Source organism: Morganella psychrotolerans (genome assembly GCF_965118875.1).
Taxonomy (GTDB): Bacteria; Pseudomonadota; Gammaproteobacteria; order Enterobacterales; family Enterobacteriaceae; genus Morganella; species Morganella psychrotolerans_C.
Genome location: NZ_CBCPJD010000002.1, coordinates 346,029 through 393,248 on the forward strand (window position 1 = coordinate 346,029; position 47,220 = coordinate 393,248).

Sequence of the window (47,220 nt, forward strand, 5' to 3'; positions counted from 1 at the left end):
GGATCTGATGTTTGAGAGGATGAAATAATGGCAATACAACGCAGTCGTCGTTTACGGAAAAAAATGCACATCGGTGAGTTCCGCGAACTGGGTTTCTCTTTTAAGTGGGATTTCCCGGAAGGAACAGATATTAATGTTGTCGACAGCACTGTTGATGCACTGATCGCTGAAGTGATTGAACCGAATGGCCTGGCTCTGGACGCAAGCGGCTATATGAGCTGGGAAGGTCTGGTTTGTCTGGAAAAAATCGGCGAATGTACCGATGAACACCGCAAAATGGTCGGTGACTGGCTGAAAAACAAAGGTATGCAGAACATTCAGATATCTGAATTGTTCGATATCTGGTGGGATTGAGATTAATTATTTACCACGCTAATTATTATAAGGGCACCTAATTTGGTGCCCTTATCTCTCTTTGGCATCCGGCTTTACGGGGCGCCGTGCTTCTGGAGTAACAACCGTGACCACACACTTTAGCCATGAATTACTGGATGATATTTTACACCGTGTCCGTCCTCTTATCGGCACGGGAAAAGTGGCGGATTATATTCCCGCACTGGCAGAGGTATCGCCTCACCAGTTGGGAATAGCGGTCTGTACTGTGGGCGGTGAGATGTTTACTGCCGGTGATGCACATCAGCGGTTTTCCATACAATCCATTTCTAAAGTGCTCAGTCTGACACTGGCATTAACGCGCTATAACGAATCCGAAATCTGGGCGCGTGTCGGTAAAGAGCCTTCCGGTCTGCCGTTTAATTCTCTGGTTTTGCTTGAGATGGAAAAAGGTATCCCGCGTAATCCGTTTATTAATGCAGGCGCCATTATTATCGCCGATATGCTTCAGTCACGACTGAGTGCGCCGCGCCAGCGGATGCTGGACTTTGTCCGCAAACTGACCGGCAATGATGATATCTCTTACGACCTGCGGGTTGCGCGTTCAGAACTGGAGCATGGCAGCCGCAATGCGGCGATTGCGTTTCTGATGAAATCGTTTGGTAATTTTGAAAATAATGTACTGACCGTGCTGGAAAATTATTTTCACTATTGTGCGTTGTCGATGAATTGTGCTGAACTGGCGACCTGTTTTGCGTATCTGGCGAATGGCGGTCATGCACCGGGTGTGAGTGACGCTATCATTACGCCACTTCAGTCACGCCAGATTAACGCGCTGATGCTGACTTGCGGCATGTATGACGGGTCGGGTGAATTTGCCTTCCGTATCGGGATGCCGGGGAAATCCGGGGTCGGCGGGGGGATAGTGTGTGTGGTGCCGAATGAGTTTTCTGTGGTGGTCTGGTCACCGGAACTTGATGGTTCAGGGAACTCTTTGGCAGGTTGCGCTGCCTTAGAGATGTTATCTGCAAAAATCGGGCGTTCCATTTTCTGAACCCGGCCGGGTTCAGCGTCCGCCGTCTGAGAATCAGGAGTATTTATGTTACGCAAATGGATCGCCATTCTGAGCCTGGGGGCTGCTTCACTGGCTTGTGCTGAAGGTTATCAGTGCAGTGTTACCCCGAAAGATGATTTGGTCATCACGCCGTCTTATGTTCAGGTCACCGGGAAGAGCGGGGAGATGAAAATCACCCCTGACGGACAGATTACCCGTGATGGGAAACCGCTGACACTGAGCAGTACACAAAGCAGTGATGCTAAGCGTTACCAGGCGGGCGTGCGTCAGGATGTGCCGTGGATAAAACAGCAGGCGGTCACCCGGATAGCAAAAGCGGGTCAGGCACTGGATAAAGTATTGATCAAAGAAATGGGCTCTGACAGCCGGTTGCGCAGCCATCTGCCCTTGCTGGAAAATGACCTGAATAAACAAATCAACCGGATTATTGAAACCCGTCCGGATGGATATGCATTTCATCATCTGGCGATAAAAGAAGTTGAGCTGGAAGGACGTGCGGAGATCCAGCAGCGCATGGGCGGTATGTTGCAGGATGCGATTAACGAAATCGCCCGCAAACAGTTACTCGCCGGTCTGAGTGGCGGAAAACAGGGTGCCGGTGCGGCGCTCGCCGGGCTGGATGGATTGCAGAAATCCTTGCAGCAGGCAGTGCATGAACAGGAAGATGAGTTTAAACAGTTCAGCAGACAGGTGTGCGGAAAAGTGACCACACTGGAGCAGCAACGTATTCAACTGATTAATTCCCTTAAATAAAATAAGGTTACCGGTGTGTTGTGCGCCGGTAACCCTTTTTTTAGCCGGTCAGCATCAAATTAATGATAATTGTTATGATAATGATTCTTATTTGATTGACTTGTTTGTTCTTCTCCCTAGAATGAATTGCGACGTTAAACGCATTTAATCAGGCAGGAACATGAAAAAAATCATTCCGTTAGTATTAATCCCTTTTCTGAGTTTTGTTTGTGTATCCGCACAGGCAGAGACTTCGCCGCAGTATACACCTAATCACATTACCGCCGTTGCGGGCAAAACGCCGCTGCTGACCATTGAACATCAGTCAGGAAAAACAGAGGTTGTACGCAAACCTGCCCGTGTGGTGCTGTTTGATTTCGGTGTGTATGACACCATGAAACAGCTTGGTCTGGCGGACAATGTTGCCGGGCTGCCGCTGAGTAATCTGCCTGAGTATCTGAAAGGGCAGGTAAACAGTAGTGTAGTCGATGCGGGCGGAATGAAAACGCCGGATCTTGCTAAAATTGCAGAACTGAAGCCGGACCTGATTGTGATAACCGGGCGTCAGGGTAAATCGTTTGATGAGCTGAGCAAAATCGCACCGACAGTAAACCTGGGAACCGGTGGTGATGATTATCTGAAATCGGCGCAAGCGAATATTGCGCTGATCGGTCAGCTTTATGATATTGATAAAAAAACTGCTGAAGCGCTGGCAACACTGAACAAAACTATTGTTCAGGCTCAGGAAAAAGCGGCAAAATCCGGTAAAAAAGTGCTGGTCATGCTGCATAATGACGGAAAATTATTTCCGAATAAACAACCGGTTGTCTACCAGGTTGTTAAAGCCGCTGGTGTCGATATCCCGGTTGATGCAAATGCTGAAAAAGGTAAGCGCGCACTGGTAACACCGGAAATGGTGGCAGAACTGAATCCGGATGTGATCCTTGTGATTGACCGCAGTGCGGCAATTGGTGCAGGGGCGTGGGATAAAGCGGCATTTGAAACAGATGGCGTGAAAAAAACCAACGCATACAAAGACGGAAAAATTATCGTGTTACAGCCGGATCTCTGGTATCTCTCCGGTGGCGGGCTGGACAGCCTGAACCGTCAGGTGAAGGAAGTGGAAGGCGCACTGTAATTCAGGCATTCACATCAGTGATATAAAAAGCCCGGTGAGTATATAAATATTCACCGGGCTTTCTTTATTATAAAAGCGGTTATACCCAACATCATTCAAGATGCAGGCAGGCGGCAAGGGAAGCCAGACGGGGAGCATACATCAGTATGTGACCCGGCTGGCTGAGTGCGGACAACGAACCTGCAATTTGAATGAATAAGGGTATAAATATTATAAAAAACGCTCAAGCAAGGTATTGAGGAATAACTTCCCGTGTTCGGTGATTTGCCAGTGGGTATCTGTTTCCCGGATCTCACCTGCTGCCAGAGCTGCATCAAGCTGTGGGCGGATCACGGATTCAGGCAGACCGGTGTAATGGGTGAAATCACTGCGCGACATCGTTTCCAGCAGCCGGAAGCGGTTCATAAAGAACTCAAACGGACGATCGTCCTGGTCCACGTCATGCTGTTTATCCATATAGCGCCCGCCCATATAACCGCGGGGGTGTTTGGTTTTCACTGTCCGCAGAATGCGCCCGTCGTCAAATGAAACCTTACCGTGTGCGCCACAGCCGATCCCCAGATAATCCCCGAAACGCCAGTAATTGAGATTGTGCTGACACTGAAAGCCCGGTTTTGCATAAGCGGAGGTTTCATACTGCTCATAGCCTGCCTGTGTCAGTAACTGATGTCCCTGAGAGAAAATATCCCACAGCAGATCATCATCCGGCAGAACCGGCGGGCGGGAGCCGAAGCCGGTATTCGGTTCAATTGTCAGCTGATACCAGGACAGATGCGGCGGGGATAATTCAATTGCCTGCCGCAGGTCATTCAGTGCTTCATCCAGAGTCTGATCCGGCAGGCCGTGCATCAGATCGAGGTTAAAGCTGCGAAGCCCGAGTGTCGCCGCCAGCCGTGCCGCCCGTTTGGCTTCACCGGCATCATGGATACGTCCGAGGCGGATAAGCTTGTCATCGCCGAAGCTCTGAACGCCAATTGAAATCCGGTTGATACCGGCACGCTGATAGCCACTGAAGCGATCTGCTTCCACCGTGCCCGGGTTGGCCTCCATTGTCACTTCTGCATCTGCGGCAACAGGAATTCGTGCACGAACGCCGTCCATCAGGTTTTGCATTGCCTTTGCACTCAGCAGACTGGGTGTGCCGCCGCCGATAAAAATAGTGCGGATCTCCCGCCCCGGTACCAGGGGCAGGTCAGCATCTAAATCCGCCAGCAGGTGTGCCACATAATCATCATGCGGCACCTCACCTTTGAGCGCGTGAGAGTTAAAATCACAGTACGGACACTTCTGAACACACCACGGAATATGGATATACAGACTGAGCGGAGGAAGCTTATCCATTGCGCAGAGCTTCCGACAGCAGTGTCAGTGCATGTCCGCGGTGAGATATTGCCTGTTTCTCTTCCGGGCGCAACTGTGCTGCTGTTTTGTTCAGTTCCGGTAACCAGAAAACCGGGTCATAACCAAAACCGCCGTCGCCCTGTGCCTGTTCTGCAATTATTCCGTGCCAGCGTCCGTGACAAATAATGGGTGTCGGGTCTGATTCATGACGCATATATACCAGTACACAGTTAAATTGCGCCTGACGTTGCGCTGCGGGAACGCCTTCAAGGGCATCCAGCAATTTCACCATATTGGCACCGTCGTTGCCATCCTGTCCGGCATAGCGGGCAGAATAAATTCCCGGCGCACCACAGAGATAATCGACCGAAATGCCTGAATCGTCGGCGATCGCCGCTAATCCGGTTATTTTTGCAGCATGGCGGGCTTTGATAATGGCATTTTCAACAAAGGTCAGCCCGGTTTCTTCAACCGAGCCCACTCCCAGTTCAGTCTGCGCAACGACATCCATACCAACAGCTGCCAGTAATGACGCCATTTCGCGCACTTTTCCGGCATTTCCGGTAGCTAAAACAATTTTCCGGGTCATATCATAACCTGATCAGAGAAGTACCCACTGAACGATATCGCTGTAGAGATAGTTCAGTGCATAAAGAATAAAAATAACAATCATTGCGGAGAAATCAATGCCGCCCATTGGCGGGATAATACGGCGGAATGGTGCCATCAGCGGCTCTGTCAGCTGCATCAGAACATAATCCACCGGGTTGCGCCCCTGGCTGAACCAGCTTAACAGTGCGCGTCCCAGAATGACCCAGAAGACTGTCATACCGGCAAGGTAGATAAGGTTAAAGAGAGCCAGCAGCAGCATCAGTGCGCCGAGCTGTCCCTGCATTCCCATCAGAAGCCACGGAAAGAGGGTTTTCAGCAAAACAGCGATGTAAGCAACAACCACAGAGGCGGTATCAATCGGCCCGACTGACGGGAGAATACGGCGCAGCGGACGGACAACCGGCTGGGTTGCTTTTACAACAAACTGGGCAAACGGATTATAGAAATCCGCTCTGACCCATTGCATCCAGACACGCAACAGCAAAATAGTGGCGTAAACGTGCAGGAACGTGGTAACAATAAAATTCAGCGTTTGCATCGGTGAAGTCCTTGGCAAAAAACAAAATAACGGGTTCGTGATAAAACGGATCGGTAATAATCAGCGTCAGGATACAGGATGATTACGACACGGAATAGTTACGCGCACCGAAAATTGCGGTTCCGATGCGAACCATAGTGGATCCGCAGGTGATTGCGGCGTCCATATCATCCGTCATGCCCATCGATAATGTATCAATCTGCGGATACAGCGTCTGTAATTCATGAAATGCAGTTTCCATCTGACGGAAGACCGCACATTGGCGTGCCGGGTCAGATTCCGGCGCCGGTATTGCCATCAATCCGCGCAGGCAGATGTTTGGCAGGGTGGATACCTGTTCAGCTAGTGCCGGAAGCTCCGTTAAGGTTATCCCGGATTTGCTGTTTTCATCACTGATGTTTATCTGAATCAGTACATTCAGCGGTGCTTTGTCTGCCGGGCGCTGGTCACTCAGGCGCTGTGCTATTTTTAACCGGTCAACCGTGTGGCACCAGTCAAAATGTTCAGCGACCGGGCGACTTTTATTAGACTGCAACGGGCCGATAAAGTGCCATTCAAGATCAGTGTTTCCGGCGAAATATTCAATTTTTTCAACGCCTTCCTGCACGTAATTTTCACCAAAGCATAATTGTCCTGCATTTATCGCTTCTTCGAGCGCGCTCACAGGTTTGGTTTTACTGACGGCAAGTAAGGTGATTGTCTGTGGATCACGCCCGCATTTTTGTGCTGTTGCGCTTATCCGTTCTCTGATTTCTGTCAGATTGTCTTTAATTAGTTTCATGATGATCCGGGAGATAACCTAATGAATATGGATAATTTAATCGGCCTTAGTGTAAAGCATAATGCATCCGATCTGCACCTTTGTGTGAATCAGGTGCCGGTTTTACGGGTTGATGGTCAGCTTTTTTCACAAACACACTGCGCGGTTGTGACAGAAGATGCATTACATTGCTGGGTAAAGACGATCCTCGACGAGGCAAATTACCATAAATTGATGGCAAAGGGGCAGGCGGATCTTGCGTTGTTTATCCGCGATCAACCTTTACGGGCGAATATTTTTCAGGCGGACGGGCATCTCAATGCCGCTGTCCGCCTGATTAGCCCCTCAGTTCCGACACTGGAGGATATCAGTGCGCCGCCGGTATTTGCCGACCTTATCACTAAGACAAACTGCGGGCTGATTTTAGTCACTGGTGCCACCGGCAGCGGAAAGTCCAGCACGCTGGCGGCACTGATCAATCACCTTAATCAGCACTGCCGGCGACATATTATTACTCTGGAGGACCCGGTTGAATTCCGCCATACCGGCAGGCAATCGCTTATCCGCCAGCGGGAGATTGGCCGGGACTGTGCGGATTATCAGCAGGCGCTGAGAGCCGCACTGCGCCAGGACCCGGATGTGATTTTGCTGGGGGAACTGCGGGATGAAGCCACTATCCGCCTGGCGCTGACGGCGGCGGAAACCGGGCATCTGGTGCTGAGCACGTTGCATACCCGGGGTGCTGTCGCTGCCATTGAACGCCTGACTGATGTTTTCAGCGGTACTGAGAAAGCGCGGGTATGCAGCCAGTTGGCGGGCAGTCTGGTGGCTGTGCTGAGCCAGCATCTGATTGCAAAGCAGGGTGGCGGGCGTTGTGCGCTGTTTGATGTGCTGATCAATACCCCGGCGGTAGCCAGTTTGATCCGCGATGATAAATCATACCAGATAGCCACCCACCAGCAGACCGGCGCACAACTGGGAATGATGACAGAAGAGCAATGTCTGCAATGGCGGCAGAGCCGGGGGGAAGTACCCGGCGGAGCGGATACCATACCGTCGTGGAGTGCGGGATAACGCGCGGCAGAGGGTGAGTTTATCCGCCGTAAAGCTGCTCAAACCAGCTTTCGAGGATAATCACCGCAGAGGCTGAATCAACTTTGTCTTTTCCGAGTGCGCGGTAACCACCGCCGGCAAACAGAGTTGCGCGGGCCTCGACTGTACTGAGACGCTCGTCGTGTAATTCGGCGCGGATCCCGAAGCGTCCGTGCAGGCGGTTGGCAAATTTTTTCGCCTGATTAGTCACCAGTTGCTCTGTGCCATCCATATTCAGAGGCAGACCGACGACAACATAATCCGGCAGCCATTCACGGAAAATAGCGCCAATCAGCTCCCAGTCCGGAATACCCTCACGGGCTTTCAGTGCGGTCAGCGGGCGGGCGGTGCCGGTGATCGTCTGACCGACGGCAACGCCGATACTTTTGGTGCCGAAATCAAAGGAAATAACCGTATTATTACTCATTATGCATGTCCGGCCTGTGGTGCAATGGTATAGATGTTCACGCCGATTGCGGCAGCGGCGTCACGCCAGCGATCCGGCAACGGTGTACGGAAAATCAGATTTTGAGTGGCGCCAGCCACCAGCCAGCTGTTTTCCATGATTTCGCGTTCAAGCTGACCGGCTGTCCAGCTGGCATATCCGAGTGTCATCAGATAACGGGCCGGTTGGCGGGATGTCCCCAGCGCTTCAAGTACATCTTTAGAGGTGGTCAGAAACAGGTCATCGGCGAGGCGTGTGCTGGCCGCGTATTCCTGATCACCGGAGTGCAGTACAAAACCGTGCTCTTCAGAAACCGGTCCGCCGACAAGAACCGGCTTTTCAAGTGACTGATTTTCATCACAGGTTTCCGGTGAAATCTTCAGCTTCTGCAAAATTTTACCGACAGAAAGCTGCTCTGTCGGTTTGTTGATCACAAGTCCCATTGCCCCGTTTTCATTGTGTTCACACAGATAAATAACCGAACGCCCGAAATAAGGGTCATCAAGCGAGGGCATCGCTATGAGAAAATGATGTTGTAAGTTCATAACCTTCTTTTCTGTATCAGCCCCGCAGACCGGAAATCAGACACGGGCTGCGGGTATAAGTGGAAGGATGGTGCAACGGTGCGTATCAGTTACCGGCCGAGACGCTTTTCAATCGCATCCATCAGCATACCGGTAACAGACACATCCGGATGTGCGGCTTCAATTTCACGGGCGCAGGTCGGGCTGGTTACGTTAATTTCAGTCAGGCGGTCACCAATAACATCCAGTCCGACAAAAATCAGTCCTTTTTCTTTAAGAACCGGCGCAACACTGCGGGCTATCGCCCAATCGCTCTCACTCAGCGGACGCACTTCACCGTGACCACCGGCAGCTAAGTTACCGCGGGTTTCACCTTTTGCCGGAATACGTGCGAGGCAGTAAGGAACCGGCTCGCCATCCACCATCAGAATGCGTTTGTCACCGTCTTTAATAGCAGGCAGAAAATTTTGTGCCATACAGAATGTGTGACCGTGATTTGTCAGGGTTTCAATAATCACGCCGACATTCGGATCATCCTGTTTCAGACGGAAAATAGATGCGCCGCCCATACCATCAAGCGGTTTGAAAATCACATCGCCGTGTTTTTTATGGAAATCACGCAGGCGCTGTTCACTGCGGGTGACCAGGGTGTCCGGTGTTAAATCAGCAAACCAGGCGGTGAATAGTTTTTCATTACAGTCACGCAGACTCTGCGGTTTGTTGATTATCAGGGAGCCCGCGCTTTCTGCGCGCTCCAGGATATAGGTGGCGTAGATAAATTCAGTATCAAACGGCGGATCTTTGCGCATCAGAATGGTATTGAGTGTTCCCAGAGCGATATCCTGCTCTGTACCGAACTGATACCAGCCCGCCGGGTCTTCTTTGACCGTCAGTGTGCGGGTGCGGGCACGGGCAACGCCCTGATGCAGATAAAGGTCATTCATCTCCATATAATGGATTTCATAACCACGGCGCTGTGCTTCAAGCAGCATCGCGAAACTGGTGTCTTTTTTGATTTTGATGGAATCGATAGGATCCATCACAATACCGAGCTTAATCATTTTATCTCCTTAACCCAGATCGCCGAAACGCACCTGCAATGCAGTGATTGCAGTGAGCGCGGTAGTTTCTGTACGTAACACACGCGGACCTAATAAAATATCGGTGAACTGATGACCCGCTGTCATTGCGATTTCTTCTGCGGACAGCCCGCCTTCGGGACCAATCAGAAGACGCACTTTAGCGGTTTCTGCCGGCAGCGTATTGATACTTTGTGAGGCGCGCGGATGTAAATTAATTTTCAGCGCATCGTCGGTTTCCGCACACCAGTCTTCCAGGGACTGTACCGGGCGGATCACCGGGATAACATTACGTCCGCACTGTTCGCAGGCGGCGATAGCAATTTTCTGCCACTGCTGCTGTTTTTTTTCCAGTCGTTCACCATCGAGTTTAACACCACAACGTTCAGAGATCAGGGGGGTAATAATCTGAACACCCAGCTCAACGGATTTCTGAATGGTAAATTCCATTTTTTCACCGCGGGACATAACCTGTCCCAGATGAATATTCAGCGGTGATTCACGGTTATCTTCCTGTTCATCCAGAATGCGGACAGCGACATTTTTTTTACCCGCATCGGCAATTTCAGCATTAAAAATTTTGTCGGAGCCGTTAAACAGGATCAGTGAATAACCGGTTTTCATCCGGAGAACCCGTGAAACGTGGTTTGCGCCATCGTCAGTCAGATTTGTGACCATACCCGGTGTTAAGGGATCAGGGTGATAAATGCGCGGAATACGCATGAAAATATCCTTTACGTTCTGCCGGCGGCTGCCGGTTTATACACATAGCCCCATGATAATAGAGGGGGGATCCTCACTGCAAGCTTTTGACCGGGATCATAGCACGGATCTCAACCGTCATTATTGCGTTGCGGACCGAAAAAAAATGTAATTCAGATGAAAACAGGGAAAATTCCGGGCATTTTCAGCCGGTGTCGGGCAGGCTGAATGCTATGGAAAAAAGAAAAACGATATGGAAGAAAAAGGACAAATGAACGGGCTGATTATGATTAGCTGGGCATTATTATTGCCTTTGCCATTAAAAACGGGAACGGAATATATTCTGCGTCACTATTATCAGTATCCGCAAAAGCTGCATAGCGGATGGCTGTTTTTTCACTGTCTGCTTGCAGGCGGGCTGATTGTGTATTGGTCAGACAGACAGGTTCTGTGTGCGGTCTGTTATTCACTGCTGTTTATTTGTCTGATTATACTGTTTCATATTGATAATGCTGTGTTTTATCTGCCGGATAAACTGGTTTTTTCTGTGCTGTGGGGCGGGTTGTTGTTTCAGACAGAAGTACAGAAAATCCCCTTTTCAGATGCGTTATACGGCGTTATTGCAGGGTTTATTTTGTTATGGGCTGTGGCGGAGGGATACGCGTGGCGGCAAAAACAGAGCGGGCTGGGCGGCGGGGATATCAAACTGTTTTCTTCCATGGGCGCCTGGGTAGGAGCAGAAAAACTGGCAATACTGATGCTGCTTGCCTGCTCATCGGCGCTGGTGGTGTATCTGCTGTGCTATGTCCGTGCGCGATATGATAACTCCCTGCACAGCGGCCCGCGCATTATCGCGTTCGGGCCGCATTTAATTGCAGGGATGATTATTGTGATGAGCACTATGTCAGACGGCAGGTTTTAGCTGCGTGATCAGTGTATCCCAATGGGATTTTCCACCCAAAACAGCCTGGTTCGGGATGTGCTGAAAAACACCGTTCTCTTCAAGCAGCAGGGTAGGGAATCCACCTGCCGGCTGATGAACAAATAACTGACGGCTTTCATTGATGTGCTGTTCAGTCTGGTCTGACTGTATATCATCGATACCCAGGTCAGCGGCCAGTTTGCGCAGTGTCTCCTTTGTCAGCGGTAAACCATCCTGATAATACGCTTTCTGGCAGGCATCCAGCATCTCAATGCCTTTGCCTGACTGAGACTGCGCACTGAGTATGGCGGCAATCGGCGGTACTGAATCCATCACCCACTCTCTGTCTTTCAGCAGGGCGTGATAGGCATCAGTGAAAGGTTGCCCGGTCAGTTGGGTGATGCGCTGATTGTGGCTCAGGATCATTTCACGCAGGCCGTCATCCACAGGGCGGCGCTGCGAGCCGGTGATCATGCCGCCGCCGTGCAGGGTGATTGTCACGCCTTGTGCATGTGCCGCCTGAATAAACGGGGCAATTCCGTAACACCAACCGCAGAGCGGATCATAAATATAGTGCAGCGTTTTTACAGACTCATTTTTTGCAGACATGTTTTTTACAGACATAGAACATTCCTTATCAGATTACTGCGGCCACTGCATTTCGCCTTTCAGGACTTTGGCACTTAGTTCAAGGCTTGATTCATCAGCCAGTGCCGGGTAAGCCGTTTTCATGGTATCGATCAGTGCCTGTGCATCTTTACTGCCCGGCAGTGCGGCTTCAGTACGGGTCAGATAATCTGCCGTAAACTGAATGGTTGCCGGTGAAAAATGGCTGTTACCGGTATAGTGACCGGGCACCACGGTGTGTGGTTTTTTAGCCTGCATCTCTTTCAGTGATTGCTGCCAGTACTGACGGGACTGCACAGTCTGTGTATCAGCCAGCCAGACATGAATATTTTCAGAGACCAGCACACCACCCATCACCGCAGAAAGTGACGGCACCCAAACATAGCTGCGTTCCGGTGCCGGACCGTCAAGCCCTTCAATCAGAATGCTTTCACCTTCCAGCAGAATACGATTGCCTTTTAACGGCTCCGGTACAATAACGGCCTGCGGGGCATTTTCTTTCAGAACCGGACCCCAGTAGGCGAGTTTGCTGTCTTTACTTTCTTTAATCAGATCAACGGTTTGCTTTGTTGCTACAATTTTAGCATCCGGGAAGGCTTTTTTCAGCTCATCCAGTCCGAAATAAAAATCCGGATCTGAATGACTGATATAAATCGTTGTCAGCGTTTTGCCGGTTGCGCGGATTTTATCAACCAGTATTTGAGCATCATCTTTTTGAAATTGTGCATCAATCAGAACCACCTCATTTTTACCGCTGATAATTTCAGAGGATACGGGAAAGATACTTTTTTCGCCGGGGTTATACACATCCAGTGTCAGCGGCGTGGCGACAGTGGCAAATGAGGCGGTCATCAGGGCGGTTAATGCCAGAGCGGTGCGGGTTTTCGTTGTCATGGTGTCATCCTTTTTGCAGGTGAATAATTAAGATGGCGCTATAATAGATTGCATAATCCGCCGGAAAAACCCCATAATCAGGTCTTCATTGTTGCATAAACCGGACAAATGCTATGGACAGGATCACTGCTGCACAGGTTTTTATCGCCATTACCGAACAGCGCAATATGAGCAAAGCGGCAGATTCACTGGATATGTCCCGCGCGATGGTCACACGCTACCTTGCTGAAATGGAAAACTGGGCGGGAGTGCGCCTGCTGAACCGGACAACCCGCAGCCTGACACTGACCTCCGCCGGTGAAAATGTGCTGATACAAAGCCGGGATCTGCTGAACCTGGCGGCAGCGATAGCCCAGCCTGTAGTAACAGAGGATGATGCGGTGCACGGACTGGTCCGGATCACCTGTGCGCAGTCGCTGGCGATGGTGGCGCTTTCCAAAGCCATTGTTCAGTTCCGGGCGCGATATCCGGCAGTTGCTGTGGATGTGCAGATCACGAACAAGGCGGTAAGCCTGGTGGAAGAGCGCATTGATCTGGCGGTGCGGATTACAAATAACCTGGAACCGAACCTGATAGCCAGGCCGCTTTCCCGTTGTGATTCAGTAGTATGTGTTGCACCGGCGTATCTGGAAAAGTATGGTTGCCCGCAATATCCGGCGGCACTCAGTGAATTTACGTGTCTGACCTATAATTTCTACGGGCGCAGTTTATGGTTGTTTGAGCGGGATGCAGAAGTTATATCTGTTCCTGTGGGCGGGGCGCTCAGCGCGAATGAGTCCACATTTTTGCTGGAAGCGACACTGAACGGCGAAGGGATTGCATTGCAGCCTTACTGTTCTGTGTATGAGCATCTTAAATCCGGGCGTCTGGTTCGGCTGTTTCCTGAATATCGGCTTCCTTCTCTGGGGATCTACGGTATTTATACCAGCCGCGAGCGGATGGCAAGACCACTGCGTTTGCTGCTGGATTTTCTGGTGGAATGGTTTGGTCACTCACCTGACTGGCTGCCGTATTTGCTGGATGAAAAAACTAACCTGTAACCTGCTGTAATTGCTTATTTATTATCTTCATATGTTGCCGCAAATGAGTAATGAAAATATCCGTTAATGCGGAGTGAGGGCGATGTTGCGGGCGGATCAGGCTGACGGTGAACGGAATGCGCCTGCTGAACGGGCGGATACAAATTCCCTCACAATCCATGGCTGTCAGCGGATTGACAATGGATATACCAATCCCTTCTTTAACCATTGCGCAAACAGATGCGGCGCTGTGTGTTTCCATAATCATCCGCCGCGCAATCTGGTGCTCATTAAACAGGGCGTCAATTATCTGGCGGTAGCTGTCCGTCACAGACAGGCTGATAAAATTCTGATGTGCAAAATCAGCCGGGGTCAGCACAGTTTTGTCACACAGCGGGTGAGATTCCGGTAACACACACACTTCACTGAGTGTCAGTAATGTTTCCTGTAAGGTGCCCGGTGGTGTCCGTGTGTGTTCGGTTATTCCCAAATCATAGCGCTGTGCTGACAGCCACTCTTCCAGCAACGGAGACTCCTGTGGAGCGACTTCAAAATTGACATCCGGATACTGCCCGTGAAATGTGCGGCAGACTTTTGGCAAAAGAGACTGAGCAAAAGCAGGCAGGCAAGTGATTGTCAGCTGAGCATGCTGAAACTGGCGGATGCTTTCGGCGGCGCGGCTGATGCGCTCCAGTCCGTAATAGGAGCGCTCCACCTCTTCAAACAGCCGCAGACCCTGCTCTGTCGGGTGTAGGCGTCCTTTGATCCGGTCAAAAACACAAAATCCCAGAATTTGCTCAAAACGGGCAAGCTCACGGCTGACGGTAGGCTGCGAGGTATGCAGTAATTGCGCGGCATCCGTCAGGCTTTTTGTCGTCATGACTGCGTGAAAAATATCGATATGACGCCAGGAGTATTGTTCCATTATTCACCAAATGTATATCAGAGATGAATAGACCTTAGCAAATCAGATATTTTAAATCCCGCAATTTTTTTGTCACGATGGAAAAAAATGAGATCCTGATCAAAGAGCACAACACCATGACAATCGTAACCAAATCACTACAGGCACCTTTTACCCCGGATACGCTGCGCAGCCTCGCTCAACAGTACGGCACACCGCTGTGGCTTTATGACAGTGAGGTGATTATTAACCGCATTGCGCGGCTGACCCGCTTTGATGTCATCCGGTTTGCGCAGAAAGCAAATTCAAATATTCATATCCTGCGTCTGATGCGTGAACAGGGTGTAAAAGTGGACTCAGTCTCTGCCGGGGAAATAGAACGCGCCCTGAAGGCCGGGTACACGCCGGATGAAATTGTATTCACCGCCGATATGATTACAGCAGAAACGCTTGAACGCGTGCTGGCGCTGGGAATTGCTGTGAATACCGGCTCGGTGGATATGCTGCGCCAGATTGGTGCACGCAGTCCCGGGCATCCGGTCTGGTTACGCATCAATCCGGGTTTTGGTCATGGACACAGTCAGAAAACCAATACAGGCGGGGAAAACAGCAAGCACGGGATCTGGTTTGCAGATCTTGGGGAAGCGCTGGCAGAAATCAGCCGTTATCAGCTGACGCTGGTGGGTATTCACATGCATATCGGCTCCGGGGTGGATTATGAACACCTGGCAACCGTGTGTGATGCGATGGCTGAATTAGTTATCACTCATAACCTGGATATCCGGGCGATTTCTGCGGGCGGAGGGTTATCAACACCTTATCGCGATGGGGATGAAGTGATTGATATCAATAATTATTTCTCATTATGGGATGCTGCCCGCTCGCGCATTGCCCGCCATCTTGGCCGGGATATTACGCTGGAAATTGAACCCGGGCGCTATCTGGTGGCAGAATCCGGCATTTTGCTTGCACAGGTGCGGGCGGTTAAAGGGATGGGAAGCCGCCACTATGTGCTGGTGGACAGCGGGTTTAATGACCTGATGCGTCCTGCGATGTACGGCAGTTATCATCATATTTCTGTACTGCCTGCGGAAGGTGAATTACGGACGCAGCCACTGACAGAAACCATTGTTGCCGGTCCGCTGTGTGAATCAGGTGATGTATTTACTCAGCTTGAGGGCGGGATGGTGGTTCCCAGAGCACTACCACCGGCGCAGGTGGATGATTTTCTGGTATTCCATGATACGGGAGCTTACGGCGCCTCTATGTCGTCAAATTACAACAGCCGTCCGTTATTACCGGAAGTTTTGTTTACTGACGGGAAACCGGTACTGATCCGTCGCCGCCAGACGATTGACGAGTTGATGGCGCTGGAACTAACCGAATAATTATAGGTATTATAAATATAATTCTGAAATACCCGTGTAAATTAACCGGGTATTTTTTTATTTAAATATACTCCGGGGGAGTTTATTCTTATCTATAATTATAAGTGGCTATTTCTGACAGAGCGTAAATAATAAAAAAGACCCTGTGGATTACATAAAAATAACAATAAAATCATAGCTGTTAACTAAAAGTGTGCGTCCGGTTTATATCTCCGTACAGAGTGTGACGGGCACTGTAAAACAAACACAGAAAGATAGAGTCATTTCTCCGTTCCCTCTATTATCACCGCTATCTTTATTTTTTATTTTCAGCGCCGGTACAATAAATAAAATACAAATTATTATCATTTTATTGCTGTATAGGTGAGCCGGGAAGCGGACTTATTATGAATTTAATGCAGCCATTTGTATCAGAAAAATTAATACTTAAAAATAAACTGGTTTATCCACCGATCAGAATAAAACGGGCAACTGACGGCTACGCTAATTATTTTCATCTGGCACATTATATGTCTTTTGCGGTAGGCCAGGTAGGACTGATTATAATGGAGGAGTGCGCGGTAGCCGCTGATGCGCGCCTGGGAAGCGGGGCGTTGGGATTATATAAAGATGATCATGCCATTATGCTCAGGCAGATTGTGAGTATGTTGCAAAATGAAGGCAGCAAGGTCGCCATTCAGCTTAACCACGCAGGAAATAAATCCCGCCTGGAATCTGACGGTATTATTCAGGATATTAACGCATTAACACAGGCTGATATCATTGAGTTATTTTCCTGCTACACCCAAGCTGCGGAGCGGGCGGTGACAGCGGGGTTTGATGCTCTTGAAATCATGGCTTCCCATGAATTTTTGATTTCGCAGTTTATCGACAGACGGACAAATCAGCGGACAGATATATATGCAGAACCGGTAATTTTTCTGACAGAGTTACTGACTGCAATCAGAACGGTATGGCCGGAGGATAAAGCAATTATTATCCGGATCGGGACGCGTTATTGTGAAGATAGCAGTATTTTATTTACTCAAAATATTTTAAATAATATTAATCACCTTATCGATATTGTACATATTTCAAACGGTGGAAACCGTATGCACGGAACGAATAAAGGAATTGCTTATCAGCTGGATGATGCCCGGGAAATAAAAAAACAGTGTAAAAAACCGGTTATTGTTGTTGGTGGTATTCATGACCATCAATTAGCCGATGAAATACTGGAACATCAGTATGCTGATTTAATTGCGGTAGGTCGCGGGTTGTTACGTAACCCTAACTGGTTCCTTGAGTATCTGTTTAAGTATGATCGAAAACTGATCCCGCGTCCTTATATCCGCGCGTTTCGCTGACATAAAGAATAAAAATGATGAAGGGGGATTAAGGGATGATGAAAGCAGCAGTAATAAAAAATAGTATTATCGTATTTATTTTATCACTGGTTTTCGGTACAGCCGGAGCAAGAGAGATTACTGATCTTGCCGGTAATAATGTTGTTATTCCGGATGATATACAGCGGATAGCCGTTGTGCCTATTCCGTGGATGTCGATGGTGTATACCGTAGATGGTTCAGATAACAAAATTATCGGTATGCACCCGTCAGCGAAAGAGGCATATCACAATAGTATATTAAAAACACTGGCACCCGGAATTGAACAGATTAACAGCAGTTTTGTGAATAAAGATTTTACAATTAACGGCGAAGTGCTGGTTAATTTAAAACCGGATTTGGTTATTATCTGGGATTACCAGAAAGAAGAAAAAGATAAACTGGATAAACTCGGTATTCCGGCTGTTGCCATTAAATATGGCGACCTGAATGATGTCAGAAATGGTATTTTGCTGCTGGGACAAATTCTGGATAAAGAACAACGCGCGGCCGAATTAATCCGTTTTTTTGATAAGCAAAATAACGTCGTTCATCGACAGGCTGAAAATAACAGTCCGGTAACTGCCCGTGAAATGAAAAATGGTATTCCCGGTGTGTTATATGTCAGGGACCGACATTTAGTTGTCGCCAGCGGAACGTCAGTGAATGACCTGATGATTAGTCGTGCGGGCGGCGTCAATATTACACACGATTTGGCGGTGAAACCTAACTGGACAACTGTTTCTATGGAGCAACTGATTAACTGGGACCCGGAAATTATTATTCTGAGCCAGTTTGACTCCATCGTTCCGGAAGATATTTACCGTAATACCGTGGGCTGGCAGGGGGCGGGTTCTCTCTCTGCGGTAAAAAATAAGCGGGTTTATAAGGCTCCGATGGGTATTTACCGCTGGGATGCGCCGGGAATTGAAACTCCGCTGATGATTAAATGGATAGAGGACAGAATTGACGGTAAACCGGTGGATGACGCCGGTGTTCAGGATGAGATCCGTCAGTTTTTCCGGCAGTTTTTTGATGTGAATCTGACCGATGCACAGATGCGCGATATTCTCAGTCTTGATGTGAATACCACTGGCAGGAATGCGAAGAAATAGCCACATAACGTTTTAATATTAAAGTTGATATGCCGGAGACGTATTGGCGGCTCCGGCATTGTCGACCCTGTTACTTACACTTCAGATTTTTCACCTTTCCGGTAACGATGAGAATTTGCATGGGATTTTAAACCAATCATCTCAGGGGCAAATTCATCGACATTGATTGAGCGTAAACGACTGGCTTCGGCTTTACACAGAATCTCCGCTTCTTCAGGAGTGACTTTCCCTTCTGCCAGTGCACTTTCAGCCAGCTTATCCAGCTGGGTAAAATCAATATATTTTTCTGCCAGACGGCTCAGACGACCAACCAGCGGCTCAGCGGCAATAATATCGCTGAGTGCCTCATTGAGCAGCCCGTGCGGATTATTTTTTACTGGTGCCAGGTATTGTCCGCGACCAATTCTGTCACGTGTGTCGGAAGGCTCCTGTAACAGGCGGGCGAGTTTACTGTCCAGTTTATCGGAGGGCGCGCGGTGATGGCGACCGGTCGGAAAGACAGTCAGGCGCAGCAGTGCAGCGACGTTTCTGTCAGGGAAATTTGCCAGTAAATCATCCATCGCTTTTTCACCTTCATAAAGGCAATCCTGTACCGCCCAGTGAACCAGCGGAAGGTCGGCCTGCGGACGTCCGTCTTCATCAAAGCGTTTCAAGGTGGCAGAGGCGAGATAAAGCTGACTGAGGATATCGCCAAGCCGCGCCGAAATGCGTTCACGCCGTTTCAGGCTGCCGCCGAGTGTCGCCATCGCGGTATCGGACAGCAGTGCCAGGTTAGCACTGAGGCGGTTAAGATGCTGATAATAGCGGCGGGTTTCATCACGAAACGGCGAGGCACTGAAACGCCCCCGGGACAGTCCCAGCCAGAAGCTGCGGGTTGCCGCTGTCAGAACATGACCAATATGGGCAAAAAGGGCGCAGTCGAATTTATTCAGCTGATTATTATCAGCGGCATCCATTTCTGCCAGAACATACGGGTGGCAGCGGATAGCGCCCTGACCAAAAATAATCATACTGCGGGTCAGAATATTGGCACCTTCAACAGTAATAGCAATTGGTGCGCCCTGGTAAAACCGGGCAAGAAAATTAGAGGGGCCGAGACAGATACCTTTCCCGCCGGCAATATCCATTGCGTCAATAATGGCGCGCTGCCCTCTGTGGGTACAGTGATACTTCACAATAGCAGAAAGTACGGCGGGTTTTTCACCCAGCATAATGCCGGTGGTGATAAGTGTTGCGGCGGCATCCATCAGATAGGCATTACCGGCAATGCGTGCCAGAGGCTCTTCAATCCCCTCCATTTTACCAATCGGTATCCGGAACTGACGGCGGATACGGGCGTATGCACCAATCGCTATTGCCGCACTTTTTAATCCGCCGGTGGCATTGGACGGCAGGGTGATACCGCGTCCGACAGACAGACACTCAACCAGCATCCGCCAGCCCTGACCTGCCATTGCCGGTCCGCCGATAATATAATCGAGCGGGACAAACACATCTTTACCGCGTGTCGGTCCGTTCTGGAACGGAATATTAAGCGGAAAATGCCGGGTGCCGGTTTCCACTCCCGGGGTATTCACCGGGATCAGTGCACAGGTGATCCCGAGTGAGGTTTTATCCCCGAGAAGTTTATCAGGGTCATACAATTTAAAGGCGAGACCCAGCACAGTGGCGACAGGTGCGAGTGTGATATAGCGTTTGTTCCAGTTCAGACGGATGCCCGGTACCTGGTCTCCCAGCCACTCGCCCATACAGACAATACCGCTGTCCGGGATAGCGCCTGCATCCGATCCGGCTTCAGGGCTGGTTAGTGCAAAACAGGGGATTTCTTCACCGGAAGCGAGACCCGGCAGCCAGCGTTTTTTCTGCTCGTCAGTGCCGTAGTGCTGAAGTAATTCACCGGGACCGAGAGAGTTAGGCACACCGACAGTAATAGCCAGAATACCGGAAACCCCTGCCAGTTTTTGCAGCACTCTTGCCTGGGCATAAGCAGAAAAGGCAAGCCCGCCGTATTCTTTGCGGATAATCATGGCGAAGAATTTATGTTCGCGCAGGAATTGCCACAGCTCAGGCGGGAGATCAGCCAGCTCATGAGTAATATCGAAGTCATTTGCCATGCGACAGGCTTCCTCAACCGGTCCGTCCAGAAATGCCTGCTCTTCCTGTGTCAGTTGTGGTTTCGGGTAATTGTGCAGTTTCTGCCAGTCCGGCTGTCCCTGAAACAGATCACCTTCCCACCAGGTTGTTCCCGCATCGATAGCTTCTTTTTCTGTCTGTGACATCGCAGGCATAACTTTTTTGAACAATAGCATCAGCCGGCTGCTGAACAGCGCCCGCCGGAAAGTCGTTACGACGAACGGCAGCATGATCAGCAGCAAAAGTAGTGTGACAGGAAACGGCCATAACCCGGATACATTCATGATGATACTGAACAGCGTCAGTGTCAGTGCGCTGTACATCAAACCAACACGATGAAATGAGAGCAGTCCGGTAACAGCGATAAATAGAATAATGCTGAGTAGTATCATTATTAACCTCCGTAATTGAATATCCGTGTCAGTACAATGCGACATCAGAGGTCTGACCTGTTCTGTTCAGATTTAGCGCAATGAAGAAAAAACTTCAATGATTTCACATTTTATTTACAACTCAGCTCACAAAAATAAAATGACAAAATGCGTGTTGTTCTCAGATGCCACAGATTGCATCTTTTTTCACCGCGGGAGATCCGTTACACTTAAAGAAGACAAATCCGATTAATTTTCAGGAGCCTATCTCTATGTACCAGGAACTTATCCGCGGTGAACTGACCGAAGCCGCTGCAACTCTTGATAACTTTTTGAAAGATGAGAAGAATATTGAGGTTATCCAGCAGGCGGCGGTCATGTTGGCTGACTCATTCAAAGCCGGTGGCAAAGTGATGTCATGTGGTAATGGCGGTTCACACTGTGATGCGATGCACTTTGCTGAAGAGCTGACCGGGCGTTACCGTGAAAACCGCCCGGGATATCCGGCAATTGCGATTTCTGACGTTAGTCACTTATCATGTGTCAGTAATGATTTCGGCTATGAATATGTTTTTTCCCGGTTTGTTGAATCAGTTGGTCGTGAAGGCGATGTATTACTCGGTATTTCCACTTCAGGCAATTCCGGCAATATCATCAGAGCGATTGATGCCGCGCGAGCCAAAGGAATGAAAGTGATTACACTGACCGGTAAAGATGGCGGAAAGATGGCTGGTAGTGCAGATATTGAAATCCGCGTTCCCCATTTTGGTTACGCTGATCGTATTCAGGAGATCCATATTAAAGTGATCCATATCCTGATTATGCTGATTGAAAAAGAGATGGTTAAGTAAGAAAGGGACAGTAATTAATCAGGAAAGATCCGGGGTATATAAATATATTCAGATCTTTCCTGGGTGAGTTATTTATTATCTCTGTAAGAAATGATTTTAAATTAAAACAATAAAACCGGATATAGTATAAATAATCTCAATTATGCGGTGGTTTTTCCACTGATAACATTAAAGATACCGGTGATTTTACCGGCAACAGAACCGGGAGCATCGCCCGGGGAGCCGTACTCAAGCGCAGGTTTGATAACACGCGCACCCAGAACTACGGCTGCAACAGTACCGACAGCAATTAAACCACAGCAACCACCGGAGACTGCATTCATTTCATTACTTGCTAATTCTTTCATGTTATTTCCTTGTTATTTTAAATGATTGTATTAAATATCCATATTAATAACCGGAAATTAATTCGTTTAAAAATAAATTAATTATTAACTCCCGATGTTTAATGCAATGTATTATTAAAATTAATAATTATCGGGAATGATATTAATGTTGTTATGAAATTTTAATAATGAAAATTATATATTTATTTTTAGCCGGTAGTTTCCCTGTTTCGGGATAAATAAATATAGCTGCGCAAAATTATTTATATATAACCAAATCATCTGAACAAATGAGGTTTATGTGATTGTTAATCTATCGGATAACGGGTAAAAATAGGTTCGTGGATGGATGATAAAAATGCCATTATACCCAACGAACCAGCAGTTTGAATAAATAAGGGTATATACAGTGAATGCAGGGCGGAGGGTGTTATGTGCGAATTACTGGGCATGAGCGCGAATGTACCGACGGATATCTATTTCAGCCTCAGCGGCCTTATTCCGCGCGGTGGTCAGACGGGACCTCATAAAGACGGGTGGGGAATAACCTTCTATGAAGGAATGGGATGCCGCACGTTTAAAGACCCGCAAGCCTGCTGCGAGTCTCCCGTTGCCCGCTTTGTCCAGGAATATCCGATAAAATCAGAAGCGGTGATTGCCCATATCCGCCAGGCAAACCGGGGCGTTGTATCACTGGAAAACACACATCCGTTTACCCGCGAATTATGGGGACGAAACTGGACTTATGCCCATAACGGACAATTAACAGGTTATGAGCATCTGCCGACCGGGTTTTACAGCCCTGTGGGGCAGACGGATAGTGAGCATGCTTTTTGCTGGTTGCTCAACAGGTTGCAGGCAAAGTATCCGCAGCCACCGCAGGATTGGCGCGGGGTATTTAGCGACATTATGTTACTGGCCGATGAACTGCGTCAGTTTGGTGTCTTTAATATGCTGTTGTCTGACGGACGCTATGTTCTGGCATATTGTTCGACTAATCTGCACTGGATCACCCGCCGGGCGCCATTTGGAAAAGCCCGGCTGACAGACAGTGATGTGGAGATTGATTTTTCACAGCACACGCACCCGGGTGATGTTGTGTCGGTTATTGCAACACAGCCGCTGACCGGTAACGAACAATGGCAGAAAATTAACGGGGGTGAAGCTGTTCTTTTTCATTACGGCGAGCGGATTGATTCCTTACTCTGAGCTGCGGGTCAGTAATGTCTCTGTGACTGAGGCTGGTGCTGCGGGGTGAGCATTCACAACATAGCGTCCGTTTATCACAGAGACAATCGCAGGGACCCGGTTATCGGTAAAGTATTGATACGCTGGCTGTAATTGCTGCCAGAATGCCATGTGCGATGAATTCCGGTGGCGGTTCATATTCTCCTGATTCATCCGGAACGGATAAATTGCAATATTCAGGTCTGTCTGACCGCCCTGCAATGCATTCTCCACGTAGCGGTAAATCTCCCCCATATAAGCATCCGTCATCGCGTAGCAACCTACCGATTTGCAATCTCCGTGGATCATCAGATAATCACCGGTATAGCCATGTGCCTGGTCAAATTCATTGGGAAAACCAAGGTTGATAGCTCGATAAAACCGACTGTTCGGGTTTAATTGTGCCGGCGTTACACGATAAAACCCCTCCGGACTTTTTAAATCACCGGTTAACTGTTTCGGACCCAGACCACCGGAAAACTGACAAACAGGATAACGTTTGACCAATCTGAAACGTCCGTTACTTTCGCGGTGATACAATTCCAGCTCTTTTTCTTCTTTGAATATCTGTATAAATACGGGGTTATTACGGACATCACTTATCTGAGGTGTGAGCCATAATGACGGGGTTTCAGCCCGGGTTACTGATGACAGACCAACGAAAAACAGAAGGCCGGACATTATGAAAATGATACGTCTTATTGTCTGCATTCAGGATATGGATAGGTTGGTGAAAAAAGTAGCAATAGATTGCCATGATGTCGGTAATTTGTGAATGGTTCTTCCCGGAATAAAATCATTTGTTATCAAAAAAGCGATGATTAAAAAACAACCATCAATCGTTAAAGATGACTAAATGCCTCGGTTTTTTCGAGTTCATGGGTTTTATTTACGACATTAATCTTATTTGCTTGAGCCAGGTCACTCGTTTCATCAGACAGAGGTGTTGTGAAGTGGTAAAATAAACGGGATCTGGTTTAAGCAAAATTGTGACAATTATCGGAGAAAATAACTTGGGGTGACGAGTGCGGCCCAAGCTGTTTTTATTGTTGAGTTATCATAGTCTGCTCCGGCAGCTTTGATGTGGGTTTAACAGAAAACTTGTGCAAAATTTATGATTAAAATTAAAAAAGGACTCGACCTGCCGATAGCAGGTTCACCTGCCCAAGTCATAGAAGATGGCCCTTTGATCCGCCACGTAGCACTGCTGGGTGAGGAATATGTAGGGATGCGTCCGTCTATGCTGGTTCAGGAAGGCGGGCAGGTAAAAAAAGGACAGGCACTTTTTGAAGACAAAAAGAACCCCGGCGTCATTTTTACCAGCCCGGCCAGCGGATACGTAAAAGCTGTTAACCGTGGTGAGCGTCGTGTACTGCAATCTGTTGTCATTGAGGTGCAGGGAGATGAACAAATCACGTTTGACCGCTACGATCGCCGTGATCTGTCTGCGCTGACCCGCGAACAGGCAGAGAAAAATTTAGTGTCCTCCGGGTTATGGACGGCACTGCGGACCCGCCCGTTCAGCCGCAGTCCGGCTATTGGCTCGGTTCCGGCGGCTATTTTTGTAACCGCAATGGATACCAACCCGCTGGCGGCTGATCCGCTGGTGATTATCCGTGAGGAACACGCCGCGTTTGATGACGGGCTACAGGTTCTCAGCCGTCTGACGGAAGGCAAAGTTCATATCTGTCACGCCGGGGCTGATTTCAGCAAGGTTACGGATAACAACCAACTGAGTTACACACAGTTTACCGGCCCGCATCCGGCGGGACTTGCCGGTACACATATCCATTTCCTGGAACCGGTCAGTGCAAAGAAAATCGTCTGGTCGCTCAATTATCAGGATGTTATCGCTATCGGGAAACTTTTTACGACCGGGCTTTTATATACCGATCGCATTGTGGCACTCGGTGGTCCGCAGGTGGAAAATCCGCGTCTGCTGAGAACTCGTCTCGGTGCTGACCTGAATGAACTGACTGATGGTCAGCTGAAAGCCGGTGAAAACCGGATTATTTCAGGCTCAGTCCTGTGGGGTGTTGCCAGTGATGATGCTCATCATTATCTGGGTCGTTTTGTTAATCAGGTATCTGTTCTGGCGGAAGGCCGGGAAAAAGAGCTGTTTGGCTGGATTATGCCGGGTGCGGATAAATATACTGTTACCCGCACCACCCTGGGACATTTCTTTAAGAAGAAATTGTTTTCATTCACCACAGCAATGCATGGCGGTGAGCGTTCCATGGTGCCAATCGGCAGCTATGAACGTGTGATGCCGCTCGACATTATGGCGACGCATTTCCTGCGTGATCTGCTGGCGGGAGATACTGACAGCTCGCAGGCACTGGGTGCGCTGGAGCTGGATGAGGAAGATCTGGGGCTGTGTACTTACGTCTGCCAGAGTAAATATGAGTACGGCCCGGTGCTGCGTGACGTACTGACCAGGATCGAGCAGGAAGGGTAATTATGGGTCTGAAAAATTTTTTAGAGAAAATTGAGCCGCATTTTGAACCGGGCGGCAAATTACAGAGATGGTACGTGCTTTATGAAGCTGCCGCGACCATCTTCTATACACCGGGAACAGTGACCCGCGGACGTTCACACGTACGCGACACCATTGACCTTAAACGCCTGATGATTCTGGTCTGGCTCTCCGTTTTCCCGGCCATGTTCTGGGGAATGTACAACGTAGGTAATCAGGCTATTCCGGTGCTGCTGGATATGTACAGCGGTGCGGAACTTCAGCAGGTGATCGCGGGAGACTGGCATTATCGCCTGGCGGAGCTTGTCGGCGTCTCCTTTACGTCTGATGCGGGCTGGGGCAGCAAAATGCTGTTCGGTGCTGTCTATTTCCTGCCGGTTTATGCAGTGATTTTTGCGGTGGGTGGTTTCTGGGAGGTTCTGTTTGCCCTGATCCGTGGCCATGAAATCAATGAAGGCTTCTTTATTACCTCCATTCTGCTGGCATTAATTGTGCCACCGACTCTGCCGTTATGGCAGGCAGCACTGGCGGTTTCATTTGGTGTGGTGGTCGCGAAAGAAATTTTCGGGGGAACCGGACGCAATTTCCTGAACCCGGCACTTGCCGGACGTGCTTTTCTTTTCTTCGCTTATCCGGCGCAAATTTCCGGCGATACCGTCTGGACAGCGGCGGATGGTTTCTCAGGTGCAACCCCACTGTCACAGTGGGCGGTCGGTGGTAATACACATCTGGTTAATACGCTGACCAATCAACCTATTTCGTGGATGGATGCTTTCATCGGTAACATTCCCGGCTCGATTGGTGAAGTGTCAACGCTGATGATCCTTATCGGCGGTGCCGTCATTCTGTTTGCCCGTATTGCCTCGCTGCGTATTGTGGCGGGTGTAATGGCCGGGATGATTGTGATGTCGCTGATATTCAACCTGATTGGATCGGACACCAACCCGCTGTTTGCGATGCCGTGGTACTGGCATCTGGTGCTGGGGGGCTTTGCGTTCGGGATGATCTTTATGGCAACGGACCCGGTATCGGCTTCATTTACTGATAAAGGCAAATGGGCTTACGGGATACTTATCGGGGTGATGTGTGTCCTGATCAGGGTGGCAAATCCGGCCTATCCGGAAGGTATGATGTTGGCAATTTTGTTCGCTAACTTATTCGCGCCGTTATTTGATTATCTGGTTGTTCAGGCAAATATTAAGCGGAGAAAAGCGCGTGGCTAATGAAAAAACGAAAAACAAGGACAGTGTCGCAAGAACGTTTATCGTTGTCTTCGTCCTTTGCCTTGTGTGTTCAGTCATCGTGGCGGGTTCTGCCGTGGGTCTGAAATCCACGCAGCAGGCACAAATTATGCTGGATAAACAGCGCAATATCCTGGATGTCGCCGGGTTACTTACGCCGTCAATGCCGGCAGATGAGATTGATACTGTCTACAAAAAATTTATCAAAGTTAAATTGGTAGATTTAAAAACCGGTCAGATGACTGACAGCCGTGGTAAATACGATCTTAATGACGAGTTGCGCAGCGACGAAACCAGTATCGCATTATCACCGGAAGAGGATTTGGCAAAAATCCGCCGCCGTGCGATCAGCGCGGAGATTTATCTGGTGCAGAACGACAAAGGCGAAACCAGTAAAATTGTTCTGCCGGTATATGGTTCCGGTCTGTGGTCTGTGATGTATGCCTTTATCGCGATTGACGTGGATGGGATTACCTCTGAGGGGATCTCTTACTATCAGCACGGTGAAACCCCGGGGCTGGGTGGTGAGGTGGATAATCCGCAGTGGCGTAAACAGTGGGTTGGTAAAAAACTGTTTAATGAGAAAGGTTTACCGGCGATTAAAATTATCCGCAGCGGCTCCACTGACAGCCCGTACGGGATTGATGGCTTATCCGGCGCGACACTGACCTCAAACGGTATCCAGCACATGTTTGATTTCTGGCTGGGTGATAACGGTTTTGGCCCGTTCCTGAAAACAGTACGCGAAGGAGCGTTAAATCATGGCTGACAGTAAAGAAATTAAGCGCGTTCTTCTCGGACCGTTATTTGATAATAACCCGATAGCCTTACAGATTCTGGGGGTTTGTTCGGCGCTGGCGGTAACCACAAAACTGGAAACGGCACTGGTAATGACCATTGCAGTGACGCTGGTGACTGCGTTTTCCAGCATGTTTATCTCTATGATCCGTAACTTTATTCCGGGCAGTGTGCGGATAATTGTGCAGATGGCGATTATTGCCTCGCTGGTTATTCTTGTTGACCAAATCCTGCGGGCCTACGCTTACGGGATCTCCAAACAGCTCTCCGTATTCGTCGGTCTGATCATCACAAACTGTATTGTGATGGGGCGTGCGGAAGCGTACGCAATGAAAGCACCGCCGATTGAAAGTTTTATGGATGGTATCGGTAACGGCCTGGGCTACGGAGTGATCCTGCTGATGGTAGGCTTTGTCCGTGAGCTGGTAGGGTCCGGTAAACTCTTTGGCGTGACGGTACTGGAAACAATTCAGAACGGCGGCTGGTATCAGCCTAACGGATTATTCCTGCTGGCACCGAGTGCATTTTTCATTATCGGTATACTGATCTGGGGATTACGTACACTGAAACCATCACAAATCGAGGAGGATTAAGATATGGAACATTATATCAGTCTCTTTGTGAAAGCCGTGTTCATTGAAAATATGGCGCTGGCCTTCTTTCTCGGGATGTGTACCTTTCTTGCGGTGTCCAAAAATGTAAAAACAGCATTTGGTCTGGGCGTTGCAGTTACCGTCGTTCTCGGGATCTCCGTTCCGGCAAATAACCTGGTGTACAACCTGTTGTTACGTGACGGCGCACTGATGGATGGTGTGGATTTAAGCTTTCTGAATTTCATCACCTTTATCGGGGTGATTGCCGCACTGGTACAAATTCTGGAGATGATTTTAGATCGCTACTTCCCGTCGCTGTATAACGCGCTGGGGATCTTCCTGCCGCTTATCACAGTGAACTGTGCCATTTTCGGTGGTGTCTCCTTTATGGCACAGCGCGATTACAATTTCACGGAATCTATTGTTTACGGCTTTGGTTCCGGTATCGGCTGGTTGCTGGCGATTGTGCTGATGGCGGCCATCCGCGAGAAGATGAAGTACTCCGATGTGCCGGGCGGTCTGAAAGGGCTGGGGATCACATTTGTGACCACCGGTCTGATGGCTCTGGGCTTTATGTCCTTCTCCGGCGTACAGTTATAAGGGTGAAACGCAGTTATGGATATCATTATTTTAGGCGTAGCAATGTTTACCCTGATTGTTCTGGCGCTGACAGCGTTGATTTTGTTCGCAAAGTCAAAGCTGGTGAACACAGGGGACATTAAAGTTGAAATCAACGGTGATGCAGAAAAAAGCTTTGAAGCACCTGCCGGTGATAAATTACTGAATATGCTGTCGAATCAGGGCATTTTTGTGTCATCGGCCTGTGGTGGCGGCGGTACATGTGGTCAGTGCCGCGTTACGATCAAAGAGGGCGGTGGTGATATTCTGCCGACCGAAATGTCTCACATTAATAAACGTGAAGCCCGTGAAGGCTGCCGCCTGGCGTGCCAGGTCAATGTGAAACAGGATCTGAAAATCGAACTGCCGGAAGAAATTTTCGGGGTGAAAAAATGGGAGTGCGAGGTTATCTCCAATGATAACAAAGCGACTTTCATTAAAGAGCTGAAGCTGAAAATTCCTGATGGTGAAATTGTTCCGTTCCGCGCCGGGGGCTTTATTCAGATTGAATGCCCGCCGCATGTGGTTCGTTATGATGAATTTGATGTGCCGGATGAATACCGCGGGGACTGGGATCAGTTCAATTTATTCCGCTATGTGTCTGATGTGAAAGAGCAGACTGTCCGTGCTTATTCGATGGCAAACTATCCGGAAGAGCACGGTATCATTCTGCTGAACGTGCGTATTGCGACACCACCTCCGCGTATGCCGGATGCGCCTCCGGGCATTATGTCTTCTTACATCTGGTCGTTGAAAGCGGGTGACAAAGTAACTATTTCCGGGCCATTCGGGGAGTTTTTTGCAAAAGAAACCGATGCGGAAATGATCTTTATCGGCGGCGGTGCGGGTATGGCACCAATGCGTTCTCATATCTTTGATCAGCTTAAACGTCTGCACTCCAAACGTAAAATTTCGTTCTGGTATGGTGCGCGGTCGAAACGTGAAATGTTCTATGAAGAGGATTTTGACCAGCTTCAGGCTGAGAATGAAAACTTCACCTGGAATGTTGCGTTGTCTGATGCGCTGCCGGAAGATAACTGGGATGGATACACCGGGTTTATTCATAATGTTCTGTATGAGCATTACCTGAAAAACCATCCGGCCCCGGAAGATTGTGAGTTTTACATGTGCGGACCGCCAATGATGAATGCGGCCGTCATCAAGATGCTGAAAGATCTTGGTGTGGAAGACGCAAACATCATGCTGGATGACTTCGGCGGCTGATCTCCGCCATGTCAGTAATAGACTGCGCCCACCCATGTGGGCGCATATGATCTGAAATCAGACTGGATTGTATATGGTAAATATTAAATGGGCTTCCTTGTCAGCAGTAATACTCGCAGTATTATTTCTGAGTGCCTGTGGCGATGAAAAAGAGCAGACAAAGCAAGTTACCCTGAACGGCAAAACGATGGGAACTTATTACGCGATAAAATATGTGGCGGAGCCGGATAGCGCGGTGGCTGAATCACTGCAAAAAGGGATAGATGTGGTGCTGGAAGAAGTGAATGACCAGATGTCCACTTACCGGCCTGACTCTGAACTCAGTCGTTTTAATCTGAGCCGTGAGATTAATACCCCGTTCCCTGTATCCGCCGCGACGGCAAAAGTTGTCAGTGAAGCAATCCGTATCAATAAGCTGACGGATGGCGCTTTGGATGTCACTGTCGGACCGCTGGTCAATTTGTGGGGATTTGGTCCGGAAGGACGCCTGACACATGTACCGTCTGATGAGGATATTGAAACCCGCCGTCAGTGGACAGGTATTGATAAATTACGGGTTGAGGGCAATAACCTGGTTAAAACTGTGCCTGAGCTGTATGTGGATCTTTCATCCATTGCAAAAGGGTATGGTGTGGATGCGGTAGCGGAGTACCTGGAATCACAGAATATTCGCAATTATATGGTGGATGTGGGCGGAGAAGTCCGGACACAGGGTATTAACGGCAAAGACAAACCATGGCGTATTGCGATTGAGAAACCTTCTGCACAGGGGCTGAGCCAGTCCGCACAGGAAATTATTGAGCCGGGTAATGCTTCTGTAGCAACATCGGGTGATTACCGGAATTATTTTGAAGAAAATAATATCCGCTATTCTCATACTATCGATCCGAAAACAGCACGACCGATTAATCATAATCTGGTATCGATTACAGTTATTGCTGATAACTGCATGAGTGCAGACGGTTTTTCTACCGGATTGAATGTTCTGGGACCGGAGCGTGGTCTGGCGGTGGCAAATGAACAACATATTCCTGTTTTTATGATTGTTAAAACGGAAAACGGTTTTGAAGAGCGCTACAGCGAAACATTTAAGCCGTATCTCAGAAAAAATTAAGAGGAGGGGCAGATATGATCAAAGTCTTTGTCGCAACCTTTATTCTGTTCCTGCTTGCGTTTTTGGGTATGTCTCTTGGCTATATCATTAAACGTAAAAGTATTCAGGGCAGTTGCGGCGGGTTGAGTAACATTGGTGTCGAGAAAGTCTGTGATTGTCCCGAACCCTGTGATGCCCGTAAAAAACGGATGGCGCGTGAGGCTACCCGTGAAGAAAAACTGAATAAAAACCGGATTGTGTGACTGCCGGGGTATCATATTATGTCAGTACAAAAAGGCGCTCCGGCGCTTTTTTGCTATTAGTTTATCCGGGAATTAGTTTATCCGAGAATTAGTTTACAGTGACATTAGTTTACAGGATCATCAGTTCACAGGTCATAAGTTGACAGGTTATCCGCAGACAGGTCGTTTGCGGATTGGCGGGGTCAGAGTATCCTTATCAGTAGTAGGTGTAGACAGATGTCACTATTGCCGTATTAATAACGATCAGATTATTCGCTTTGTTGCCTTCCGAGACGCTCTGCCAGAGTGCTTTTTCACAGTTTCCGTATGCATCAAGTTGCTGACAGAGATAGATTGATTTCACCAGACCCAGTGGTGAGTGTTGTGTCTGGGTCTGTCTGATAACCTGTCTGTTGTCATTATACGTAAACTCATAATTGAGTTGAGGTAACCCGTCGGTCTGAGAGATGATGGCATTTATCTGGTGATCGTCGTTCCAGTCATACAGAATTTCGCCTTTTTCATCCGGTGTACTACTTTGTGTCACTGCTCGTGTTACCAGTCCGTTTTCGTAAAAAAATTCGGTACTCTGTTGTGATACCGGTGTGTTTCCACCATTGTCATTTTGGGCTGTTGCCTGTGTTATCTGTTTTTGCTGATTATATAAAAGACGGCTGTTTGCATTGACGAGTGTGACGTTTTTATCTCCGGGCTTAATAAGCTCAGAGGTAAATAATAACTGATACCCCCAGTCATTATGATGTCCTTCAGAACGCATCCTGTTCTGTAACCCGGCATAGCCTTCTGTTATTTCAAATAAAAAATAATCAAGATCGCCACAGGGGCTCAGATCATACTGACCACGGATAATAATATTATTTTTTTTATCGGGTGAGTTGGTCGTTGTAGTGATGGATTTTACCGGCCCGTTAATTATTCCGGCACCCAGAATAATTAAATTACTGCGTCTGGCTTCAGCCGGATAAACAGCACAATCAGCATAAGCGTAATTGCTTAATAAAGAGAGCATTAATCCCATGTAAAAAGTAAGGGTAATTTTTGGTGGAATTGACAGACCTAATTTATATTTCATCACCATACTATCCCCCGGATGTTTCTTATAGTTATAACAAAAGTTTCCGGATAAATAAATTAATATAATTAACGATTTTTAATTATGAAAATAAAGTGAGTATATGCCCGGCGTCATTCAGGATGCAGCCTGGCTGAGTTTCGCTGACTAATCTATAGCTTGAATGAATAAGGATATAAATGTAAATGAATAAATATATGATCGGGATAGAGGATAATAAATAAGAATGGAATTAGTTATTTATAACATCCCATCCTTATTTATTAAAATTATTTAATTAACTGAATGGTATTACGATAAAGAATTATTTCTGTTTCAGGTTGAGCAGTGAGTCGACCATCACGGCATCTGCACCTAATTCGGTTGCTAATGTTAAATCTGCCGGTGTTTTAATACCGAATAAAATAATACTGTTTTTGCCATTCTTTCTGAAGCAATCCGCTGCTGTTTTATCCCAGGTAAGTATCGCTGGTGAACGCGCCTCACCAAGGGTAAAGGTCTCAACGACTTCAATTTTGCGATGTAATTCAAATCCATACCAGCGTGGTTGTGCTTGTGCGCCGATATCACAAGTGTGTGTTATCAGGCTGCCGGCGAGTGCATTCCGCGTGGTATCCCGGCTTTCAAATACAGGAACGGAATCAGGAAGGGCGGTAAGATAGTCCGGATTGGTGGAATAGACACGGATCCGTTGTTTTGCCTGATGACGCGTCAGTACGTCATCCAGTTGGCGGGCAAAAATGGCGGGTGCTGCATCAGGGGATTTAATATCCAGATAAAAGAGGGTATCCGGATAGCGGCTGAGTACGGTATCCAGCGTAGGGATAGTTGCATTAATTTTTGTATTATTTTTTTGATTATAATCACGGGCGGCATCAGCTCCGGCCAGTTCTGCCGCAGTATAGCGGGAAACCGGACCCGCTTTATCTGTCAGTGTTGTCAGATCTGACGGGCGGTATAACACAACCTGGTTGTCTTTTGATAACTGAAGGGTTACCCAGATAGCATCTGCATGGTTATTCAGCGCTTTATCAATGGCATACAGGGTATTTTCAGGTGCGTCAGCTGTCGCTCCGCGGTGAGCAATAATTTGTGGTGCGGCAAAGGTTGTCATGGTGATGCAACTCAGAAAAAGAGCAGAAAATAGTTTTTTCATAATCCATCCGTCAGAAGAAGTAGGCCTGTTTATGTGTCACGTTGTTGTTTTATCAGGGCAACATGACAACCGGATGTAATCACAAAAAAAACGGCTAAACTTTCAGATTTAAACCCTGCTATTGACTATACCCTTATTCATTCAAACCGCAGGTTCGTTGGCTGCGCTACGCTCGCCAGGTCACATAGTTTATCTATGCTCCCCGGCTATCTTCCTTTGCCGCCTGCCTACATCTTGAATGACGTTGGGTATATATGAATAAGAGTATAGTTTGAATTAAAATAATATTACTGTATATTTAAACAGTGTTGTTATTATTCAGGAGAGAGCCGGTGCGTAAAATCATTCATATTGATATGGATTGCTTTTATGCGGCAATTGAAATGCGCGATAATCCCGCGCTGCGTGACGTCCCGCTGGCTATCGGTGGCAGCTCTGACCGGCGCGGCGTGATTGCAACCGCCAATTATCCGGCACGGCGTTTCGGGGTACACAGTGCTATGTCAACGGCGAAAGCACTGATGTTATGTCCGCAACTGAAGGTGATCCCGGGGCGTATGTCTTTGTATAAAACGACATCGGGGCAGCTGCACGATATTTTTTCCCGCTATACTCCTCTGATCGAACCCCTCTCACTCGATGAAGCCTATCTTGATGTCTCTGACAGCCCGCTGCATTGCGGCTCGGCAACACGTATGGCTGAAGATATCCGCCGGACGATTTTCAGTGAGCTGGGTCTGACCGCATCTGCGGGTGTGGCACCCATGAAATTTCTGGCGAAAATCGCGTCTGATCTGAATAAACCGGACGGGCAGTATATTATTCCCCCGGAGCAGGTCGCCGGTTTTGTATTGTCATTGCCGCTGCGTAAAATTCCCGGAGTGGGGAAGGTGACGGCGAAACGCCTTGCTGATCTGGGTCTGGAGACCTGCCGGGATGTTCAGCGTTATGATCAGATAAGCCTGATTAAGCAGTTTGGTAAATTCGGGCAGATCCTCTGGCAGCGCTGCCACGGCATCGATGAGCGACCTGTCTGCCCGGACCGGGAGCGAAAATCTGTTGGTGTGGAGCGGACGCTGGCGCAGGATATTGCATCGTGGGATGAGTGCCGGGCTATTGTTGATGAGCTGTTTCCTGAGCTGGAACGGCGTTTAATCAAGGTTTCACCCGATCTGCTTATTGCCCGTCAGGGCGTCAAACTCAAGTTTTCTGATTTTCAGCAAACGACGCAGGAACATGTTTATCAGGTATTGGATAAACAGGATTTACTGAAAACAGCAGAGCTCGCATGGGGAGGCCGCCGGGAAGGGCGCGGCGTCCGTCTGGTGGGGCTGCATGTGGCACTGCGCGATCCACAGGTTGAGCGCCAGCTGGTACTGGGATTCTGAGCGCAATAAAAAACCGGCGGGATTTGCATCACCGCCGGTTAACTGAATAACGTAATTACGCTTTTTCAGGGATCGCTTTTAAGATAGCGGTCAGTAATTGCCAGTACTGTCCGACACTCTTAATGTGTACCTGCTCATCCGGTGAGTGAGCGCCGGTAATGGTCGGCCCGATAGAAACCATGTCCATATCCGGATACGGTTTTTTGAATAAACCGCACTCAAGGCCGGCATGGATAACCATGACATTCGGTGTTTTATCAAACAGTTGCTGATATGTTTCGCTGACCAGATGCATCACCGGAGAGTTTGCATCCGGCTGCCAGCCCGGATAGCCGCCTTCAGCAACAATCTGCGCCCCGCTGAGGTCTGCCAGTGATGTCAGCATGCTGACCACATTGGATTTACCGGATTCGATCAGAGAACGAACCAGACAGATGATCTGCGCACGATCATTGTTCATATTGATCACGCCGACGTTCAGTGAGGTCTCAACAACACCCTGCACCACATCACTCATGCGGATAACACCGTTCGGCATAACATTCAGCATATTGATAAGACGACGCTGTACATCAGCTGTCAGTGCGCCCTGTGTTGTCTCTGCCGCAGTCAGTGTGACCTGAAGATTTTTCTCTTTCTGTGCAAGCTCATCTTTGAGCAGGTTTTCAAAATCAGCTCTCAGCGTTTCCAGTTTTGCACTGTTATCTGCAGGAATTGCCAGCGTGATATAGCCTTCGCGCGGGATAGCATTGCGCAGTGTTCCGCCCTGAAAATCAATGAGACGTGCCTGAAGTTCTGTACCGTGACCGGCGAAGAAACGGGCCAGTAATTTGTTGGCATTGCCCAGACCGAGATGTACATCTCCGCCTGAATGCCCGCCTTTCAGCCCTTTGAGTGTCAGGGTAAAGGTTTTGTAACCGGCAGGAACTGCTTCCCGGGTCAGCGCCATCGTGGTGGTAACATCAATACCGCCCGCACAACCCATATAGATTTCACCTTCTTCTTCGGAGTCGGTGTTAATCAGAATGTCCGCCTGTAACCAGCCCGGCTGAAGACCGAATGCGCCATCCATTCCGGTTTCTTCTGTCATGGTCAGCAGGACTTCCAGCGGGCCGTGTTTGACTGAATCATCAGCCAGAACCGCCAGCGCGGAAGCCATGCCCACACCGTTATCTGCGCCTAATGTGGTGCCTTTCGCGGTAACCCAGTCGCCGTCAATATAAGGCTGAATCGGATCTTTTTCGAAATCGTGATCAGTATCATTATTTTTTTGCGGAACCATATCCAGGTGAGCCTGCAATACAACGGCTTTCCGGTTTTCCAGTCCTTTTGTGGCGGGTTTGCGGATCAGAATATTGCCGACGCTGTCACGCTCCACATGAAATTCTTTTTCTTTTGCCCACTCAATAATATGTGCAGCAAGTTGCTCTTCATGGTGTGACGGATGTGGTATAGAACAGATTTTGGCAAAAATATCCCACAGCGGTTGCGGAAATAATTGTGATAGTTCAGACACGTTCGATCTCCTGTTACTGCATTTTTCATTATTAGGATGAGGATACCTGAAGGCGGCCGGTTACGCTGTTTAAATTGAGCGGTCGCAAATATCCGATGCCTGAGAATAGCAAATTCTTTCAGGAAGTGCGTGTCTTGCTCAGCGAATTATCATCAATTCGTCGGTTACGCTGGTCTTTAGCGACTCAAATCACTATAATTCTGCGCAACCTTTTTTCCGCAAAAAAAGACTCTTTTCTGTAAATCATCATGCCGGGATCAAATTGATATGAGCGAAAAATACGTCGTAACGTGGGATATGTTGCAAATGCATGCCCGTAAGCTGGCACAACGTTTAATGCCTGTCGAACAATGGAAAGGCATTATTGCCGTCAGCCGTGGTGGACTGGTACCGGGGGCGTTACTCGCCCGTGAACTGGGTATCCGCCATGTGGATACTGTCTGCATTTCAAGCTATGATCACGATCATCAGCGCGAAATGAAAGTCATGAAAAAAGCAGACGGTGACGGCGAAGGATTTATCATCATTGATGACCTCGTGGATACCGGCGGTACCGCTCAGGTGATCCGCGATATGTATCCGAAAGCGCATTTTGTCACGATTTTCGCGAAACCAGCCGGTCAGCCGCTGGTTGATGATTACGTGGTGGATATCCCTCAGGATACCTGGATTGAGCAGCCCTGGGATATGACCGTCAGCTTTGTTAAACCAATCTGCGATCAGTAAGCGAATGCCATGACACAACAGAACCTGTCAGAGAAACTTTTTAAGCCTAAAATTAAACACAGCGAAACCTCCACACTGGTTACTTTTAAAGATGCCGGTGTCCGGACGGTAAAAGGCAGCGTGCTGAGCGGATGCACCCATCCGGGCTGGTATCGCATGATTAATCGCTTAATGTGGATCTGGCGGGGCGTTCCGCCGCTGGAAACAGAAGAAGTTCTGAGCCGGATTGCCGCATCTGACGCACCCCGCAGTGATGATTTACTGCTGGATACGGTGATTGGCTACCGCCGGGGAAACTGGGCTTATGAATGGTCTCAGCAGGCCATGTTATGGCAGCGCAAAGCGCTGGAATTTGAGTCCGGTGAAAAAGCCTGTGATGCCTGGCTGTGTGCCGCAAATCTTTACAGTATTGCGGGATATCCTCATTTAAAAGGGGATGAGCTGGCTGAGCAGGCAACTGTTCTGGCAAATCAGGCGTATGAAAATTCCGCCCGGTTTGCCGGTTATGAACTGAAAAAAATCGAATTCAAAATGGAAAGCGGCGGTAATATCAGCGCCTTCCTGCATCTTCCCCAATCTGATACCGGTGCATTTCCGACCGTTATGCTGTGTGGCAGTCTGGACAATCTGCAAAGTGATTACTGCCGTTATTTCCGTGACTATCTGGCGCCGCAGGGAATTGCATTGCTCACGCTGGATATGCCGTCGGTCGGCTATTCATCAAAACAATCATTAAGCCAGGAAAGCAGCCTGATGCATCAGCAGGTGTTGGAGCAACTGCGCAATGTGCCGTGGATTGATCACACCCGTGTTGCGGTTGTGGGTCTGCGTTTCGGTGCAAATGTGGCGGTGCGGCTGGCGTATCTGTCCGCGCATCAGCTCAGAGGTGCGGCACTGCTCGGACCGGTTGTGCATGATCTGTTTGTTAATCCGGAGCGCCAGGAAATGGTACCGCGCATGTATATGGATGTGCTGGCAAGCCGTGCGGCGGAGCGCTGTGTTGAACTCGATACTATCCGCAGCCGCCTGAGTTGTTTATCGCTGAAAAATCAGGGGCTTCTTGGTCGCCGCTGCACACTGCCGATGATGAGCGTGTGCTGGAAGGATGATGTATTCAGCCCGAAAAGTGAATCAGAGCTTATCGTCCGTTCATCGTCAGACGGAAAATTACTGGAGCTTGGCAGCACGCCGGTTTTCGATACATTCCATCAATCATTAGATGAAACTACGCGCTGGCTGACCAAAATTTTGAGCTGAACAGCATAAAGCCATTGATAATTCCTGTCTGTTTGCTACAAATAAGCCTCCACTGAAAGGAGGCTTAATGATGTCGGCACTGGTTTCAGATTATACGCGCGGTAAATTGCTGCGGTGTTTTACCGCTTTGGGTCCGTACATCCGTGAACCACAGTGTCAGGACGGACACTACTTTTTTGACTGTCTGGCAGTGTGTGTCAACGCAGATGCCACTCCGGAAAAGCGGGAGTTTTATGGCTGGTGGCTTATGCTCACCCCGCAGGAACAGGGCTTTGTCTCTGAATACCGCCTCGGGATATTTGATAAAGCCGGTCACTGGCAGGAAAATAAACTGTCCCGTAAAGAGACGCATGATACGGTCTGTAAAACACTGACGACTTTTCATCCCCGTCTGAATGCAGCTCTCTGTGAGCTGGGTCTGACTCTCACTCCGTCACCGGAAACGCCTCCCCCCGTTAAATTACCGGAATAATTTCCGGATCTGCGTTATGCCTGTTGGCATAGCGCGCGCCACCTGTTAAAACAGATCATCTTTTTTTATCCCGCTAAATAATGGTAGAACGCAATGAATAGCAGCCAAACGCTGGTTGTAAAACTGGGCACGAGTGTGCTGACCGGTGGATCACGACATTTAAATCAGGCACGGATTGTTGAATTAGTCCGCCAGTGCGCTCAGCAATATGAAAAAGGGCACCGTATTATTATTGTGACCTCCGGGGCAATTGCCGCGGGTCGTGAACACCTTGGTTACCCCGAACTCCCCGCCACTATTGCGTCCAAACAGTTGCTTGCGGCGGTCGGGCAGAGCCGCCTTATCCAGTTATGGGAGCGGCTTTTCTCTATTTACGGGATAAACATCGGGCAGATGCTTCTGACCCGGGCTGATATGGAAGATCGCGAGCGTTTTCTTAATGCCCGCGATACACTGACCGCGCTGCTTGATAACGGTATTGTGCCGGTTATCAATGAAAACGATGCGGTGGCAACGGCTGAAATCAAAGTCGGTGATAATGACAATCTCTCTGCACTGGCAGCGATTTTAGGCGGAGCGGATAAGCTCCTTCTGCTGACCGACATTGAAGGGCTGTATACCGCCGATCCGCGCAGTAACCCTGATGCTACCCTGATTTCTGAAGTCCATGAAATCAGTGATGAATTACGCGGCGTGGCAGGCGACAGCGTCACCGGTCTGGGCACCGGCGGCATGGCAACCAAACTTCAGGCGGCGACTGTCGCAGGTCGTGCAGGCATTGATGTCATTATTGCGGCAGGCGATCGCGCCGGTGTGATTTGTGATGTCATTGATGATGTTCCTGTCGGCACCCGTTTCTTCGGTAAAAAAGCGCCGATGGAAGCCCGCAAACAATGGATCTTCGGCGCACCACCGGCCGGGGAAATTATTGTGGATGACGGTGCGGAAACGGCACTGAAAGATAACGGCAGCTCGCTGTTACCAAAAGGCATTAAAACCGTAAACGGGAATTTCTCCCGGGGTGAGGTTGTCCGTATCCGCACATTAAGCGGGCGGGATCTTGCTCACGGCGTCAGCCGTTATAACAGTGATGCACTGCGCCTGATCGCCGGACGTCATTCACAGGAAATAAATACTATTTTAGGCTATGAATACGGCGCAGTGGCTGTTCATCGCGACGATATGATTGTCAGTTAAGGATATAACCGTATGTTAGAACAAACAGGAAAAGCGGCGCAGGCTGCGTCCCGGGTGCTGGCTCAGCTGTCAGGAAAACAAAAAAATCAGGCGCTGACCCGCATTGCTGATCTTCTGGAGCAGAACAGTGCGCCTATCCTTGCTGCCAATAAGATTGATATTGCCAACGCGCGTGAACAGGGCACGTCAGCCGCAATGCTGGACAGGCTGCTGCTGACACAGGTGCGTCTGGAAAGTATTGCGGCTGACGTGCGCAAAGTTTGCCTGCTGGCAGATCCGGTTGGTGAAGTTATCGACGGCGGTGTGCTTGACAGCGGGCTGCGTCTTGAGCGTCGCCGTACACCACTCGGCGTGGTGGCGGTAATTTATGAAGCCCGCCCGAATGTCACCGTCGATGTCGCCTCTTTATGCCTGAAAACCGGCAATGCCGTTATTTTGCGCGGCGGCAAAGAAACGCATAACACCAATGTGGCGACAGTCCGTGTTATTCAGCAGGCACTCAGTGAATGCGGGCTGCCGGCTGCGGCAATTCAGGCGATTGACGATCCTGATCGCGCACTGGTCACTGAATTACTGAAGATGGATCGCTACGTGGATATTCTGATCCCGCGCGGAGGTGCCGGATTGCACCGCCTGTGCCGCGAACAATCAACCATTCCGGTTATCACCGGCGGGATTGGCGTGTGCCATATTTTTGTGGATGAGAGTGCGGATTTACACAAAGCACTGCCGGTCATCGAAAATGCCAAAGTGCAGCGTCCGGGTGTCTGTAATGCAGTGGAAACATTACTGGTACATGAAAAAATTGCTGCTGAATTTTTACCGCTTTTGAGTGAAAAAATGGCCGCGAACGCCGTCACACTGCATGCCTGTCCGCTATCTCTGCCGCTGCTGAAGGACGGCGCGGCGCAAGTGATTGTTGTGACAGATGCACAGTTATCGGATGAGTGGCTGTCACTGGATCTGAATGTGGTGGTGGTTGCGGATATTGACAGTGCGATTGACCATATCCGTCATTACGGTACACAGCATTCAGAATCGATCCTGACACAATCGATGTCACAGGCGGATTATTTTGTGGCAGGCATTGATTCATCTGCTGTCTATGTGAATGCCAGTACGCGCTTCACCGATGGCGGTCAGTTTGGTCTGGGCGCAGAGGTTGCAGTCAGTACCCAGAAACTGCATGCCCGCGGGCCTATGGGACTGACGGCACTGACGACGTACAAATGGATTGGCACCGGCGATCATACTATTCGTTCATAACGCCCGTTAATAGCACCCGTTCATGATACCGGTTCTTAATACGGCGGGGTGGTATTGGTATGGTCAATGACACAGGTGAATGTATCAACGGCATCCGTGGGTGAGCGGATGCTGCTTTTGCTTTTTGTCTGAGTACGCTATGATAGGTCATTGTAATTTACACTTATGTAAAATATTATGAACACCTGGCGGGGTAAATCGGATACTTATGAATCATCAGGATAAAAAACCAATTATTTATCTTATCGGTGCCCGCGGAGCAGGTAAAACGACGCTGGGCAAACCATTGTCACACGCATTACTGTACGATTTTATTGACACCGATGCGCGCGTGACGCAGCTGTGCCGGATGTCTATCGCTGAACTGGTTGAGCGCTCCGGCTGGGATTGTTTTCGTGAGCTGGAAAGCGATGTACTGCGACAGGTCAGCCAGCCGCAGCACCTTGTTTCTACCGGCGGCGGTATTGTGATGGCACCGGAAAACCGGGCGTTTATGCAATCAACCGGCTGGGTTGTGTATCTGCGCGCGACAGCTGAAGTCCTGGCTGAACGTTTGTCACACACACCACAGGCACATCAGCGCCCGAGTCTGACAGGTAAATGCATTGTCGGGGAAATGGCGGAAGTTCTGCAAAAACGCGAACCGCTTTACCTGGAATGTGCTGATATTGTTGTTGACGCCACCCGCCCCATCCCTGAGCTTATCGGACACATCTGCAGCCGTATTCATACCGCGGTATAATGCTTACCGGCAGAGAGATAAGTGTTAAGTGATAATTTCCGAATAATTGATATTTTACTTAGTTCTGTCAGCCGGTTAATCAATCCGGTGTGGTATTATTGTGAAATCTGCCGCCTGAATCATTAGCGGAACAATAAATACACAGGGAATTCAGTATGTTGATGAATGTATTGCGTGCGTTGCTTCGTGGATTATTCCGCATTCGTGTCACCGGTGACCTGAGTAATCTTAATCAACCACGAAGTGTTATCACTCCGAATCATGCTTCTTTTATTGATGGTGTTCTGCTGGGGCTTTTTTTACCCACACGTCCGGTGTTCGCGATGTACACCAATTACGCCACGCCCCTTTTAATCCGCTGTTTAAAACCCATTGCTGACATTGTGCCGGTTGATCCGCGCAACCCGTTAGCATTGCGGCATTTGATCCGTGAAATAGAAAAAGGTCGTCAGATTGTCATTTTCCCGGAGGGCCGGGTGACTATCACGGATTCCCTGATGAAAATCTATGATGGCGCGGCGTTTGTTGCTGCCAAAACCGGCGCAAAAATAATTCCGGTGCGGATAGATGGCGCGGAACTGACTTATTTAAGCCGGATGCGCAAGGTCATCAAAACCCATCTTTTCCCTAAAATTACCATTCATATTCTGCCGGCAACGGAAATCCCGATGCCGGTTGCCCCGCGCGCCGCTGAACGCCGCCGTCTGGCGGGCGAGCGTCTGCGGGATATTATGATGGAGGCACGTATGGCGTGCCGTCCTTCACAGACACTGCCGCAGGCATTTCTGGGTGCGGTCAATCGCTACGGGCGTTTTCAGCGTTGTATTGATGATATCAATTTCAGTGAAGACAGTTATCAGGGATTATTAAAAAAATCGCTCGGGCTGAGCTGCATTATCAGCCACTGTACAACCGAAGGGGAGCGGACCGGCTTTCTGTTACCGAACGCGACTGTCATGGCGGCAGCTATTCTCGGGGCATCTATGCGCCGCCGGGTGCCTGCATTATTAAATTATACCGCCGGTGTTTCCGGGCTGCGTAATGCTATGAAAGCGGCGGGGGTAAAAACGATTATAACATCCCGCCAGTTTCTGGAGAAAGGCAAGTTAATGCATCTGCCGGAACAACTGACAGAGGCAAACTGGATCTACCTGGAAGAGGCAAAATTGACGGTTACCCTGAAAGACAAATTGTGGGTAATGAAATCGCTGGTGATACCAAAATCTGCATTACTGCCGCAGAAACCGGAAGATGATGCATTGATCCTCTTTACCTCCGGCTCAGAAGGAACGCCGAAAGGGGTGGTGCACAGCCATGATTCTCTGCTGACCAATGTGGAGCAGATTAAGACGGTTGCTGACTTTACCCCGAAAGATCGTTTTATGTCCGCACTGCCGCTGTTCCATGCCTTTGGTCTGACCGCCGGGCTGTTTACGCCGTTATTGTGCGGCTGCCGGATTTTTCTTTATCCCAGCCCGCTGCATTACCGGATGGTGCCGGAATTGATTTATGATCAGAATTGTACTGTTCTTTTCGGCACATCCACGTTTCTGACAAATTACGCCCGCTTTGCTCATCCTTATGATTTTACCCGTGTCCGTTATGTCATAGCCGGGGCTGAAAAATTAGCAGAAGCCACAAAACAGGTCTGGCAGGAAAAATTCGGCGTGCGCATTCTTGAAGGGTACGGGGTAACTGAATGTGCGCCTGTTGTGTCTATTAATACGCCGATGGCAGCCCGCCCCGGTACAGTCGGACGTCTGGTTCCGGGGATGGAGTCCCGCCTGCTGCCGGTTGCCGGTATTGAGCTCGGCGGATTGTTGCAGGTCCGCGGGCTGAACGTGATGAAAGGCTATCTGCGGGTGGAAGCGCCCGGGCGAATTGAACCACCTGTGGCTGAAAATGCGCAGGGTGAGATACAGACAGGTTGGTATGATACCGGTGATATTGTCAGTATTGATGCCGACGGGTTTATTACTATCCGTGGCCGTGTAAAACGCTTTGCCAAACTGGCAGGGGAAATGATCTCACTGGAAAGTGTTGAGCAACTGGCACTGAGTGTCTCACCCGGGAAATTGCACGCGGTTGTCACCCGGCCTGATATAAAACGCGGTGAAGCGCTGGTAATGTTCACCACTGACAGCGGGTTGGATCGCACACAGCTGTTGGCGCAGGCGAAAGCCAAAGGATTACCTGAACTGGCGGTTCCGAGGGATATCCGTTATATCGGGCAACTGCCGGTGCTCGGCAGCGGAAAACCAGATTTTGTGACGCTCAAACAGCAGGCATTACAGGAGCCGGAACTATGACAGCATCAGCCCCGTTACTGAATAAAGGTATGAAAGCCGTTTTAGCCTCACAGTTTATTTCTGCATTTGCCGATAACGCCATCTTATTTGCGATCCTCGCACAGCTCAGCGCCCGGAACTACCCGGAGTGGAGCCAGCCGATGCTGCAAATGGTCTTTGTGCTGACCTTTATTGTGCTTGCACCGTTTGTCGGGCAGATAGCGGACTGCTTCCCGAAAGGGCGGGTAATGCTGATGTCTAACGGCTGTAAGCTTATCGGTGCAATTGTTATCTGCCTCGGGTCAGATCCGTTCCTGGGCTATGCGATGGTCGGGATTGGTGCGGCGGCCTATTCACCGGCTAAATACGGGATACTCGGCGAGCTGACAACCGGCGAACAGCTGGTTAAGGCGAACGGACTGATTGAAGCATCAACTATTGTGGCTATTTTGCTGGGATCGGTCACCGGCGGATTTCTTTCCGATTATCACATCAGCATGGCGCTTATCCTGTGTACGGTTATGTATGCACTGGCTGCGGTTACGAACCTTTATATTCCGCGACTTCCGCCGGCAAGAATGGCACAGAGCTGGAATTTGCGCATTATGATGAGCACATTTATCCGTGCTGTCATTTCGCTGTGGCAGAATCAGGAGAGCCGCTTTTCTCTGACCGGCACCAGTTTATTCTGGGGAGCGGGTGTGACACTGCGCCTGATGCTGGTTTTGTGGGTACCGTCAGCACTCGGGATCACAGGACAAACCATGCCGACCGTACTTAATGCGATGGTGGCAGTCGGAATTGTGGCGGGTGCGGGGCTGGCAGCACGGTTTATCACGCTGGAAACAGTACGCCGCTGTATGCCTGCAGGGATATTGATCGGCGTAATGGTCATTGTCTTTACTTTTCAGACATCGCTCGTGCCGACAAATATTACGCTTATTCTGCTCGGTGTTTTCGGCGGGCTGTTTGTGGTGCCGCTTAATGCATTATTGCAAAAACGCGGCAAAGAAACGGTTGGCGCGGGGAATGCCATCGCGGTACAAAACCTGGGTGAAAACGGTGCAATGCTGATTATGCTGGGGCTCTATTCGCTGGCGGTAAAAGCAGGGGTATCTGTTGTGGTGATTGGTGCCACATTCGGCAGCTTGTTTGCACTGGCTATCGGCGGATTATGGCTCTGGGATATCCGGCGTAAAAAACAGATCTCATAACGGGAGCGACTGATGAATGACGAACAGATACTTGCGCAGCGCAGCACGGAACTGGGAAAACACCTGTCTGATGCCGGGTTGAGTGTCACCACGGCGGAGTCCTGCACCGGCGGCTGGATAGCCAAGGTCATTACGGATATCGCAGGCAGCTCTGCGTATTTTCAGCGGGGATTCGTGACTTACAGTAATGATGCCAAACACACGATGATTGGTGTGTCGGAACAGACACTGGATATTTACGGAGCAGTCAGTGAGGCTGTGGTGTGTGAGATGGCGGCCGGCGCACTGAAAACAGCAGACGCGGATCTTGCGGTTTCCGTCAGTGGCATTGCCGGTCCTGACGGCGGCAGCGTGGATAAACCGGTCGGCACGGTGTGGTTCGGCTGGGCGTGGTGTGAAAACGGTGAACTGAAAACAGCGGCTCGTCAGTACTGTTTTCAGGGTGATCGCAATGCGGTGCGCTGTCAGGCGGTGCTGAAAAGCCTGGACGGATTAATCGCCATTCTGGTAAAAAAATCGCTTGATACTGTATGACTATACAGTATAATCAGTTTCAACAGATTACGTTCAAACCATTTTAATAACCCGGGGCAGTGTCTCAGGGTTGAGACGGGAGTTTACATGGCTATTGATGAAAACAAACAAAAAGCACTGGCAGCAGCCTTAGGTCAAATCGAGAAGCAATTTGGTAAAGGTTCCATTATGCGTCTGGGCGAAGACCGCTCAATGGATGTTGAAACCATCTCAACCGGTTCTCTGGCACTTGATGTCGCACTGGGGGCGGGTGGCTTACCGCTGGGGCGTATTGTTGAAATCTACGGGCCTGAATCTTCCGGTAAAACCACACTGACATTACAGGTTATTGCTGCTGCACAGCGCCAGGGCCGTATTTGTGCCTTTATTGATGCTGAGCACGCACTGGACCCGGTCTACGCGAAAAAACTGGGCGTGGATATTGATAATCTGCTCTGTTCCCAGCCGGATACCGGCGAACAGGCACTGGAGATCTGTGATGCATTAACCCGCTCAGGCGCCGTTGATGTCATTATTGTTGACTCCGTTGCCGCACTGACACCAAAAGCTGAAATTGAAGGCGAGATTGGTGATT

Annotated in this window: 49 protein-coding genes (1 of these 49 cut by a window edge); 32 read left to right on the forward strand and 17 right to left on the reverse strand. The window is 49.2% G+C overall.

All coding sequences use genetic code 11. From position 1 onward, the window contains the following. From trmB to ACMHKJ_RS04995, 5 genes are all read left to right on the forward strand, one after another. Nucleotides 1-28: the 3' end of a tRNA (guanosine(46)-N7)-methyltransferase TrmB gene (gene trmB / locus ACMHKJ_RS04975; RefSeq protein WP_413492402.1), read on the forward strand. Its footprint begins 692 nt before the window's first position; 28 of the gene's 720 nt are visible here — the last part of the coding sequence; its start codon lies off the left edge, out of view; the stop codon is at nt 26-28. Further along, the gene (locus ACMHKJ_RS04980; RefSeq protein ID WP_413492403.1) at nt 28-354 is read left to right on the forward strand and encodes a YggL family protein; all 327 of its coding nucleotides are present in this window, start codon (nt 28-30) and stop codon (nt 352-354) included. The genes trmB and ACMHKJ_RS04980 overlap by 1 nt, the downstream gene beginning before the upstream one ends. 106 nt (nt 355-460) lie before the next feature. Further along, entirely contained in the window at nt 461-1,387 is a 927-nt protein-coding gene (glsB, locus tag ACMHKJ_RS04985; RefSeq protein WP_413492404.1) for a glutaminase B, read from the forward strand. A gap of 45 nt (nt 1,388-1,432) precedes the next feature. Next, a complete protein-coding gene (locus ACMHKJ_RS04990) occupies nt 1,433-2,161 on the forward strand; it encodes a DUF2884 family protein (RefSeq protein ID WP_413492406.1) in 729 nt (242 codons plus the stop codon). 160 nt (nt 2,162-2,321) lie between these two features. Then, complete coding sequence (locus tag ACMHKJ_RS04995) at nt 2,322-3,278, forward strand: siderophore ABC transporter substrate-binding protein (protein ID WP_413492407.1); 957 nt, start codon at nt 2,322-2,324, stop codon at nt 3,276-3,278. Between the two features lie 210 nt (nt 3,279-3,488). Here the strand turns inward: ACMHKJ_RS04995 and hemW are convergent, their stop codons facing one another. The 4 genes from hemW to ACMHKJ_RS05015 form a co-directional block, all read right to left on the reverse strand. Next, nucleotides 3,489-4,619: a radical SAM family heme chaperone HemW gene (gene hemW, locus ACMHKJ_RS05000; protein ID WP_413492408.1), complete on the reverse strand. Its 1,131-nt coding sequence runs from the start codon at nt 4,617-4,619 to the stop codon at nt 3,489-3,491. Next, the gene (rdgB, locus tag ACMHKJ_RS05005) at nt 4,612-5,208 is read right to left on the reverse strand and encodes an RdgB/HAM1 family non-canonical purine NTP pyrophosphatase (RefSeq protein WP_413492409.1); all 597 of its coding nucleotides are present in this window, start codon (nt 5,206-5,208) and stop codon (nt 4,612-4,614) included. Before rdgB ends, hemW begins: the two co-directional genes overlap by 8 nt. A gap of 12 nt (nt 5,209-5,220) precedes the next feature. Continuing rightward, a complete protein-coding gene (locus ACMHKJ_RS05010) occupies nt 5,221-5,769 on the reverse strand; it encodes a YggT family protein (RefSeq protein WP_067404067.1) in 549 nt (182 codons plus the stop codon). Nucleotides 5,770-5,851: 82 nt separating this feature from the next. After that, nucleotides 5,852-6,550: a YggS family pyridoxal phosphate-dependent enzyme gene (locus ACMHKJ_RS05015; protein WP_413492410.1), complete on the reverse strand. Its 699-nt coding sequence runs from the start codon at nt 6,548-6,550 to the stop codon at nt 5,852-5,854. Between the two features lie 21 nt (nt 6,551-6,571). On the opposite strand from ACMHKJ_RS05015, the gene ACMHKJ_RS05020 reads away from it, so the two are divergent. Beyond that, entirely contained in the window at nt 6,572-7,603 is a 1,032-nt protein-coding gene (locus ACMHKJ_RS05020; protein ID WP_413492412.1) for a type IV pilus twitching motility protein PilT, read from the forward strand. 19 nt (nt 7,604-7,622) lie between these two features. Here the strand turns inward: ACMHKJ_RS05020 and ruvX are convergent, their stop codons facing one another. From ruvX to rsmE, 4 genes are all read right to left on the reverse strand, one after another. After that, nucleotides 7,623-8,048 (reverse strand): Holliday junction resolvase RuvX, encoded by a 426-nt coding sequence (gene ruvX / locus ACMHKJ_RS05025; RefSeq protein WP_413492413.1) that lies wholly within the window; start codon nt 8,046-8,048, stop codon nt 7,623-7,625. Next, complete coding sequence (locus tag ACMHKJ_RS05030; RefSeq protein ID WP_413492414.1) at nt 8,048-8,611, reverse strand: YqgE/AlgH family protein; 564 nt, start codon at nt 8,609-8,611, stop codon at nt 8,048-8,050. The genes ruvX and ACMHKJ_RS05030 overlap by 1 nt, the downstream gene beginning before the upstream one ends. 89 nt (nt 8,612-8,700) lie before the next feature. Further along, nucleotides 8,701-9,651, reverse strand: a complete 951-nt coding sequence (gene gshB / locus ACMHKJ_RS05035) for a glutathione synthase (protein ID WP_413492415.1) — start codon at nt 9,649-9,651, stop codon at nt 8,701-8,703. Nucleotides 9,652-9,660: 9 nt separating this feature from the next. Beyond that, nucleotides 9,661-10,392, reverse strand: a complete 732-nt coding sequence (gene rsmE / locus ACMHKJ_RS05040; RefSeq protein ID WP_413492416.1) for a 16S rRNA (uracil(1498)-N(3))-methyltransferase — start codon at nt 10,390-10,392, stop codon at nt 9,661-9,663. Nucleotides 10,393-10,624: 232 nt separating this feature from the next. On the opposite strand from rsmE, the gene ACMHKJ_RS05045 reads away from it, so the two are divergent. After that, complete coding sequence (locus tag ACMHKJ_RS05045) at nt 10,625-11,293, forward strand: prepilin peptidase (RefSeq protein ID WP_413492417.1); 669 nt, start codon at nt 10,625-10,627, stop codon at nt 11,291-11,293. Here ACMHKJ_RS05045 and ACMHKJ_RS05050 read toward each other — a convergent pair. Together ACMHKJ_RS05050 and ACMHKJ_RS05055 are read right to left on the reverse strand one after the other, a co-directional pair. After that, a complete protein-coding gene (locus ACMHKJ_RS05050; RefSeq protein WP_413492419.1) occupies nt 11,276-11,917 on the reverse strand; it encodes a DsbA family protein in 642 nt (213 codons plus the stop codon). The two genes, ACMHKJ_RS05045 and ACMHKJ_RS05050, sit on opposite strands and share 18 nt — an antisense overlap. An 18-nt stretch (nt 11,918-11,935) precedes the next feature. Beyond that, a complete protein-coding gene (locus ACMHKJ_RS05055; RefSeq protein ID WP_413492420.1) occupies nt 11,936-12,814 on the reverse strand; it encodes an MBL fold metallo-hydrolase in 879 nt (292 codons plus the stop codon). A gap of 113 nt (nt 12,815-12,927) precedes the next feature. On the opposite strand from ACMHKJ_RS05055, the gene ACMHKJ_RS05060 reads away from it, so the two are divergent. Next, a complete protein-coding gene (locus ACMHKJ_RS05060) occupies nt 12,928-13,854 on the forward strand; it encodes a LysR family transcriptional regulator (protein WP_413492421.1) in 927 nt (308 codons plus the stop codon). On the opposite strand, the gene ACMHKJ_RS05065 is transcribed toward ACMHKJ_RS05060, so the two are convergent. Then, complete coding sequence (locus ACMHKJ_RS05065; protein WP_413492422.1) at nt 13,844-14,758, reverse strand: LysR family transcriptional regulator; 915 nt, start codon at nt 14,756-14,758, stop codon at nt 13,844-13,846. The two genes, ACMHKJ_RS05060 and ACMHKJ_RS05065, sit on opposite strands and share 11 nt — an antisense overlap. 116 nt (nt 14,759-14,874) lie before the next feature. On the opposite strand from ACMHKJ_RS05065, the gene lysA reads away from it, so the two are divergent. The 3 genes from lysA (at nt 14,875) to ACMHKJ_RS05080 (ending at nt 18,604) form a co-directional block, all read left to right on the forward strand. Beyond that, nucleotides 14,875-16,125 (forward strand): diaminopimelate decarboxylase, encoded by a 1,251-nt coding sequence (lysA, locus tag ACMHKJ_RS05070; RefSeq protein ID WP_413492423.1) that lies wholly within the window; start codon nt 14,875-14,877, stop codon nt 16,123-16,125. A gap of 386 nt (nt 16,126-16,511) precedes the next feature. Next, nucleotides 16,512-17,471: an oxidoreductase gene (locus ACMHKJ_RS05075; protein WP_413492424.1), complete on the forward strand. Its 960-nt coding sequence runs from the start codon at nt 16,512-16,514 to the stop codon at nt 17,469-17,471. Nucleotides 17,472-17,506: 35 nt separating this feature from the next. Further along, nucleotides 17,507-18,604 carry an ABC transporter substrate-binding protein gene (locus ACMHKJ_RS05080; protein ID WP_413492425.1) on the forward strand — a complete coding sequence of 366 codons (1,098 nt, stop codon included), beginning with the start codon at nt 17,507-17,509 and terminating at the stop codon, nt 18,602-18,604. A 74-nt stretch (nt 18,605-18,678) separates the two neighbouring features. Here ACMHKJ_RS05080 and fadE read toward each other — a convergent pair whose 3' ends face one another. Continuing rightward, nucleotides 18,679-21,129, reverse strand: a complete 2,451-nt coding sequence (fadE, locus tag ACMHKJ_RS05085; protein WP_413492427.1) for an acyl-CoA dehydrogenase FadE — start codon at nt 21,127-21,129, stop codon at nt 18,679-18,681. Nucleotides 21,130-21,380: 251 nt separating this feature from the next. On the opposite strand from fadE, the gene lpcA reads away from it, so the two are divergent. After that, nucleotides 21,381-21,959 carry a D-sedoheptulose 7-phosphate isomerase gene (lpcA, locus tag ACMHKJ_RS05090; RefSeq protein WP_067367512.1) on the forward strand — a complete coding sequence of 193 codons (579 nt, stop codon included), beginning with the start codon at nt 21,381-21,383 and terminating at the stop codon, nt 21,957-21,959. Between the two features lie 140 nt (nt 21,960-22,099). Here the strand turns inward: lpcA and ACMHKJ_RS05095 are convergent, their stop codons facing one another. Next, on the reverse strand, nt 22,100-22,306 hold the full coding sequence (locus tag ACMHKJ_RS05095) for a hypothetical protein (RefSeq protein ID WP_413492428.1): 207 nt from the start codon (nt 22,304-22,306) through the stop codon (nt 22,100-22,102). A gap of 411 nt (nt 22,307-22,717) precedes the next feature. Between ACMHKJ_RS05095 and ACMHKJ_RS05100 the strand changes: the two genes are divergently transcribed. After that, nucleotides 22,718-23,494 carry a class II glutamine amidotransferase gene (locus ACMHKJ_RS05100; RefSeq protein WP_413492429.1) on the forward strand — a complete coding sequence of 259 codons (777 nt, stop codon included), beginning with the start codon at nt 22,718-22,720 and terminating at the stop codon, nt 23,492-23,494. Here the strand turns inward: ACMHKJ_RS05100 and ACMHKJ_RS05105 are convergent. Beyond that, nucleotides 23,486-24,193: a L,D-transpeptidase family protein gene (locus ACMHKJ_RS05105; protein ID WP_413492430.1), complete on the reverse strand. Its 708-nt coding sequence runs from the start codon at nt 24,191-24,193 to the stop codon at nt 23,486-23,488. The genes ACMHKJ_RS05100 and ACMHKJ_RS05105 overlap by 9 nt on opposite strands. A gap of 433 nt (nt 24,194-24,626) precedes the next feature. Between ACMHKJ_RS05105 and ACMHKJ_RS05110 the strand changes: the two genes are divergently transcribed. The 8 genes from ACMHKJ_RS05110 to nqrM all read left to right on the forward strand — a co-directional run bounded on the left by ACMHKJ_RS05110 (nt 24,627) and on the right by nqrM (nt 31,818). Next, nucleotides 24,627-25,970 (forward strand): Na(+)-translocating NADH-quinone reductase subunit A, encoded by a 1,344-nt coding sequence (locus ACMHKJ_RS05110; RefSeq protein ID WP_413492431.1) that lies wholly within the window; start codon nt 24,627-24,629, stop codon nt 25,968-25,970. 2 nt (nt 25,971-25,972) lie between these two features. Beyond that, nucleotides 25,973-27,211, forward strand: a complete 1,239-nt coding sequence (locus ACMHKJ_RS05115) for an NADH:ubiquinone reductase (Na(+)-transporting) subunit B (protein ID WP_067367492.1) — start codon at nt 25,973-25,975, stop codon at nt 27,209-27,211. Beyond that, the gene (locus tag ACMHKJ_RS05120; RefSeq protein WP_413492432.1) at nt 27,204-27,998 is read left to right on the forward strand and encodes a Na(+)-translocating NADH-quinone reductase subunit C; all 795 of its coding nucleotides are present in this window, start codon (nt 27,204-27,206) and stop codon (nt 27,996-27,998) included. The genes ACMHKJ_RS05115 and ACMHKJ_RS05120 overlap by 8 nt, the downstream gene beginning before the upstream one ends. Beyond that, the gene (locus ACMHKJ_RS05125) at nt 27,991-28,620 is read left to right on the forward strand and encodes an NADH:ubiquinone reductase (Na(+)-transporting) subunit D (RefSeq protein ID WP_413492433.1); all 630 of its coding nucleotides are present in this window, start codon (nt 27,991-27,993) and stop codon (nt 28,618-28,620) included. Before ACMHKJ_RS05120 ends, ACMHKJ_RS05125 begins: the two co-directional genes overlap by 8 nt. A 3-nt stretch (nt 28,621-28,623) precedes the next feature. Continuing rightward, entirely contained in the window at nt 28,624-29,220 is a 597-nt protein-coding gene (gene nqrE / locus ACMHKJ_RS05130; protein WP_067367483.1) for an NADH:ubiquinone reductase (Na(+)-transporting) subunit E, read from the forward strand. A 15-nt stretch (nt 29,221-29,235) separates the two neighbouring features. Beyond that, complete coding sequence (gene nqrF, locus ACMHKJ_RS05135) at nt 29,236-30,462, forward strand: NADH:ubiquinone reductase (Na(+)-transporting) subunit F (RefSeq protein WP_413492434.1); 1,227 nt, start codon at nt 29,236-29,238, stop codon at nt 30,460-30,462. A 73-nt stretch (nt 30,463-30,535) separates the two neighbouring features. Continuing rightward, entirely contained in the window at nt 30,536-31,576 is a 1,041-nt protein-coding gene (locus tag ACMHKJ_RS05140) for an FAD:protein FMN transferase (RefSeq protein WP_413492435.1), read from the forward strand. Between the two features lie 14 nt (nt 31,577-31,590). Beyond that, nucleotides 31,591-31,818 (forward strand): (Na+)-NQR maturation NqrM, encoded by a 228-nt coding sequence (gene nqrM, locus ACMHKJ_RS05145; protein WP_413492436.1) that lies wholly within the window; start codon nt 31,591-31,593, stop codon nt 31,816-31,818. 196 nt (nt 31,819-32,014) lie between these two features. Here the strand turns inward: nqrM and ACMHKJ_RS05150 are convergent, their stop codons facing one another. Next, nucleotides 32,015-32,896: a hypothetical protein gene (locus ACMHKJ_RS05150; RefSeq protein ID WP_413492437.1), complete on the reverse strand. Its 882-nt coding sequence runs from the start codon at nt 32,894-32,896 to the stop codon at nt 32,015-32,017. Between the two features lie 298 nt (nt 32,897-33,194). Next, complete coding sequence (locus ACMHKJ_RS05155; protein WP_413492460.1) at nt 33,195-34,004, reverse strand: glycerophosphodiester phosphodiesterase family protein; 810 nt, start codon at nt 34,002-34,004, stop codon at nt 33,195-33,197. Between the two features lie 374 nt (nt 34,005-34,378). On the opposite strand from ACMHKJ_RS05155, the gene dinB reads away from it, so the two are divergent. Beyond that, nucleotides 34,379-35,434 carry a DNA polymerase IV gene (gene dinB, locus ACMHKJ_RS05160; protein WP_413492438.1) on the forward strand — a complete coding sequence of 352 codons (1,056 nt, stop codon included), beginning with the start codon at nt 34,379-34,381 and terminating at the stop codon, nt 35,432-35,434. A 55-nt stretch (nt 35,435-35,489) separates the two neighbouring features. Here the strand turns inward: dinB and pepD are convergent, their stop codons facing one another. After that, nucleotides 35,490-36,950, reverse strand: coding sequence for a beta-Ala-His dipeptidase (gene pepD, locus ACMHKJ_RS05165; RefSeq protein WP_413492439.1), 1,461 nt, complete (start codon nt 36,948-36,950; stop codon nt 35,490-35,492). 267 nt (nt 36,951-37,217) lie between these two features. Between pepD and gpt the strand changes: the two genes are divergently transcribed. From gpt to ACMHKJ_RS05215, 10 genes are all read left to right on the forward strand, one after another. After that, nucleotides 37,218-37,676, forward strand: coding sequence for a xanthine phosphoribosyltransferase (gene gpt / locus ACMHKJ_RS05170; protein ID WP_067367457.1), 459 nt, complete (start codon nt 37,218-37,220; stop codon nt 37,674-37,676). A 9-nt stretch (nt 37,677-37,685) separates the two neighbouring features. Next, nucleotides 37,686-38,933 carry an esterase FrsA gene (gene frsA, locus ACMHKJ_RS05175; protein WP_413492440.1) on the forward strand — a complete coding sequence of 416 codons (1,248 nt, stop codon included), beginning with the start codon at nt 37,686-37,688 and terminating at the stop codon, nt 38,931-38,933. A 67-nt stretch (nt 38,934-39,000) separates the two neighbouring features. Continuing rightward, nucleotides 39,001-39,405 carry a sigma factor-binding protein Crl gene (gene crl / locus ACMHKJ_RS05180; protein WP_413492441.1) on the forward strand — a complete coding sequence of 135 codons (405 nt, stop codon included), beginning with the start codon at nt 39,001-39,003 and terminating at the stop codon, nt 39,403-39,405. Between the two features lie 93 nt (nt 39,406-39,498). Continuing rightward, on the forward strand, nt 39,499-40,602 hold the full coding sequence (gene proB / locus ACMHKJ_RS05185; RefSeq protein WP_413492442.1) for a glutamate 5-kinase: 1,104 nt from the start codon (nt 39,499-39,501) through the stop codon (nt 40,600-40,602). A 12-nt stretch (nt 40,603-40,614) separates the two neighbouring features. Further along, nucleotides 40,615-41,868: a glutamate-5-semialdehyde dehydrogenase gene (gene proA, locus ACMHKJ_RS05190; protein ID WP_413492443.1), complete on the forward strand. Its 1,254-nt coding sequence runs from the start codon at nt 40,615-40,617 to the stop codon at nt 41,866-41,868. 208 nt (nt 41,869-42,076) lie between these two features. Beyond that, nucleotides 42,077-42,610, forward strand: coding sequence for a shikimate kinase AroL (gene aroL / locus ACMHKJ_RS05195; protein ID WP_413492444.1), 534 nt, complete (start codon nt 42,077-42,079; stop codon nt 42,608-42,610). Nucleotides 42,611-42,765: 155 nt separating this feature from the next. Then, nucleotides 42,766-44,919, forward strand: coding sequence for a bifunctional acyl-ACP--phospholipid O-acyltransferase/long-chain-fatty-acid--ACP ligase (aas, locus tag ACMHKJ_RS05200; protein WP_413492445.1), 2,154 nt, complete (start codon nt 42,766-42,768; stop codon nt 44,917-44,919). Then, the gene (gene lplT / locus ACMHKJ_RS05205; protein ID WP_413492446.1) at nt 44,916-46,112 is read left to right on the forward strand and encodes a lysophospholipid transporter LplT; all 1,197 of its coding nucleotides are present in this window, start codon (nt 44,916-44,918) and stop codon (nt 46,110-46,112) included. The genes aas and lplT overlap by 4 nt, the downstream gene beginning before the upstream one ends. A gap of 12 nt (nt 46,113-46,124) precedes the next feature. Further along, complete coding sequence (pncC, locus tag ACMHKJ_RS05210; protein WP_413492447.1) at nt 46,125-46,646, forward strand: nicotinamide-nucleotide amidase; 522 nt, start codon at nt 46,125-46,127, stop codon at nt 46,644-46,646. Between the two features lie 87 nt (nt 46,647-46,733). Then, a partial coding sequence (locus ACMHKJ_RS05215; protein ID WP_413492448.1) for an ATPase domain-containing protein occupies nt 46,734-47,220 on the forward strand: 487 nt, incomplete at its 3' end.

What these genes read in the sequence shown, in the direction of transcription:
- ACMHKJ_RS04980 (WP_413492403.1), top strand. Translation starts at nt 28, where the DNA reads ATGGCAATACAACGCAGTCGTCGTTTACGGAAAAAAATGCACATCGGT.
- ACMHKJ_RS04990 (WP_413492406.1), top strand. Translation starts at nt 1,433, where the DNA reads ATGTTACGCAAATGGATCGCCATTCTGAGCCTGGGGGCTGCTTCACTG.
- ACMHKJ_RS04995 (WP_413492407.1), top strand. Translation starts at nt 2,322, where the DNA reads ATGAAAAAAATCATTCCGTTAGTATTAATCCCTTTTCTGAGTTTTGTT.
- hemW (WP_413492408.1), bottom strand. Translation starts at nt 4,619, where the DNA reads ATGGATAAGCTTCCTCCGCTCAGTCTGTATATCCATATTCCGTGGTGT.
- rdgB (WP_413492409.1), bottom strand. Translation starts at nt 5,208, where the DNA reads ATGACCCGGAAAATTGTTTTAGCTACCGGAAATGCCGGAAAAGTGCGC.
- ACMHKJ_RS05010 (WP_067404067.1), bottom strand. Translation starts at nt 5,769, where the DNA reads ATGCAAACGCTGAATTTTATTGTTACCACGTTCCTGCACGTTTACGCC.
- ACMHKJ_RS05015 (WP_413492410.1), bottom strand. Translation starts at nt 6,550, where the DNA reads ATGAAACTAATTAAAGACAATCTGACAGAAATCAGAGAACGGATAAGC.
- ACMHKJ_RS05020 (WP_413492412.1), top strand. Translation starts at nt 6,572, where the DNA reads ATGAATATGGATAATTTAATCGGCCTTAGTGTAAAGCATAATGCATCC.
- ruvX (WP_413492413.1), bottom strand. Translation starts at nt 8,048, where the DNA reads ATGAGTAATAATACGGTTATTTCCTTTGATTTCGGCACCAAAAGTATC.
- ACMHKJ_RS05030 (WP_413492414.1), bottom strand. Translation starts at nt 8,611, where the DNA reads ATGAACTTACAACATCATTTTCTCATAGCGATGCCCTCGCTTGATGAC.
- gshB (WP_413492415.1), bottom strand. Translation starts at nt 9,651, where the DNA reads ATGATTAAGCTCGGTATTGTGATGGATCCTATCGATTCCATCAAAATC.
- rsmE (WP_413492416.1), bottom strand. Translation starts at nt 10,392, where the DNA reads ATGCGTATTCCGCGCATTTATCACCCTGATCCCTTAACACCGGGTATG.
- ACMHKJ_RS05045 (WP_413492417.1), top strand. Translation starts at nt 10,625, where the DNA reads ATGGAAGAAAAAGGACAAATGAACGGGCTGATTATGATTAGCTGGGCA.
- ACMHKJ_RS05050 (WP_413492419.1), bottom strand. Translation starts at nt 11,917, where the DNA reads ATGTCTGTAAAAAACATGTCTGCAAAAAATGAGTCTGTAAAAACGCTG.
- ACMHKJ_RS05055 (WP_413492420.1), bottom strand. Translation starts at nt 12,814, where the DNA reads ATGACAACGAAAACCCGCACCGCTCTGGCATTAACCGCCCTGATGACC.
- ACMHKJ_RS05060 (WP_413492421.1), top strand. Translation starts at nt 12,928, where the DNA reads ATGGACAGGATCACTGCTGCACAGGTTTTTATCGCCATTACCGAACAG.
- ACMHKJ_RS05065 (WP_413492422.1), bottom strand. Translation starts at nt 14,758, where the DNA reads ATGGAACAATACTCCTGGCGTCATATCGATATTTTTCACGCAGTCATG.
- lysA (WP_413492423.1), top strand. Translation starts at nt 14,875, where the DNA reads ATGACAATCGTAACCAAATCACTACAGGCACCTTTTACCCCGGATACG.
- ACMHKJ_RS05075 (WP_413492424.1), top strand. Translation starts at nt 16,512, where the DNA reads ATGAATTTAATGCAGCCATTTGTATCAGAAAAATTAATACTTAAAAAT.
- ACMHKJ_RS05080 (WP_413492425.1), top strand. Translation starts at nt 17,507, where the DNA reads ATGATGAAAGCAGCAGTAATAAAAAATAGTATTATCGTATTTATTTTA.
- fadE (WP_413492427.1), bottom strand. Translation starts at nt 21,129, where the DNA reads ATGATACTACTCAGCATTATTCTATTTATCGCTGTTACCGGACTGCTC.
- lpcA (WP_067367512.1), top strand. Translation starts at nt 21,381, where the DNA reads ATGTACCAGGAACTTATCCGCGGTGAACTGACCGAAGCCGCTGCAACT.
- ACMHKJ_RS05095 (WP_413492428.1), bottom strand. Translation starts at nt 22,306, where the DNA reads ATGAAAGAATTAGCAAGTAATGAAATGAATGCAGTCTCCGGTGGTTGC.
- ACMHKJ_RS05100 (WP_413492429.1), top strand. Translation starts at nt 22,718, where the DNA reads ATGTGCGAATTACTGGGCATGAGCGCGAATGTACCGACGGATATCTAT.
- ACMHKJ_RS05105 (WP_413492430.1), bottom strand. Translation starts at nt 24,193, where the DNA reads ATGTCCGGCCTTCTGTTTTTCGTTGGTCTGTCATCAGTAACCCGGGCT.
- ACMHKJ_RS05110 (WP_413492431.1), top strand. Translation starts at nt 24,627, where the DNA reads ATGATTAAAATTAAAAAAGGACTCGACCTGCCGATAGCAGGTTCACCT.
- ACMHKJ_RS05115 (WP_067367492.1), top strand. Translation starts at nt 25,973, where the DNA reads ATGGGTCTGAAAAATTTTTTAGAGAAAATTGAGCCGCATTTTGAACCG.
- ACMHKJ_RS05125 (WP_413492433.1), top strand. Translation starts at nt 27,991, where the DNA reads ATGGCTGACAGTAAAGAAATTAAGCGCGTTCTTCTCGGACCGTTATTT.
- nqrE (WP_067367483.1), top strand. Translation starts at nt 28,624, where the DNA reads ATGGAACATTATATCAGTCTCTTTGTGAAAGCCGTGTTCATTGAAAAT.
- nqrF (WP_413492434.1), top strand. Translation starts at nt 29,236, where the DNA reads ATGGATATCATTATTTTAGGCGTAGCAATGTTTACCCTGATTGTTCTG.
- ACMHKJ_RS05140 (WP_413492435.1), top strand. Translation starts at nt 30,536, where the DNA reads ATGGTAAATATTAAATGGGCTTCCTTGTCAGCAGTAATACTCGCAGTA.
- nqrM (WP_413492436.1), top strand. Translation starts at nt 31,591, where the DNA reads ATGATCAAAGTCTTTGTCGCAACCTTTATTCTGTTCCTGCTTGCGTTT.
- ACMHKJ_RS05150 (WP_413492437.1), bottom strand. Translation starts at nt 32,896, where the DNA reads ATGGTGATGAAATATAAATTAGGTCTGTCAATTCCACCAAAAATTACC.
- ACMHKJ_RS05155 (WP_413492460.1), bottom strand. Translation starts at nt 34,004, where the DNA reads ATGACAACCTTTGCCGCACCACAAATTATTGCTCACCGCGGAGCGACA.
- gpt (WP_067367457.1), top strand. Translation starts at nt 37,218, where the DNA reads ATGAGCGAAAAATACGTCGTAACGTGGGATATGTTGCAAATGCATGCC.
- frsA (WP_413492440.1), top strand. Translation starts at nt 37,686, where the DNA reads ATGACACAACAGAACCTGTCAGAGAAACTTTTTAAGCCTAAAATTAAA.
- crl (WP_413492441.1), top strand. Translation starts at nt 39,001, where the DNA reads ATGATGTCGGCACTGGTTTCAGATTATACGCGCGGTAAATTGCTGCGG.
- proB (WP_413492442.1), top strand. Translation starts at nt 39,499, where the DNA reads ATGAATAGCAGCCAAACGCTGGTTGTAAAACTGGGCACGAGTGTGCTG.
- proA (WP_413492443.1), top strand. Translation starts at nt 40,615, where the DNA reads ATGTTAGAACAAACAGGAAAAGCGGCGCAGGCTGCGTCCCGGGTGCTG.
- aroL (WP_413492444.1), top strand. Translation starts at nt 42,077, where the DNA reads ATGAATCATCAGGATAAAAAACCAATTATTTATCTTATCGGTGCCCGC.
- aas (WP_413492445.1), top strand. Translation starts at nt 42,766, where the DNA reads ATGTTGATGAATGTATTGCGTGCGTTGCTTCGTGGATTATTCCGCATT.
- lplT (WP_413492446.1), top strand. Translation starts at nt 44,916, where the DNA reads ATGACAGCATCAGCCCCGTTACTGAATAAAGGTATGAAAGCCGTTTTA.
- pncC (WP_413492447.1), top strand. Translation starts at nt 46,125, where the DNA reads ATGAATGACGAACAGATACTTGCGCAGCGCAGCACGGAACTGGGAAAA.